Below are 54,293 nucleotides of genomic sequence, written 5' to 3'. Positions count from 1 at the left end.
ACTACTAAGCTGCTACGCGTCCACTGTGCAACTCTGAACAAGCGAACACCCGTGATTGTGTGCCGGGGTTGTTTGATATGTTCATAGAGTTACGGTGGTCATGGCGGAGGGGAAACGCCCGGTTACATTCCGAACCCGGAAGCTAAGCCCTCCAGCGCCGATGGTACTGCACTCGTGAGGGTGTGGGAGAGTAGGACGCCGCCGGACAATCTTCCAGAACGGGTCACCCATGCGGGTGGCCCGTTCTGCGTTTCCTGGCTCAGCCCGTGACCGGTGACTGAGTTCGCCGGCCGCCGCGCGGTGGTCGACTCACCGGGCCGCACCGTCCGGAACAGGGCGGCGCTGCTGAGCGGCACAGAGTCGGGCCGTGCGGACGAGGCTGGGCTGCCCGTACGGGGTCGCGCCGGTACCGTCGGTGGTCGATACTCGTGCGGTGACTTCTGAGACGCGGGGGTGCTCATGAGGCTGCCTCCCCAGGAACCACACGCTGGGAATGCGTCGCACACGTCGATCCAGCGGCAGCGCGGGCTGCAGGGCACGGCCCGGTTGGCAGCGGTCGCGCTGACCGTGTGGGCGGTCGTCGACATCGTTCGCACCATCCTCATGATGGGGCACTACGAGAACCGCATTGAGGTGATAACCCACGGCAACGTCGATGTGGCGCCTGTCTGGTACGCGTACATGATCGTAAGTCAACCGTTCCCAACCGGCTTCGTGACAGTCGCGGCGGATCGGCTGTGGATGCTCGCCTCACTCGTCGCGGTCGCCGTCGTCGTCATCTGGCAGCACTACGTGCGGCGCACTGCGCAGTGGCTGGGAGACGCGGTGCGGTGGCCGCCAGCCCTGACAATGTGGACGTGGTTCGTGGCCGTTCTCGGCACCGTCGTCCTCCACCTGCTCAGCTGGCGGCACCGCCGGGCGACCGCGGATGGCGGTGCGTTCCACGAGACCTGGCTGGACACCCGGTCAGTGGCCTATCCGCTGTGGAGCGCCGCGACGGTGCTGGTCGTGGTCACGGCGGCCCTGAGCGTTCGAGTCGTGCGGCGGACAGCCAGGGCTCAGGACGTCTTCGGCCCGCAGACGTAGCGGGGCTCCGCGTCGTAGCGCCAGGTGAACTTCTCCCGCTTGACCACCGTGCCGGCCTTCTTGATGACCCGGAAGGCGTCCTGGGTGAAGCCGTTGATGCCGTTGGTCTCGATGCACGAGGGGCCGGGAGTCAGGTGGATCTGCTTCGGCGTGGTGATGTTGCGTCGCGGCCCGTACTCGGTCTTCACGCTGTCGTAGATCTTCGTGCTCCAGATCGAGACGGTGATCGTGCTCGACGTGTACGACGTGTCGATGAGCACGCCGTACTCGGTGTTGTTGCGGAACTTGAAGTCCAGATTCGGCCAAAAGATCGTCGACTCGATGACCGCCGGGTACCTGTCGAACCAGTACGAGTGCGGCTTGTGCTCGACGTCCTCCAGGCCGGCGTAGTAGGTCGCGTTGAACAGCGTGGTGGTGAACTGCGAGGTGCCGCCGCCGACGCCCGGCACCAGCTTGCCGTCGAGGATGACGGGTGCGTCCCGGTAGCCCTGGGCGTAGCCGCGCTCGCCGGTGTGCCCGTTGAGCGAGAACGTCTTCCCCGGCAGTACGACAGTGTCGTCCACCTTCCTCGCGATGGTCGCGATGTTCTGGCTGCGCGACGAGGCCATGCCGCCGGTGAACCGGGTGGTGAAGGTCGACACCCGCTCCTTGATGCCCAGCCCGGCGAGCTTCTCCCCGGTCAGTTGCGGCGGCGTCGGCTTCAACTCGCCGGTCACCTCGCGGCCGTCCGCCTTCGGCAGCACGGCCAGCAGGTCTCGACCGAGGGCTGCCGTGTCCAGCTGCTGCCCGGCTTTCCCCTCCTTGGCGGTCGGCCGGCCACCGGAGATCGTCATCGTGGCGTCCTTCGGTGGCACCTCGATGGCGGTCAGCTTGTCGCCGAGCGCCGCCCGCAGCCGCTTGACGTCCACCGAGGGGGTGAGCTTGCCGGTCTTGTCGGCACCGAACCGGAGGCTCTTCGCGATGGCGGCGGGCGGGATCGTCACCTGGCCCTTGTTCGTCCGCAGGGTGACCGGTGCGGCGACCGCCGGCTTCGCCAGCTCGCTGACCATCCGGTCCAACTCCTCGGCGGTGGTCGCCGGATGGGTCTCCACCAGGGGAACGGTGACCGGAGCGCCGGCCAACCAGCCGGTGCGGACCACCTCGGCGGAACGCTCCGGGTTCAGAGCCAGCCCGGGCTTGGGCTGTACGACCTTCGGCGTGGTGCCCTGATAGGTGATCGCCGGCATCGTCATGCCCTGGGCCTGGTCGCCGAGCACCTTACGGAGCGCGTCGTCCAACCGGCCCTCGTCGACGGTCACCACGGGCTCGACGGTGCGGGAGCCGACCAACCGGCTGACCGGGTGCGCGTCGGCCTCGGCGGCTGCCGCGACGGTCGCCGGCACGTCGACGGTCAGCCCCACGTCTGCGGGGTTGATCTCGGCGGTGCGCCCGTCGACGGTGACCTTCAGTGGCGTGGCCAGCGTTGCCGCCCGCCGGTCCAGCTCCGCCCGCAACTCCCGGTCGGCGTCCGCGCGGCTCCGGCCGCCCAGTTCGGTGCCGAGCACGCTGGTGCCACGGGGAACGTCACCGGCGTACGCCCAGGCGCCGGCACCCGCCACGGCGGCGAGGACGCCGCCGGTGATGCCTGTGGCGAGCAGCATGCGCACCCGACGCGGCCGGCGCGGGCCGCCGTCCGGCTCGCCGGGGGCGGCTGTGGTGACCGGTTCAGGTCCGTCCGGCCAGGTGACCGCGGTGACCTGCACGGTGGGCCGGTCGTCGGCGGGTGGACTGTTTTCGCCGTACAGCGTCACTGCAACCTCGATCGCCAGGGTGCCGCGGGAGGTCCTCCCTCCCGGAGGCACCTACGGTAACGAATGCTTGGCCGTCCTCGTCGGCTGCGCCCGCCAGGCGCTGCTACCGCGTGTCGTTCGGCGTGTCGCATCGGCCCGGGGGCGGTGCCGACGGCTCATCATCGACGTGGCACGGTGACCGGGTGGGCACTGCGGAGCGGGTGTTGGCGTACGGGGGCGGGTCGCTGGACCGGGCGGGACCGTTGCGCACCGATCCGACGCGGTTGGGCGCGCTGCTCACCGGGTCGACCGCCGTGTTGTTGCCGATCTGGCGGGACCGTTGTCTCGTCGACGGGCACGGGCCGGTCCGGCTCAGCGCGGAGCGCGCGGCACTGGTCCGGTCCGCCGCCGGCGAGACCGTCTTCCTGGGGCTCGACGGGGAGGCCGCCGTTTTCGCAGCGGACCTCTCGGCGCTACCCGAGCAGTCCGCCGTCGAGATGGCCGGTGCGGTGCGGTCCGTCGACGTGCGGGCACTGGTCGGGCGGCTCGAACCCGGCGACGCGGCCGTCCTGGCGTACGCCAGGGGTTTGTTGCACTGGCACCGGCAGCAGCGATTCTGCGGGACGTGCGGCGCGCCGGCCGTCGCCGGCGGTGGCGGGCACCTGCGGACCTGCACCGGCTCGGAGTGTGGACGTCTGCTGTTCCCCCGGATCGAGCCGGCCATCATCGTGTTGGTCGAGGCACCCGGTCGGTCCGGGCGCTGTCTGCTGGCCCGGCACGCGGGCGCGGCCGAGGACGCGTACTCGACGCTGGCCGGCTTCGTCGAGGTCGGCGAGAGCCTGGAGGACGCGGTCCGTCGGGAGATGGGCGAGGAGGCGGGCGTGACCGTCACCGACGTGACCTACCAGGGGTCACAGGCGTGGCCGTTCCCCGCCGGTCTGATGGTGGGCTTCCGGGCCACCGCCACCTCCGACGAGGTACGCGTCGACGGCGAGGAGTTGCTGGAGGCGCGCTGGTTCACCCGGGCGGAGCTGCGGGACCGGGTGGCCTCGGGTCGCCCGCTCGGTCGGGTGGACTCGATCGACCACCGACTGCTGACGGACTGGCTGGCGGAGGGCTAGTCGGGTCGGCCGCCGGAACCGGGGCGGGCCGACGGGCCGTCACCGCCATCAGCGCGGTGGTGACGATGGCCGTGCCCAGGGCCGCGAGGAGGAGACCGGGGACGGTGTGGGGCCGGAGGCTCGCGGTGACGGCCACCAGGCCCGCCACGCCCAGCCACAGCGGTGCCGCCGCCCAGCGCGCGCCGGCCGCGAGGCGGTCGTTGAGCAGCACGAACGTCACCGCGTAGAGCGCACCCACCGCCGCGAAGAGGGGCGCGTACCGGCCCAGGTGGTCGTAGTCGGGCCCACCGGCGAGGCGGAAGGCGAGCCCCCCGGCCAGCGTCGAGGCGAGAACGAGCACCATGCCGCACCCGCCTGTCACCGCGAGCGCGACCGTTCGGCTGCGCCGGTCACCGCGAGCCAGCCTCGGTAGGGCGAGGACGGCGGCTACCTGGGGTGCCCAGAGCGCGCCCTTGCTCAGGACGGTGCCGACCGAGTACGCCCCGGAATCCGACGGGGACAGCAGTTGCCGGGACAGCAGCAGGTCGGCGTAGGAGACGACGAGCATCGCCAGTGTCGCACCGCAGCCGGCAACGACCTGAGCGACGGTCAGCCGTGGGGCGGTGGACGACCGTTGCGGCTCGCGGGCGAGTCGGGCCAGCACCGCAGGGGTGAGGGCGGCGGTCAACGCGCCGACAGCGAGCGCGCCGGTCGGTCCCGTGCCGAGCAGCAACCCGGCGATCACGCCGCCGTAGCGGCCGGCGGCGAGCACCGCCATCCCGACGGCGAGTCGTAGGAAGCGTTGACTTCCCTGCAACTCTCCGAGGGACCGGGAGGAGAGTACGATCGCCGCGGTGGTGACCGCCAGCAGCGCGGGCATCTCGACCGGGAGATCCAGGGCGATGACCAGCAGTGGTGTCGCCGCGACGAGGGTTCCCGCGCACACGGCGGCGGTGACCGCGGTGAGCCGCCGAGTGTCGGATGCGCCGTGCCGGGCGCGGTGCACGGCGACGGCGAGTTGCAGGCCGAGCCCGGGCACACCGACGATGGCCACCAGTCCGAGGGCGGCGGCGAGCACGCTGAGGTCGGCCGGGTCGAGCCGCCGGGCGGCCAGGACCGGCACCAGGTAGGCCAGGCCGTTGACCAGCACCCCGGCCAGGGTGACGCTGACCCCGGCAGCGCCGAGGCCCGTGCTCCAGCCGCGGGTCAGCTCCGTCTGGGCCGTCTTTTCCCGACGGACGGGTCGCCGGGGGATCACGTGATCTCGGAGAAGGTCGGGAGCTGCCCGTCGGCTGGCTTGGTTCCGTCCGGCTCCCTGGCGTCCGGCTCCGGTCCCTCCTCGGTCGGCGCAGCCGCCGCGACGGCTGCGGTCCTGGCGGTTGGGGCGGGCCGGCGTACCGGGCGTCGTCGGGCGGCGGTGGAGAGCCAGAGGGCACCCAGTGCGGCGACGACAGTGAGTTGCACGAGCGCGTCGGTGTTCCGCCGCGTCGAGTCGAGGTAGAGCAACCCGGCGAGCAGCACGAGCGCGCCGGGGAGCCAGGTCTCGACGGCCCGGCTGATCGTCCTGGCTCGACGTGGATAGGCCGGCCAGGGCAGGCGGCGTGGGCCGGGTACCGCCAGCATGAATCCCGCCGCGACCAGCAGACCGCCGATGAGGCCGCTCCACAGCACCAGCGCGGCGGCTCCGACGGCCAGCAGCGGCAGCGAGCGGGTGACTCGACGTCGGCCGCGTGGTCGGACGGTCGCCGAGGTTCGCCCGGTGGGCTGTCGGGCGGGCACCACCGCGAGCAGGACCACCACCGCGAGCAGGGTGCCGCCGAGGAGAAGCCCCGCCCGGTACGGCGTGTCCGGGGCGAAACGCAGCAGCACCTCTCCGGAAGCGCCGGCGGGAAGGATCCAGCCCTGCTGCCACCCGTCCACCACCAGAGGCTTCAGCGTTCGCCCGCCGAGGGTGGCCTGCCAGCCGGTGTTGGTGTTCTCCCGTACCGCGAGCACCCGGTCGACGGGGTGACTGGCCACCCGTACCCGTCGTTCGGTGGCCGCCCAGGACTCGATCTCGATGGCGCTGGCGGTGGCCGAGGCCAGTGTGGTCGTCTTCGGTACCAGGGCGACAGTGGTGGGCGAGGCCAGCTCGCTCGGGGTGGCGACGATGCGGTGCTCCCCGCGGCCCAGGTCAAGCTGCCGGGGCGTGTTCCGGCCGCACGGCGTCACCGGCATCTCGCGCATTTCCAGCAGGTCGCGGAGCGTGCCTCGCAGCGTGGTGGTCACCCGCGCCGCGCCGACCTGGAGCGTCGGCCCCGATCCGCAGGCCAGCGAGAGGGGTGCGTCGAGGCGCGGGCCGACGGTGGGCGCTCCGGGTAGCACCGTCACCTCACCGACCGCGATGGGCAGCCGCTCCGGCAGCCGCAGCTTGTACGGGTCGGTGCTGGTGGCGGACGGCTTGTCGAGGAACTGGATGGTGATCTCGTCGGTCCGCATCGGCGGGTCCAGGCGGAGCAGCCCGTCGTCGCCGATCAGGCTGCTGCGGAAGCCGTCGTCGCCGACCACGCGCACGCTGCCGAGACGGGTGGCGGCCGTCCTGTCGTCGGTCGAGAAGCGGAGCCCGTTGATGGTCTGCGGCTTGAGCCACTTGAGTCGCAGGATCGGTGCCTCGTCGTCGATCGCCGGTGACCAGCTGGTGGCTGGGTTCCCGTCGAGCGCCGCCCCGGCCCGGCCGCTCGGGTCGGGCACGGCCGTCGAGGAGGCGCTGATCTGCGCCGAGAGGCGCAGCGGCTGCGCATCGGTCACCAGCTTGTCGAGGGCGTTGTCCAGGTCGGGGCCGGCCGTCGGCCGTGCCCACAGCTTGGCGTCGTACGCGCCGCCGGCCGGCAGGGTCAGGGTCCGGTCGATGGTGGACCCGTCCTCCGAACCACGGATGGCGTCGGTGGAGCAGCGCGGGTACCCGTCGACCGAGAAGCAGGCCGGTGTCGTGGGTGCCGCGGACACGACGACGGTCGCCGGCCGGTCGGTCGCCGGTGCGGCGGGTAGGACCAGGGTGCGGCTGGTCTTGATGCCCGGAATCTTGATCTCTGCAATGCCGACCGAGCCGTTTCCGAACGGGCGCAGGTCGTACGCGCTGTCGACCGAGACCCGGACCTCGCGGGTGGCGTGGACGCCGGGCAGTTCGAACACCATGTGGTCGGTGAACTGTTCGATGGTGCTGCTCTCGTACCCGGCGCTGACGGTCACCGTCGTGGGCAGGGCGTCGGCCTTCAGGTCGAACCACACCTCGACGCGGGTGACAGTCGTCGGGTTGGCGAGGCCCACCTCGATCCACTGTTGGTCGCTGGGCGAGTACGGCGCGGACTGCCAGGAGGTCGCCGGGTTGCCGTCCATCGCCGCGTACGGCTGGTGCTCGGGGCGGGCACCGCCGGGCGAGTCCACCTGCGAGCGGGCGGTGGAGGTGCGGATCGCGTTGATGCCCTCGAACCGGGCGACGGTGGAGTGTTCGGCACCCCACTCGGGCAGGTAGTCGTGGGCGGGTGCGGTGACGTCGAAGGTGTCGTCGGCGGTCAACGTCTGGGAGGTGTTGTCACGCAGTCCGCCGAACGACACGTCCCGCCTGCGCAGACCGTCGGTCATCGCCACCGGTCCGACGACGTCGGCGCTCGACGCGTCGCCGGCCAGGACGGTGGGTGCCGAGCCGAGCTGCCCGGCCGCGGCGAGGTCGAGCAGTGATTCGGGGCCACCGACCACCGTGGTCACGTCGGCTCTGTCATAGGCGACCACCGGCTCGACGGGCCGGTCGACCCGGTAGACCTCCAGCGCCCGGACGGGCACGTCGAGGCCATGGTCGCGGAACTCGTCGGGGGACGAGGGCCCGCCGCGCAGGGGGCCGAAGGACGTGACGCGGGTCAACCCGGGTGAGCGCTCCAGCGCCTGCCGGACCACCGCTGGGCGGGCCGTGTCGGAGCGGCCGTGGTCGAGGTCGGCGCGGAACAGGACGTGACTGATTCCGGACCGGGCCAGCAGGTCCGCCAGGCCGCTCGACCCGGCACCAGTGGCGAGCGTCGACTCGATCACGTCCAGCAGCCGGATCGTGGTCGGTGGGGTGAAGGGGATGGCGTTGCGTACCGCCCACCGGCTGTCGAGCAGCGGCTGGGTGATCTCGTCGGTGGTGTTGCCCCAGTCGTACGACGGGAAACGCGCCCCGGGTACGACGAGCACCCGCCCGCGCCCCATGTTCGCGTCGAGCCAGTCGGTGGCGTCGTGCCAGTAGCCGGGCACCTCCTTGACGCTGCCGGGGGTGGCGAGACCGCCCGCGAGGGCGGGCGTGGCGACCGCCGTGACGGCGACGATGGCGGTGCCGGCGGTCAGCCAGGCGCGTGCGACTGTTCGTGGGCGGTGCCGCGCGGGCGCGGTGCGCGCCGCCCGGACGGCCAGCCCGATCAGGTGCGCCATGCCCAGGCACAGGGGCAGGCGGAGCAGGACGTCGAACTTGTGCACGTTGCGCAAGGGTGCGCCGACGCCGTCGAGGAACTCCCGCTGTGGCCCGGCGAGGATGTTCGGCAGGTCACCGACGTGCCCGAGACCGACGAGCGCGACGCCGAGCACCAGACCGGTGATGAGGAACCGGCGGTGCGGCATCCCCCGTCGGGACAGCCCGAGCACACCGAGGGCGGCGACCGCCAGTGTGGCGGCGACCAGCACCGCCTCGTTGGCCAGTCGCGCACCGGACGGGATGGTCGGCCCGAACGGGGAGGCCAGGTAGGCGACCCAGTAGGAGGCGCCGCGCAGGGTGGTCACCCCGTCGGTGACGCTCGTGGTGTTTCGGGCGGTCTCGATGTAGTCCAGGAAGGGTGGGCTGTACCGCCCGAGGACCAGCAGCGGAACCAACCACCACGCCGTGGCCAGGGCCACCGCGCCGCACCAGGCGGCGATGGCGGTGACCCGGCGGCGTACGGGCTGGACGGTGGCGAGCCAGAGCAGGGCCAGTGGCACCACGGCGAAGACGGCGGTGGCGTTGACCCCACCGGCGCAGGCGACGGCGACGGCCGACGCGGCGACGGCGCGTCGCAGTCGCGTGCCGGCGGCGAGACCGACCAGCGGAATGAGCACCCAGGGGGCGACGGCGCTGGGCCAGGCTTCAACCGAGGACCAGCCGAGCTGGGTGAGGATGCGCGGTGACAGCGCGAAGGCGACGCCGGCGATCATGCGCCCGGCGGGCGTTCCGATGTTGAGGCGGCCCGCCAGGCGCACGGCCCCCAGGTAGGCGACGCAGAAGAGCAGTGCCCACCACAGCCGCTGCACCACCCACGGCGCGAGGCCGGACTCCGACCCGAGCAGGAAGAACGGGCCCATCGGCCAGAGATAGCCGTACGCCTGGTTCTGTAGTTGACCGAACGTGCCGGTGGGGTCCCACAGGTGCAGTGAGCGGAGCAGCCACCCGGCCGGGTTGACGAACAGGTCGACCTTGGTGTCCGGGACGACCTGGCCCGGGGCCTGCTGGAAGGCGAGGGCGGTGAGAGCGATGCAGATGACCAGGTGCCGGAACCGTCGGGCCGTGTGCCGGCTCCGGCTGGACCCCGGAGCGGCGCCACTGGCCACCTCTGCACGCATTTCGGCTCCTGTCTTCACCGGCCGGACGCGCACCTGCAGCCGACGACTGTCGCGCGACGTTATCCGGACCGGGCACGGACGGGCGACCAGGGGCGCTGCGGTGGCGTTATCGGGAGAACGGCCGTCCCCACGGCGTGTAAGCGTGTGGCAGGCTGCCGACCATGTCAATGCCAGAAGCTGAGGCCGAGACGCATCCGGAACGCGTCGCGTCCGACGGCGACGGGCCCGGGCCGATCGGCCGATGGCTCCGCGCCGACCCCGTCCGCGCCGTGGCGATCGCCCTCATCGCGGTGTCCGTCGCCTGGCGGGCCGGCCTCGCCACCCGTGGCTGGTTCTCGCAGGACGAGTTCGTCATCGCCGCCCAGGTCCTCGACACCGGGCTGGACGCGGACTACCTCCTGCGTACGTTCAACAACCACCTCATGCCCGGCGGCCTGTTGGTGGCGTGGGCGATGGTGCGGGCGGCGGGCTTCGCCACCTGGCCGTGGGTGTTGCTGCTGGCGGTTGGCCAGGCGGCGACCGGGATGGCTCTCTACCGGCTGCTGCGCGATCTGCTCCGCCCCGGTTGGGGCCTGCTCATTCCGTTGTGCCTGTTCGTGTTCAGCCCACTCACGCTTGAGGTCTCCTCGCTGTGGTTGGTCGGGCTGCTCGTGCTGCCGATGCAGTTGGCCCTGGTCATGGCGGTGGCAGCCCAGGTCCGGTACGTGCGGACCGGTCGTCTGCGTCACCTCGTGGCGGTCGCGCTCTGGCTGGTGTTCGGCCTGCTCTTCGACACCAAGTCCCTGCTGATCGTGCCGCTGCTGTTCCTGCTGACCGTCTTCCTCTTCACGTCCGGTGGTGTGTGGCGCAGCCTCCTGACGGCGATCCGCCGGCAATGGCCGGCCTGGCTGATGCTCAGCGCGCTGTCGGGGGCGTACCTGGCGTTCTACGTGACCCGACCCGCCGCCCGCGAGCTGGACGAACCCTCGTCCATCGGTCAGGTCTTGGCCTTCCTCGGTGACCTGGTCGGCGAGACCGTGGTGCCGGGTCTGCTCGGAGGCCCCTGGCGCTGGAGCTACGCCGGTGACGGTCCCCCGCTGGTCGACCCGTACGACATCGCGAAGTGGTTGTCCTGGGCGGTGCTGGCGACGCTCGTCGTGGTGACCGTCCGGCGACGCCCGTCGGCCGGCCGGGCATGGCTGCTGCTCACCTCCTACCTGGCCCTGGTCGCCGCGCTCTTCGCCATCACCCGGCTCGGCGGGCCGCTCGGCCCACTGGTCGGCGTCGTCGCCCGGTACGTCGCCGACGTGGTGCTTGTCGCGGCGATCTGTGTGGGCGCGGCCCTACTGGGGATCAAGGACACCGACGAGGACGAGGTGTCGGCGTGGCCGGTGCCGACGGTCCTGCGGGAACCGGGCGCGTTCGCCGTCGGCCTGGTCTCGATGATCGTCGTCCTGGCGACCATCGGCGTGGGCACCCTGTGGAGCACTGCCCGTTTCGGGGACAACTGGAGTACGAAGTACGGGCGGGACTATCTCGCGACGACCCAGACCGAGCTCGCCGCAGCGCCGCCGGGCACGGTCTTCTTCGACACCGCCGTCCCGGACCGGGTGATCGCCGGCTACTTCTGGCCGGACAATCTCCAGTCGCACTTCTTCCGCCCGGCCGAGCGTCGACCCACCTTCGTGACGGAGGCCGCGCGGCCGTCGACATTCGATGATCTCGGCCGGATCCGTCCGGTGGTGGTCCAGGGTCGGAAGATTGTGCCCGGCCCGGTGGACGGTTGCGGGCACCTGGCCGAGGGCGGCCGACCCACTCGGATCCCGTTGGACGGGTACCTGGTGGAGTGGCCGTACGTGGTGCACTTCGGCTACCTCAGCTCGGGTGATTCCACAGCGCTGTTCCGGCTCGGGGACGCCACCCGCGAGATCACCCTGCGACGTGGGCTGAACGACCTGTTCTTCCTGTTGGAGGGTGCGGGGGACGCTGTCGAGGTCACCGTCCGAACGCCAGGGGTCGGGGTGTGCACCGAGCTGATCACCGTCGGCCGGGCGGTGCCGGCATCGTGAATGGTTGAGCCGACCGACGGTGTCGAGGCCGCACCGGTTCGGCGGGCGCGGGACACGCTGTCGCTGTACGCGGTCGCGGCGGCGGTCACTGTCGTGGTGCTGGCCCCGCTGGCGGCGCCCGGCTACGCGTTGCTGTACGACATGGTGTTCGTACCCCGGCAGCCGTTGACCTGGGATCTCGTCGCCCCGGCGCAGAGTCTGCCCCGGGCGGTGCCGATGGACGCACTGGTCTCGCTGATCACCCAGCTCGTGCCGGGCTGGGTGGTGCAGCGCCTCGCGCTCGCCGGGGCGGTCTTCCTCGCGGCGGTCGGCGCCGGCCGGTTGGTGCCGACCGAACGGCGTGCGGTCCGGCTGTTCGCCGCATTGGCGTACGCGTGGTCGCCGTACCTCGCCGAGCGGCTGCTGATCGGGCAGTGGGGGCTGCTGCTCGCGTACGCCGCGCTGCCCTGGCTGGTGCGGGCGGCGCTGGACCTGCGGGCCGGGCGCGACGGCGCGCTCGCCCGGGTGGTGCTCGCCGCCGCCCCGGCCGCCATCACGCCGACTGGCGGTCTGATCGCGCTGGGCACGGTGCTGGTGCTGGCGTCGGACCGGATGCGCGCGCCCCGGTCGCTGCTGGTGTCGCAGCGGATGCATCCGCACCGGTCCTGGCAGGCTCTGGCCGCGGTCGGGGCGCTCAACCTTCCCTGGGTGGTCGCGGCCCTGGTCACCGGTGCCGGGGGTTCCTCGGACCCGGCGGGGGTGGCGGCGTTCGCGGCGCGTTCGGAGAACTGGGCCGGCCCGCTGGTGGCGCTGGCGGGCACCGGTGGGATCTGGAGCGCACAGGCCACCCCCTCCAGTCGCGCGGCGGCACTGGTGCCGGTGGCGACCCTCGTGCTGCTGATCCTGGCCGGTGTCGGTGTGGGCCTGCTGCGGCGCCGGCTACCCCAGGGTGGGGCGGCGCGTCTGGCGGTGCTCGCCGGGACCGGCTTTCTGCTCGCCGCCCTCGGGCTGCTCCCCGGCGGGGATGCCGCGCTGCGCTGGGCGGTGGTGCACCTGCCGGGCGCGGGGCTGCTGCGAGACGGGCAGAAGTTTCTGGCGCCGTACGCCCTCCTGCTGGTGGTGTGCGCGGCGTTGGGCGCCGAGCGGCTGGTGGCCCGGATCGACCGGGAGGTGGCCGGAGTGGTCCTGGTCGGGCTGCTGTTCCTACCGGTGGCCGTCCTGCCGGACCTCGCGTTCGGCGGTGTCGGTCGGCTTCGGCCGGTGAGCTATCCGGCCGAGTGGCAGCGGGTCGCCGAGCAGATCGAGGAGGAGCCGGGGGAGATCCTGGCGTTGCCGCTGAGCGCGTATCGGGCGTACCCGTGGAACCCTGGCCGGGTGGTCCTGGACCCGGCGCCCCGCTTTCTGCCGGGGACGGTCCTGACCGACGACACACTCCGGGTCGGCGACGTCGCGGTGGCCGGCGAGAACCCGCGCGTCGGTGAGATCCGCCGGGCGCTGGCCGAGGGGCGGCCGGTCTGGACCACGGGTGTGCGCTGGGTCCTGGTGCAGCACGAGGTCTCCGGCGAGGTGGATCCCCAGGTGCTCGGCGGCCTGGTGACGATCCATGACGGACCGTTCCTGACGCTGTACCGCAACCCGGAGACAGTGCTGCGGCCGAGCCCGTCCGGACCGGCCCGACTGGCGGTGGTGGCGGCCCTCAGCGGTGCCCTTCTGGTGGTCATCGCTGCCGCCGTTTCGGCCCTACACCGGCGAGCTACCGCGTGGTAACGTCCGCTCGCACGTCTCGCCATTGGAGGATTGGCATGCGTAGAGCTCTGACCCTGGTCGTGTCTGGCCTGGTGGCGGCGTTGCTGGGGATCCTGGCTCTCGGCGGGATCTCGGCCGCCGCGACCGCCACCGACGAGGAGGCCGCCAAGGAGGCCAAGCTCGTCTCGGAGGCGGCCAAGCGGGCCGGTAAGAAGGACCCGTACGCCCCTGCGGTTTACGGCGACAGGTAGGACGGCTCGCCCCGCTGCTGCACTGGGCGGGGCGACTCCACACCCTTGAGGATCGCCTCGAAGCGCCCACCCGCAGCCTGCCAGGTGAAGCTGGCGGCGTGCTCCCGGGCCTGGGCGCCCATCTCCCGCCGCAGCTCGTCCTGGTGCAGAAGCGTGCGCACCTTCATCAGGTAGTCGTCGATGTCGTCGGCCAGCAGGCCGGTACGCCCGTCGACGACCGCTTCGGCGACTCCGCCCGCTCCCCGGAACGCCACCGTCGGGGTGCCCGCCGAACCCGCCTCCACGATCGTGAGCCCCCAGCCCTCCTTGAGGGACGGGGTCAGGGCCACCCAGGCCGAGGCGAGCAGGGCGGCCTTCTCCTCCTCGGTGACGAAGCCCCGGAAGTCCACCCGCTCGGTGATGTCCAGCTCCGCGGCGAGTTCCCGCAGGTGCGACTCCCACCAGCCCTGACCGGCGACGACCAGACGTAGTTGGGGCAGCTCGTCGGCGAGGGCCGCGACGGCCCGCAGCGCCACCTCCACCCGCTTGTGTGGCACCAGCCGGTTGAGCGTCACGAGCAGCGGGAACGTCGCCCGTTCGGCGTCGGTGTGGGGCATAGCCGGGGTGCCGTTGTGCACCACGGAGACCTGCTCCGGCGGTACGCCGAGCACTGCCAACTCTCGGCGGGTCGCCTCGGAGACGGTGACGTACCGGCACCGCCGGTAAAGGCGTACGGCGAGCGACGATTCGATCCACCAGCCGAACCGGGCAGCCCACTGTGGAAGCACCACGGGCCACTGCTCGCGGTGCACGTGGTGGATCAGCTTGACCACCGGGCGTCGTGCCCACAGCGGGGCGAGGAAGGGCAACCCGTTGCAGACGTCGACCAGGATGTCGGGCCGCCCGCCGCGGCGGGCCGCCAGCGGGCCGATGCCCAACGCGCCCCCGACGTAACAGAGTGCCGCCCAGAGGTAGACGCTGTGTCGACCGCCGCGCCGTACCAGCCGTACGCCCGCCTCGTTGACCTCGTCCGCCGGAGCCTGGCTGTGGGCGGCGCAGAAGAGGGTGACGCGGAATCCGCGCGCCACCAGCTCGGCGGCGATCCGTTCGACGTACACCTCGGAACCGCCGCCCTCGGGGTTACGGGTGTCTCGCCAGTTGAGGAACAACACGTGTCCGGGCATGCCGAAGCGACGCTCCACGCGAACCCTACTCTCAAGTAATTTAGCGACCCGCGTCACATTAGGGGCTGGTGTGCCGGCCGGCAATGCCCCGATGGGCCAGCGCTGGGCGCTACCCGCCGACCGTGGGCACCGCAGTGCCAGCCGGGATGGTCGGCGGCGTGGTGGCGGGTGCGGCGACGTCGCTGGCGGGGGTCCCGGGCGTCTGCCCACGCCCCGTGGATCGGCGCCGACCCTGCGATCCGAGCAGTTGCAGGGGCCGCTCGACGCCGTAGTAGCTGACGGTGGCGTACACCAGACCGAAGGCCATGGTGAGGGCGAAGGTGTCGAGTAGCCCACCGGTGAACAGCGGTCGGTCGTCGACCAGGTAGATGAGTTCGATGACCATGGGGTGCCACAGGAACAGTCCGTACGAGACCGCGCCGAGCCACCGGGCGGACGAACTGCCGAAGACCTGCTTGGCCCGGCTCGCCCCGCCGAAGGCCACCGGGATCAGGATCAGCGCCGCGATCACGAGGTAGAGGGCCAGCTTGACGCCGAACTCGGCGGCCGTCGGCTCGGTGAGGTCGCGGGGGCCGGCGACCGGCGTCGTCGCGATCGCCATCAGGCCGACGGCGGCGGCCCAGCAGGTCACCGGCGCCGAGGCCAGGTCGTCCAGGACCCGGAAGGCCGCGGGCGCGGTCCCGGTGCGGAGGGCGACGTGCGCCGTCGCCAGCGCCATCCCGGTGCCGAACCAGGCGGCGTACGAGGGGAACCACATGGTGTGCAGGGAGGTGTCGAGCCAGCCGAGCCCCATCATGGTGAGCCACGCGGCGGTCAGCAACGCACTGCCGCTGACGATCACGATGGTCCGGACCGGACGCCAGGACCGGCCGACGGCGAGCACGGCGATCAACGGCAGGATCAGGTAGAACACGACCTCGGTGGCGAGACTCCAGGTCTGGCTGAGCCCGGCGCGCAACTGCCCGGGTTGGTAGATCTGGGCGAAGGTGAGGTGGCGGATCCAGTCGCCGAGGGACGCCTGCCCGTTCTGCGGCAGGACGATCAGGCAGACCGCGACCGCCAACCAGTAGGCGGGCAGGATGCGCAGGGCTCGCCGCCACAGGTAGCGCTCGGCGCCGGGTCGGGCCCGGCCCGTCGCGGCGTTGAGCGCCCACGGACGGAACAGCAGAAACCCGGACAGTACGAAGAAGATGGCGACGCCGACGTCCAGTCGAGCCAGCCAACCGCCCCAGGCGGTGTTCATGGTGACGGCGGTCTGGAACCCGACGTGGTGACCGACGACCGCCACCGCGCCGATTGCTCGCAGCGCGTCGAGGGCGGGAAGTCGGCCGGTTGCCGAAGGCTCCGAAACTGTTGGCGCGGCGGCTGTGGACATCTGGACATCCAGGGGGTCGCTTTGAAGGTGACCGGGGAGTAACCTCCCGCCATGTTAAGGATCGGGTGCCCCGGACAACAGGTCGTAGGGCGGCAGGTTACAGGAGGATGAGTGAAGCTTCGCGTGGGCGCCGCGCTCTTCGGGCTTGGCGTCTTATTGCTGGTCTTCGCGGCCGGGCTGCCGTTTTACGTGGCCCCAGCCGTGACCAAGCTCCCCTACGATCTTGAGCCAACGACGTCCGTCGCCGAGGCGAAGAACGCCAGGTTCCTGAAGATCACAGCAACCGGTAGCGCGGTGAGCATCGAGGTTCCGCAGGGCGACCTGGTGTCCAACGTGGAGGTCATTCCGCAGCCCGACGACACCAAGGATCGGCTGCCGGCGGACCTCAAGGGCGACGCGGTGATCTGGGACGTCTACCAGACGGTCCGGCGCACCGACAACCAGGACGTGGTCAGCCAGTACAGCACCGAGCTCGCGCTCTACCGGATCTCCGGTGCGGCCGCCTCGTGGAAGGACCAGTGGCTCAACGAGACCGGCGCGGACGGAACTCCGGTCGGCAACGTGAAGTACTCCGGCCAGATCTACAAGTTCCCGTTCGGCACCGCCAAGCGCGACTACCAGGTCTTCGACCGTGACCTGAAGCGGGCCGTCCCGGCCAAGTTCGTCGGCACCGAGAAGGTCAAGGGCATCGAGGCGTACCGCTTCGAGCAGCGGATCGAGAACGAGGTGCTGGCCACCCCGGAGAGCAGCATCCAGACGCTGGTCGGCAAGTTCGCGCCCGGCGCGACCAGCGGCGAGGTGGTCTACAGCAACATCCGCACGCTCTGGGTCGACCCGGTCACCGGCTCCTACGTGAACGTGCGGGAGCAGCAGCACAAGGAGCTGCGCCCCAACACCGGCACCCCCACCGTGCTGTTGGACGCGGACTTCAACTACACCGACGACACCGTCAGCCGCAGTGTCGAGACGGTCAAGGACAACCGCTTCAAGATCGGCCTGATCAGTTTCTGGGGCCCGATCGTCGCTGCTGTCCTCGGTCTGATCGCTGTCGTCTTCGGTGTGTGGCTGGTGACCCGCCCCGAGGGTGGGACGGCCCGGCACCGCGCCGAGCCGGCGGTGGACGACCCGACGCCGACCCGGGTGGACCAGGAGCCGGTACGCGACACGGACACCGTCGAGCAGCCCAGGCCGCAGCCGGTGGGCGGGCCACTGACCGACGAGATCCCGCCGGCGTCGACCAACTGGAAGTCGGAGGACCCGACTGTGCCGACCCAGCGTCCGGCCCCGGGCGAGGTGGAGCAGCGCTGACGCGCGTACGACTGGACGTACGACCGAGGGGTGGACCGCGATCGCGGCCCACCCCTCGGTCATGTGGCAACCCGTACGACCTGCGTACTTTACATTTGTTATTCGATTGTAATTTGTCAATGTAGGGTCACGGTGCGCTTGTCCAGCCACCGCTATTCGCCCTTCTTGTGGCTATTGAGGAGGGTTGCGAGGGCGAGTTCACTCACATTCGGTGATGCTCCATCTCCGCCTGGTCGCCCGACTGTTACCGCTCGGTAATCAGGGGGTTGTGACCTGCGCCGCTACGGGTGCACCATCAAGCCCGATGGTTACCAGCCGGTAACAGGCGGCGGGCCCCAGTCCGGGCCGCCCGCTCTCGCAGACCGGCCACTCGCGCGCATCGACCCGAGGAGGAACCCGTGCAGGATCGGTCAGACAGTCAGGGTCGTACCCGATGGTGGCGTTTCGCCGCCATGATGGTGCCCGCCACGGCGGCTGCCGGCGCCATCCTCTTCGGAATGTCGACGGGCGCGATCGCGTCCGACATCACCGTCTCCGGGCAGACATTCAAGATCGGTGCCGACCGCCTGGAGGGCGACGGCTTCAAGCAGTACGGCGGCATCGTCCGCGAGAAGGGCAAGGACGGCAAAGCCGGTCAGGTCCACCCGATCGCGCTCTCCGAGATCAGCAGCGCCGAGTTGTACAGCCTCTGCCAGTCGGTCCGCGCCGACCTGCCGGGACTGCCGGTGGTGCTCACCATCAACGCCGGCGAGGGCAAGGAACCCGCCCGCGCCAAGGACCTGCTGATCGCGATGGACTCGCTGAACGGCAACGCGACCTTCACCAACATCAGGATCGGTCGGGACGCCACCGACCTGAACCCGACGGCGCAGGCCGGCTCGTTCGGCCAGAACTCCGACCACGTCACCATCACCAACCTGCAACAGGTGTCCCGCTACACCACGGCGGCCACGTTCAACCTGGTCGGCCTCCGACTCAAGGTCAACGTGGGCGACGACGCCAAGGGCAAGGAGTGCTTCTGAGCTGAGCCCGGGCCCGCGGTGCTCACCACCGCGGGCCGGGCCCATGCCCCAACCCGCTCGGTCCCGTCCCCGCTCGGGCAGGAGGAGTACGTGACAACCGCGAACCCGTCCCACGCCCGGCCCGGTGGTCCGGCTCAGGCGTGGCGGCTCTTCCGCCGCTGGCAACGCAGCCGGCCGTTCTGGGGCGGACTGCTCATCGCCCTGGCCGGGCTGGAGATGTTCGCCTCCACCCGGATGACCCTCAACGGTCTCAGCTTCCACAGCGGTGCGACAGGTCTGCTCTCGCTGCTGATCCCGATCATCCTGGTGACCTGCGGGCTGCTGCTCTGGTTCACCCCGGCGCAGCGGCTGTTCTACTCGGTCGTCGCGGCGGTCACCGCGGTCTACTCGCTGATCGGGCTCAACCTGGGCGGCTTCTTCGTCGGCCTGCTGCTCGGCATCGTCGGCAGCGCGCTCGCCTTCGCCTGGACCCCGATCAACCCCACACCACCCACCCCGCCGCCGGCCGAGACCGAGCAGAGCGGCGATGACCAGGACGGCGCTGATCCGCGGGCCTTCGCCATCGCTCTCGTCGTCCTCGGCCTGGCAGCCGTCGGCCTGGCCAGCCAGCCCCGAGCGGTACAGGCCGCGCCGAACCGACCTGCCTCGACCGGCTGTCCCACCCCGCCCCGGGCCGTCACCCCGTCGCCCACCCGCGGCGCGACCACGCCGACGCCCACCCCGAGCCCGGCGCGGGACGGCAACGTGATCACCGACATCCTGGACGGGATCGGCGATCTGCTCGGCATCGGGGGCCACGAGGACCCCGCGCCCACGGTGCGTCCCACCGCCACGCCGACCAGCACGGCGACGCCCCGCCCCAGCCCCACCGACTGTCCGTCGCAGCCCTCGGGCAAGCCGGCCCCCGGCAGACCCGGAACGGCACCAGGCAAGCCGGGAACGGTGCAGCCGGGCAGACTCCTGCCGCGGATCGCCGCCGATCCGGCCCTGCCGACGGTGGCCCAGACGCCGTCTAAGCTCACCGGCTCGTCGGTGCGGATGACCGGGCTGCGGTTCGACGGAGTGACGGACCTGCACACCGCGAAGGGCGACCTCAAGGTGCTGAAGTTCAGCATGCGGGAGGCGGTGACCACCGACTTCCTGCTGCGGGCCGACGGCCCCGCCGGGCGCAACCAGCGGTACGCGACCAACCAGTTGACAGTGCGGGGAGACGTGGCCTTCTACGCGACCCGGTTCGTCGGCCGACTGCTCGGCATCAAGATCACGCTGACTCCGGATCTGCCGCTACCGGACGGCCTTCCGATCACCTCGCCCATCCCGATCACGTTCACCGACCCCAGCATCGACCTGGCGTACGTCACCAGCGACACGCTGACCGCCCGTCCGGCGTTGGCACTCACCCTCGGCTGAGCCCCTCGGGGGTGAAGCGTTCGATCGGGCGAGCAGTCCCGGCTCGGGGCGTGACCGCGCGCGGCGACGGACTCGTCGTACCGTCGGCGCGCGCGGCCACCGCCCGGTCAGAGCCGGGCCAGCGCCCGGCGCAGCGGGTCGAGACCCAGGGCGCCCAGGTCCAACGCCTGCCGGTGGAACTCCCGCAGGTCGAAATCGGCGCCCTTGCGGGCCTTGGCGTCCTCGCGGGCCTGGAGCCAGATCCGCTCACCCACCTTGTACGACGGCGCCTGCCCCGGCCAACCCAGGTAGCGGTTCAGCTCGAAGCGCAGGTTCTCGTCCGGAACCCGGCAGTGCGCCCGCATGAACTCCCAGCCCAGCTCGGGCGTCCACCGCTCGCCCGGGTGGAAACCGAACGGATTGTCCTTCGGGATCTCCAGCTCCAGGTGCATGCCGATGTCCACGATGACCCGGGCCGCGCGCATCGCCTGGCCGTCGAGCATGCCCAGCTTGTCGCCCGGATCCTCCAGGTAGCCCAGCTCGTCCATCAGCCGCTCCGAGTAGAGCGCCCAGCCCTCACCGTGCCCGGAGACCCAGCAGAGCAGCCGCTGCCAACGGTTGAGCAGGTCGGCCCGGACGGCGGTCTGCGCCACCTGGAGATGGTGACCCGGCACGCCCTCGTGGTAGACCGTTGTCACCTCTCGCCAGGTGGAGAAGTCGGTGATGCCCTGCGGCACCGCCCACCACATCCGACCCGGGCGGGAGAAGTCCTCGCTCGGGCCGGTGTAGTAGATGGCACCGTCGCTGGTCGGGGCGAGGCAGCACTCGATGCGGCGGACCTGCTCGGGGATGTCGAAGTGGGTGCCGTGCAGCTCGGTGATCGCCTTGTCGGCCAGCGCCTGCATCCAGTCCCGGAATGCCTCCTTGCCCTGGATGGTCCGGGCCGGGTCGGCGTCCAACTTGGTGACAGCCTCGTCGACGGTGGCACCGGAGCCGGCGATGCGCCCCGCCACGACCCGCATCTCCGCCTCCAGGCGGGCCAGCTCGGCGAAGCCCCAGGCGTACGTCTCGTCCAGGTCGACCTTGGCGCCGAGGAAGTACTGCGAGGCGAGCTCGTAGCGCTCCCGACCGGCAGCCTGCTTGTCCCGCCCGTGCGGGGCCATCTCGGTACGCAGGAACTGGCCGAACTCGGCGGTCGCCGCGGTCGCCGCCGCCGCACCCCGGCGCAGTTCCGCCCCGAGCGTGCCCTCCGCCCCGAGCCGCTCGACCAGCCCGTGGAAGAAGTTGTCACCGGTCGGGTCGACCCAGATGTCGCACTGCTTGGCCACCTCGACCAACTGCACCTTCGAGCTGACCTCACCGGCGGCGAGCGCCTCCCGCAGCGTGGTCTTGTAGCCCTCCAGCGCGGCACCGAAGCCGTTGAGCCGGGCGGCGATGTTGGCCTTCTCGTCGCTGGTCGCGGTGGGCATCAGGTCGAACACCATGCGGATCTCGTGCAGCCCGCTGGTGATCACGCTGACCTCGCTCGTCACCTCACCGGCGTCGTACCTGGCGAGGTCCAGGCCGAGCCGCTCCTGCATGGCCTCCTTGGCGGTCCGTTCCGATTCGTTCTCCGGTTCGGTCACCTCCAGCTCGGCCAGGGTCCGGCGGGTGAGGTCCGCGCGCGCACCGTAGCCGTCGGGCGAGAGGTCGTCGAGCTGGTCGTCATGGCCGGCGATGCCGACGAAGGTCGCGCCGGTGGGGCTCAAGGGCGCCCACTCGGCCACGTAGCGGTTGGCGAGTTCATCAATTCGTCCCACGCTGCGACCCTACGTGACCACCCCACCCCCGTGTCGCCGACGTTTGTCGTGTTGGAGCTGCGGGTTCAGGCACGGCATGACTGCCGAAAGGCGCGCGACTTTGTCGTTCGGTTACGGCAGAGTGTCAGGGGTGACCACCGATACCACTCCTGACAAAGCGCCGGTGCGCGCCTGGCTGCCCGGCTTTGTCGCCCTCGCCACGATCTGGGGTTCCAGCTTTCTCTTCATCAAGGTCGGGGTGGCCGAGCTGCACCCGGTCCAACTCACCCTCTACCGGGTCGTCGCCGGCGCGTTGACCCTGCTGGTGGTCCTCGCCATGCTGCGCGACCGGCTGCCCCACGAGCCCAGGGTCTGGGCGCACCTGACCGTCGTCGCCGCCTTCGGCGTGGCCGTGCCGTTCACCCTCTTCGGCTACGGCGAGCAGCGGGTCGAGTCGATGCTGGCCGGCATCTGGAACGCCACCACGCCGTTGATCGTGCTGCCGCTGGCGGTGCTGGTCTTCCGCACCGAGCGGCTCACGGTGCGCCGCGCGGTCGGGCTCGGGTTGGGCTTCGTCGGGGTGCTGGTGGTGCTCGGTGTCTGGGAGGGCATCGGCGGGGCGCACTTCACCGGGCAGCTCATGTGCTTCGGTGCGGCGGCCTGCTACGGGGTGGCCATCCCGTACCAGAAGCGGTTCGTCGCCGACAGCGCGTACTCAGGGCTGTCGCTCTCCACCGCGCAACTGCTCCTCGCGGCCGCGCAGCTGGCCATCGTCGCTCCCTTCGTCGCCGGCCTGCCACCGCTACCCACCGAGCTGTCGGCGGGGGTGGTGGCAAGTGTGCTGACCCTCGGCGCGCTCGGCACCGGGCTCGCGTTCGTGATCAACATGCGCAACATCCGGGTGGCCGGCGCGAGCACCGCGTCCACTGTCACGTACCTGGTTCCGATCTTCGCGGTGCTGATCGGTGCGCTGGCGCTCGACGAACGACTCAACTGGCACCAGCCGGTCGGCGCGCTGATCGTGCTGCTCGGGGTCGCGGTCTCGCAGGGGATGTTCAGTCGTCGCCGGAGCAGCCCGGTCGTCGGCGTCGGCGCTCCCGCCACACCCGCCGCCGAGCCCGCCCGCAGCTGACAGACCACAGTTTCGATCAGCGCCGGAGGTCAGGTGCGGGTGTGCGTCCAGGCCACCAGTTGCTCCGCCGACCAGGTGTTGATCACCCGGTCGGCGGGGACGCCGCAGAGGGCGGCGCGTTCACAGCCGAACCGTTGCCAGTCGAGCTGGCCGGGCGCGTGCGCGTCGGTGTTGATGGCGAACCGGCAGCCGGCCTCCAGGGCGCGGCGGATCAGGCGCTTCGGCGGGTCCTGCCGCTCCGGCCGGGAGTTGATCTCGACGGCGGTGTCGTGTTCGGCGCAGGCGGCGAAGACGGCGTCCGCGTCGAAGTCGCTCTCCGCCCTGGTCCGCGCGCGGTGCCCCCGATCGCCCGGACCGGTCACCCCGGCCGGGCGGGACGACACCATCCGGCCGGTGACGTGCCCGAGGATGTCCAGGTGCGGATTGGCGACCGCCTTCAGCATGCGCCGGGTCATCTTCGACCGCTCGTCCTTCAGGCCGCTGTGCACCGACCCGACCACCACGTCGAGCCGCGCCAACAGGTCGTCGTCCTGGTCCAGGGAACCGTCGGCGAGGATGTCCACCTCGATCCCGGTGAGGATCCGGAAACCCTCGGGCAGCGCCGCGTTCACCTGCGCCACATGGTCGAGCTGCCGGCGCAGCCGCTCCGCGGTCAGCCCCCGGGCCACCGTCAGCCGGGGCGAGTGGTCGGTCAGCACCAGGTACTCGTGGCCCAACTCCACCGCGGCCAACGCCATCTCCTCGATGGGCGAGCCGCCGTCGGACCAGTCCGAGTGGGTGTGACAGTCGCCGCGCAGGGCGGCGCGGAGCGCCGTGGCCTCGGCGTCCAGGTCGCTGCCCTCGGTCGCCACCAGACGGCGGAGGTAGACCGGTTCCTCACCGGCGAGGGACTCCGCCACGCAACGGGCCGTGACGTCACCAACCCCGGCCAGTTCGGTGAGCGTGCCGTTGCCGGCCCGTTCGGTCAGCTCGACCGCAGGCATGCCGGCCAGCGCCTTCGCCGCCGACCGGAACGCGCGTACCCGGTAGGTGGCCTCGTTCGCCCGTTCCAACAGGAAGGCGATCCGGCGCAGGTCGGCGATGGGATCTCTCGCGCGAGCCATGTCAGGGCGCCTTCGGGCAACCGCGCTTGCGTTGCCACGCGGTGACCTCGGTGGCCGGCTCCCGGTTGCCGCCGCGCCGCCAGGAGTCCAGGTAACGCGCCGGCCAGATCACCCCGCGCCGGATCCACCAGCCGTCCTTGCCCGCGCACGACGGCGAGATGCCGAAGTGCACATGACACACGTTGTTCGCGTTGCCCGTACGGCCCACCTTGCCGAGCTGCTGCCCGGCGCGGACCCGCACCCCGGCGTCGATTCCGCCGGTCACGACGCTCAGATGCGAGCCGTAGTAGCGCACCCCGTCGTCCCCGAGCAGGGCGACCGACAGGCCGCCGTTGTCCGGGCCCTGCGGCCCACGCTTGCGGTACCGGTCCACTCGGCTCACCTCCAGCACCGTCCCGTCGGTCACCGCCACGAACGGCTCGCCGCAGTCGGCGAAGAGGTCCGTCGCCGGGTACGCCCCGTGCGTCGGGTGGTAGTCGACGTTGTCGGCGCGTACCGGAAAGACATGCTTCAGCCCGGTGCGGGGTGCCGCCGCCGACGGCCTGGCCGACGACGGCGCCGGGGAGCCCGGGTCGGTCGCCGCCGGCGTGGGCGGCTGCGACGCCGGCTGGTCGGCGGTCGCCCAGACCGACGGTGGCGTCGGCGCCGCGCCGTCGGGCACCCCCGGCCGGGTGGTCGCGCAGCCGGCGGCCAGCACCGGGGCGAGCAACAGCAGGATCGGGTACGCCGGACGAGCGCGGCGGCTGATCGTCGGCGAGGACATCCGGTCATCCTGGCAGAGCCGGTACCGTGGGCACGAGCGGCACGCGTGAGGGAGGGCAGCGACGGTGACCATTGCCCGACCCGAACCTGGCCCGGATTTCGGCGCCGCCCGCCCGGTTCCGCGTGCCCCGTCGGGTCTCTTCCCCTCCGGGCCACCGCCACGGCCCACCTACCGCGAGCCGCACCCGGTCACCGGCGGTGGTGTCGCCGCCGGAGGCGGCGCGGCGGCCGGTTGGCTGCTGCTGTTCGGCCTGCTCGGCACCGACGTGGCCAGCTACGCGTGGTGGACGGTGTTCGCCGGTCTGCTGGCCTGGGCCACCGCCCTGGTGCTGGTCCGTTTCGGCGACCGAGGGGTGGCCACCGGGGTCGCCATCGTCACGGCGGGTGGTTGGAGCATCGCCGCCGCCGTGGTGGCGGTCCGCTGGGCCACCAGTGGTGACTGGCCGCTGTGGTGACCGGCGCGGACGGGTCTCGAAACGGTGCTCGGTGACTGCACCGTGTGCCCGGTTGGCTGCGTAGCGAACGCCGTCTTGACGTGGCCGCCGAGACTCGGCACGCTCGCAACTATGGCCTGGACCACTCCCCGGCAGGATCCCGATCGCAATCGCCGTCGACTGCAGTTGCTGGCCGAGTTGGCGGGCGCCCGGGCGGTCCGCCAGCGCAGCCGACCGCAGCGGCAGCGCACCGAGCGTCTGCGCCAGCTCATCGCCACCCGCCGTCGAGTCGTCGGCTGATTCGACTTTGTCAGAATGACCCGCCCTTCGGGGCGTTGACGGGTCGCCCGCCGACCCGACCGGCTAACGTGCACGCGTAACGAGTCGACGCTGTGTCGAGGCTATTGGGGGGACCGTGTCGTACTTCGCTGCGGCCGTGGTGCGCGACGACAGTGGCTGGACCGCCGCCGAGGTCAGCCTGCGTGGCGCCACCGACATCGACGAGGTTGCCGACCGGCTGCGTGACGTCGACCAGGAGGCCGACGTGTCGCTGCTCTTCGTCGAGGCCGACGACGCGTACCTGGTGATCCTGCGCCTCGACGAGGGCGAGGACCTGCGGGTCTTCGGTTCGGACTCCGCGTACGCGGAGGAGTCGCAGCTCGGGTCGCTGCTGGTCGGTGACCTGAAGACCTCGGTCACGGGGCTCGACGGCGACGACGAGCCACGCCCGGTGAGCACCGGCGACGAGGAGACCGAGCAGCCCGTCGTCGACCCGGAGGCCGATCCGGTCGGCGACGCCGACCTGCTGGCCAACCTGGGCATCTCCGCGCAGAAGTTGCTGACCCTCTGCACCCACGAGGGGATGATGCCGGCGGACGTCACCGTCGAGATCTGCCAGGTGCTCGGCTGCGCCGACGAGGTCGAGGAGCTGCGTGAGGTCTGAGCCGGCCGACGCCACCGATCCGTCGCTGGAATCGATCCGACCGGGCCAGCCGACCCCCGGCGTGGTGCGCCGCGCCGGGCCCGGCGCGCACGAGGGCCTTGCCGACCTGGGCGAGGTTGGCCGACGACAGCGGCACGAGCTGTGGATGCGCCGTGCCCTGGAGGTGGCCGTCGCCGGTCCACCCGTCGATGACACGGTCAGCACCGACGTCGACGACGTGCCGGTGGGGGCGGTGCTCTACGGGCCGGACGGCACCGAATTGGCCACCGGACGCAACGAGCGCGAGCTGACCGGTGACCCCACCGCCCACGCCGAGGTGCTGGCCCTGCGCCGGGGCGCCGAGCGCACCGGTCGGTGGCGGCTGGACGGCTGCACCCTGGTGGTCACCCTCGAACCGTGCACCATGTGCGCCGGGGCGCTGGTGCTGGCCCGGGTCTCCACAGTCGTGTTCGGTGCCTGGGAGCCCAAGACCGGTGCGGCCGGATCGCTCTGGGACGTGCTGCGGGACCGTCGGCTCAACCACCGCCCCGAGGTCTACGGCGGGGTGCTGGAGGCCGAGACCGCGACCGTCCTGCGCGCGTTCTTCCGCTGAGCGGCGCTGGCGGCCGTCTGAAGGCGCTGGCCGCCGTCTGACGTTCTGCGCCCCGGCGGTCTGATGCGAAAGAGCGTGATGACTGTGAATCATCTTGATGCCTCACAGTCATCACGCTCTTCGCGGCATTGCCGCCCGAACAGGTCAGGCGATGATCGTGTCGAGGGCGATCTCGACCATCTGGCTGAAGGTCTGCTCGCGCTCCTCCGAGGTGGTCTTCTCACCGGTCTTGATGTGGTCGCTGACGGTCAACACGGTCAGCGCGCGGGCCTTGAACCGGGCGGCGATCGTGTAGAGCGCCGCCGACTCCATCTCCACCGCCAGCACGCCGTAGTCGGCGAGGGTGTCGTACAGGTCCGGCCGGTCGGTGTAGAAGGCGTCCGCCGCCAGGATCGGCCCCACGTGCATGGTGATGCCGCGCCGCTCGGCCACCTCGACCGACGTACGCAGCAGCCCGAAGTCGGCCACCGGGGCGTAGTCGATCAGCCCGTCGAAGCGCATCCGGTTCATGTTCGAGTCGGTGGACGACCCGATCGCGGCCACCACGTCCCGCAGTTGCAGGTCGGTGCTGAGGGCACCACAGGAGCCGACGCGGATCAGCGTCTTCACGCCGTACTCGTTGATCAGCTCGTGGGCGTAGATGGAGGCTGACGGCATGCCCATGCCGGAGCCCTGGACGGAAACCTCGACGCCGTTCCAGCGGCCGGTGAAACCCAGCATGCCCCGAACCGTCGAGTAGCAGGTGGCGCCCTCGAGGTAGGTCTCCGCGATCCACTTGGCCCGCAGGGGGTCACCCGGCATCAGGACCCGCTCGGCGATCTCGCCCGGCTTCGCGCCGATGTGCGTACTCATGGCAAAGATCCTGCCAGGCCGGCCCGGGCGATACCGGTTCGGCGTCGGAACCGGCGGTCCTGTACCCTCGTCGGCGGTGGCGTGTCCGAGCGGCCTAAGGAGCACGCCTCGAAAGCGTGTGAGGGTTAACGCCCTCCGAGGGTTCAAATCCCTCCGCCACCGCTCCGTAGTGCAGAAACGCCCGGTCGATCCGCGAGGATCGACCGGGCGTTTTCGCGTCAGAGCTGCTGCTCGCCGCCGTCGACGAACAACTCGCCGCCGGTCATGAAGCTGCTCTGGTCGGAGGCGAGGAAGAGCGCGGCGTTGGCGATCTCGTCCGGGTGTGCCATGCGCTGCATGGGCACGGTCGAGGTGATGGTCTTCAGCAGCCCGGGGGCCTCGGCGGGGCTGGGTGCGAGGCCGGCGAGCCCGGGGGTCTCGGTGGAGCCGGGCACCAGGGTGTTGACCCGGATCTTCCGGCCGATCAGCTCGGCGGCCCAGGTGCGGCCGAAGGAGCGGATGGCCGCCTTGGACGCCGCGTAGACGCTGAACGCCGGGGTGCCGTTGCTCGCCGCTGTCGAGCCGGTGAGCACGATCGACGCGCCCTGGTTGAGCAGGGGCAGGGCCTTCTGCACGGTGAAGATGGTGCCGTAGATGTTGGTGTCGAAGGTGGTGGCGACGTGCTCGACCGTGATCGAGTCGAGCGACCGGAACTCGCCGCCGCCGGCGTTGGCGAACACCACGTCCAGCCCAGCCCCCCGTTCCTCGATCGCCCGCATCACCCGGTCCAGGTCGTCGAGCTTGCTGACATCGCTGGCGATGCCGGTGACGTTCGCGCCGATGCTGGCGACGGCCTCGTCCACCGGGCCCTTGCGGCGGCCGGTGAGGAAGACGTACGCGCCTTCGGCGGCGAATCGGCGGGCGGCGGCCAGGCCGATGCCCGTGGTGCCCCCGGTGACGAGGGCGGTCTTGCCGTCGAGCTGTCCCACGATGGATCTCCTCTGTCGGGGTGTGGTGGTGCGGCCGGCCGGGCCTCCTGTGGTTCTGTACCGAGCGGTACGTATCCGACCGTAGCAACCGTCGACCGGGTCCGCAAATTTCTGTACCGATCGGTTTTATTGGCCGGTAGGATGTGCCGAGGAGGGGTGATGGGCTGTGCCGCAACGAGGGCGACCACGGGGTTTCGACGCCGACGAGGCGCTGGAGCGCGCGGTTGAGGTGTTCTGGCGTCAGGGATACGAGGGCGCCTCGGTGAACGACCTCGCCGCGGCCATGGGGATCAACAAACCCAGCCTGTACGCCGCCTACGGCGGCAAGGAGGAGCTGTTCCGCAAGGCCGTGGCCCGCTACGCCGAAAGGGACATGGGGTACGCGCGGGACGCCTTCGCCCAACCGACCGCGTACGGGGTGGTCGCCACCCTGCTGCGCGAGAGTGCGATCGCCGTGACCCGGACCGACCGACCGGCCGGTTGCCTGTCGATCCAGGGGGGCACCAGTTGCTCCACCGAGAACGCGCCGATCGCCGAATTCCTCGCCGCCAGCCGCCTGGGCGGTGAAGGCGCCCTCGCTGACCGGCTCGCCCGCGCCGTCGCCGACGGTGACCTACCCGCGCAGGCCGATCCGGTCGCGCTCGCCCGCTTCGTCATGATCGTCACCGAGGGGCAGGCGGTGCATGCCTCCGCCGGGGTCAGCAGGGAGGACCTGCGACAGGCCGCGGAGATCGCGCTCGCCGGTTTCGCCGCCGCGTCGGGGGCGCGCCCACCGGAGCAGGCCACCGAACCGGTCTGAGCGGGCCGCCGAACGACGACTGATCCCTTGGGCCGGGGCGATCCATCGTGGAGCGAAGCGGCTCGACAGGTCGGCCCGGTTCAGCACGGGCCGGCCCCCTCGTTGAAGAGGCGGCGGGCCCAGTCCGCGTACCCGGCTATGGTTTTTCGGACCGTGCGCCCGTCGTGCAGGAACAGGTACGCGCGGTCGCCGCTGCGGGCGAGCAACCCGTCGAGGCGGTGTGTCCCCTGTGGAGCCCGCAGTCGGCTGACCTCCGGGTAGCGGTCCCAGACGTCGTCGACGGGCGAGCCCGCCGTTATGCCCTCCGGTGTCCGCATCGGGTCACCGACCCAGAGCAGCACGAGTTTGTCCTCCACGAAGACCGGGCTGACCGTGTCGTGGCCAGCGAGCATCGGCCCGCAGGCGTCCAGGCTGGTACGCAGGATGCCGCGTCGGGTCAGCTCGTCCTCGGTGGCACCGAACTCGATGTTGCTGAGGCCGTTCAGGTCGATGATCTCCACGTTGCCGGCGGGCCGGCCGTTCGGAATCGACCTGGTAGGCGGTACGCCGCTGCCCGCGATCGAGGCAGCCGTCAACAGCGCGGCGATAAACGCAAATTGTCGCAATTTCATGGAATCCCCCAGTCCCCAACGGAACGGGAGCGTTCAGGTTGCTGCCGAACGCCGGATTACTGGTTTTCCCACTGTTCGACCAGCTCGTCCCAGTAGTCGGCGCTGAGTCGACGCCGCCCGTGCGCCAGCCAACCCTCGGTGCTCCGCTCCAGGTGCAACCCCAGTTCGGCGAACCTGTCGATCCAGGTGCCGGGCTCCACGCCGAGCTGACTCAGCGCGCCGTTGATCGGCCACTGCTCGCGCGGCACGCTCAACTCGTCGTCGAAGCACGGGCCCCAGGACAGCGCCCCGCCCAACCACACCGCTGCCGACTGGTAGCCGACCCCACCACCGAACTCCGCCTCCAGATAGGCCACCGGCCCCGACTGTGACCAGCGGGTCAGCACCTCGACCAGCGCCGTCGACAACACCAGGCCGAACGGACGCGCGGCGCTCCGGTCGTCAGTGGCGAAATCCGGCAACGACCCGGTCAGCTCGATCACCAACTGCGGGGTGACCGGCAGCAACGCGAAGTCCTGGCGCAGCCCGCCGAGGACCGCGTGATCCAGCTCGGCGGTCTGCTCGCGGAGCAGCTCAACGTCCGCGACCACCGCGCTGAGCTGGTAAGCCATGGAACCTCCGGTCGTCCACAGCCTGTGGATAGAACATGTGTACGACGGGCTCCCCGTCGTCGGTGCCTGGGACGGTACCGGCCGGAGGGTGGACGTGCCGGGCCCCGCTCGATCAGTGGGCATCGGCCAGCAGGGCGACCGTTGTACGGTCCTGGCCATGGTCAGTCAACTGAGCGTCCCCGGTGTGCCGTTCCCGCTCGTGCCCTCGTCGGCCGAGCTGTGGCGGGTCGACGAGGCGGCCGGCACCGTGGCGGTCGAGGCGCAGCCGCTCACGGACATCTTCATCGACCCCAGCACCGGTGCCGCCGACGCGGCCGAGACCACCACGGTCAGCGCCGAGTCGACGCTCAACGCCGCGACGCTGCTCGGCGACCTGCCGACGGGAGACTTCCAGTTCAGCGCCCGGGTCAGCGTGGACTTCGCCGCCACCTTCGATGCCGGTGTGCTGCTGCTGTGGCGCGACGAGCGACGCTGGGCCAAGCTGTGCTTCGAGTTCTCCCCGGCCGGCGACCCGATGATCGTGTCGGTCATCTGCCGAGGCGTCGCCGACGACGCGAACGCCTTCGTCGTACCCGACCGGTCGGTGTGGCTGCGGGTCTCCCGGGTTGACGGGGTCTACGCGTACCACGCCTCGGTCGACGGTGAGACCTGGCAGCTGATCCGCGTCTTCCTCCTCGACCCCGACGCGTCTCGCGACCGGATCGGCTTCGCGGGCCAGTCCCCGACCGGTGAGGGATGCAGCGTGACCTTCGACGAGATCACGTTCCGGGCAGAGCGTCTGGGGGATCTCCGCGACGGCTCCTGACCTGTTCGCCGCGGTGGGGCGTGTGACCGGGCGCAGATCAGGGGCGTCGGGTGAGCTGACTGACGATTCAGGGCCGGTCCCGTGAGGGCCGGCCCTGTCGTTCGTGCTGCTCAGGCGAGCGGAGGATACGAGATTCGAACTCGTGAGGGTGTAAACCCAACACGCTTTCCAAGCGTGCGCCCTAGGCCTCTAGGCGAATCCTCCGCGAGCCAGGATACAGGTCCGTGTCGGCCGGGCCACCCCACCACCCCCTGAAGATCGACAGGCGGTCGGGTAGGCTGGGCGTCACCTCCCGTGCGGCGGTATCTCGTGAACCTCCCCAGGGCCGGAAGGCAGCAAGGATAAGCGAGCTCTGCCGGGTGCACGGGAGGCCTTTTTGTCTGTGGGCCGGTTGATCCACTCGGCATCCCTGATGTCGCGGTGTCCCGGCCATGCGGACACCGCGGTTTCCAGGAAGCCGAGTCGATCAAGCCCTGGTGGCCCGGTCGATCAAGGCTGAAGGCCCAGGCGCCCCGGGGTGGTGGGTGGTCACCCGCGCCCGACCGGCGCAGAATGGCTCGGTCGAGAGGAGGCGGGACGAGTGACGCTGGCGCTCTACCGCAAGTACCGGCCGCGTACCTTCGCTGAGGTCATCGGCCAGGAGCACGTGACCGAGCCGCTGTCGCAGGCGCTGCGCAGCGGACGGCTCAACCACGCCTACCTCTTTTCCGGCCCCCGTGGCTGTGGCAAGACCACCAGCGCCCGGATCATGGCCCGCTCGCTCAACTGTGAGCAGGGCCCCACTCCCGAGCCGTGCGGCAAGTGTGACTCCTGCCGCTCGCTGGCGGCCGACGGCGCCGGCTCGATCGACGTGATCGAGATCGACGCGGCCAGCCACGGCGGTGTCGACGATGCCCGCGAGCTGCGCGAGCGCGCCTTCTTCGCACCGGCCAGCAGCCGCTTCAAGATCTACATCATCGACGAGGCGCACATGGTCTCGACCCAGGGCTTCAACGCCCTGCTCAAACTGGTCGAGGAGCCCCCGGAGTACGTCAAGTTCATCTTCGCCACCACCGAGCCGGAGAAGGTCCTCGGCACGATCCGGTCGCGGACCCACCACTACCCGTTCCGGCTGTTTCCGCCGAAGGTGGTTCGCCCGTACCTGGAACAGCTCACCCAGGCCGAGGGCGTCGCCGTCGAGCCGGCGGTCTTTCCGCTGGTGGTCCGCGCCGGTGGCGGCAGCATGCGGGACAGCCTCTCCGTGCTCGACCAGCTCATCGCCGGCGCCGGCGCGGAGGGAGTCAGCTACGCCCGGGCCGTCGCCCTGCTCGGGGTCACCGACTCGGCGCTGATCGACGAGATGTGCGACGCGCTGGCCGCCGGTGACGGCGCGGCCGCGTACGCCACCGTCGACCGGGTCGCCGAGGCCGGGTACGACATGCGCCGGTTCGCCTCCGACCTGCTGGAACGGCTGCGCGACCTGATCGTGCTCCAGCAGGTGCCGGACGCCGCCGCGAAGGGTCTGATCGACGGCCCCGCCGACCAGATCGAGCGGATGGCAGCCCAGGCGTCGCAGCTCGGCTCGGCCACGCTCTCCCGCTGCGCCGACATCGTGCACAACGGCCTGGTCGAGATGCGCGGCACCACAGCGCCCCGCCTGCTACTGGAGCTGATCTGCGCCCGGATGCTGCTGCCCGGCGTGGACGACTCCACCGGCGGCCTGCTCCAGCGCCTGGAACGGATGGAACGCCGGCTCACAGTGGGCGGCGGCGACGCGCCGTCGGCCGCCGCCGGCTCCGCGCCAACCAACCACCCAGGGGTACGCCCACAGCCAGCCACCCCGGTCCCGGCTGCCGCCACCCCGGCACCCGCGAACGCCCCTACCTCCGCACCGCCGTGGGACGTCGACCCGGCGGCGTCCCCGGCCCAGGGCGCTCCCGCCCCGGCTGCTCCGGTCACCGGGGCACCCGCTCCGACCTCCGGCGCACCGGCCTCGTACGTCTCGCCGGCCGACTCGCCGATCCCGGCCTCGCCCGGCGCGTCGACCGGCCCGGCAATGGCTGACCAGGCCGTACCCGTCTCGCCCGCCGGCCCGGCCCCGCGTCGCGTGGTGCCACCGTCGGCGGTGCTTCCCGACCCGGCCACGCCCGCGCCGCCCCGACCCGGAGCACCGGCCGCCGCGCTGGACGCGGTAGCGGTCCGCCGCGTCTGGCCCGACGTGGTCGGCAAGGTCAACCGGACCAACAAGCGGATCGCCGCCCTGATGCGCGACGCGGTGGTCCGCGAACTCGACGGCGACACGCTGGTGCTGACGGTGAAGTCCACAGTGCTGGCCAAGATGATGGCCGACCACGCGGCCGTGCTCACCGACGCGCTCTACGAGGAGTTGGGCGGGCGCTGGCAGATCCGGTGTGAGGTGGCCGGCGAGCGCGGTGGTGTGTCGCTGTCCGGCTCATCGCGCGCACAGCAGACCGCACCGCCCCGACCCGCCACGCCGCCAGCCCCGTCCGACGCGCCTGCCGCCGCGAACCCGACTGCCGCAGCCCCGCCGAGCGCGCCTGGCTCGAATGCCGCGCTCGGCTCGAATGCAGCGTCAGGGTCGAACACATCTGGCTCGACCGCTGCGCCAAGTTCGAGCGCGGCACCGGGCTTCAGCGCTGCGCCGGGCTCGAACGCCGCGCCCGGCTTCAGCGCTGCGCCGGGCTCGAACGCCGCGCCCGGCTCGACCGCTGGGTCGGGCTCGAACGCAGCGCCAAGTGCGAACTCCGCCGGGCCTGGTAGTGGGCCAGCCAACGCCCCGACCGCCGGTCCGACGAACGCCTCGCCGACCGCCGCGAACCCGAGCGGCGCTGCCGGCTCGGCCTCGCGTTCCGGTGTCGGTGCGGGTTCCACCGGTCAAGGTGCTGGGCACGGTGCTGGTGGGCGGGGCACAGCGTCGTCGGCCCCGGCGGCGGACGACGACGGCGACTGGCCGGAGGCGGCCCGCCCAGGCGGGGGTGGCCTCGCCGCCGAGGCTACGGATGACGAGGACTGGCCGGAGGCCACCCGACCTGGCGGCGCGTCCGCTGGAAACGAGTCGAGCCCTCACTCCGCACCGGCGTCGACCGGCGCGAACGGCAGCACCGGGGACGGGAACACCGAAAACGGGAACGCCGGGAATGGCAGCGGCCCGAACGGCAGCGGCACCAACGGCGGTGGCCCGAACGGCGGTGGCCCGAACGGCGGTGGCGCAAACGGCACCGGACCCGGTGGTTCGGGTGGGCCCGGGGCGGCGGCCGGTGGCGGTAATCCGGGCGGGCGGGGTAACCCGACACCGGCGGCCCGGCAGCCGGCGACAGCCGGTGGTGCGCCGGTGAGCAGCGCCATCGCCGCGGCTCGCGCGGCGGCGGCGGGGCGCGGTGCGCGTACCGGAGCGGCAGCCCGGCCTGTCGCGGACGCCGAATGGGCCGGCGAGCCGCCCTACGACCCGGACTTCGACGGCCCGGCGCGGGCCGGCGGTAGGCCTGGCGGCGCGGCACCGGCGGCGACCCCGGCCTTTGAGGGGTTCGACCCGGGCGACGAGCCGTTGGACGAGATCATCGACGAGAAGACCGCCCGGGAGTCCAGCGAGGAGCAGGCGGTACGCCTCCTCAGAGAGACCTTCGGCGCCGAAAAGATCAACGAGATCGACGCCCGCTAACGCGCCGTCCCGCCCCGCCCCGCCTCGGCGATCTTGCAGTTTCGGTCGTCACTTTGTACGGAATGCCCCTTTTGTTGGGACAGGAAGTGCAAGATCGCGCGGTTGGGGGGTTTCGGCTAGCAGGACGCCCAGAGCGCAGGCCCAGAGGGGGAACGGGAGCACCGCTACTCGTTCCATGCCGCCCACCCCGAGCCCCAGGCCCTGTTGGGCGGCGAACAGTGTCGTTCCGGCCAGCGCGATGAGCCCGGCGGTGAGGGTGAGTCGGCGCCACCTGCCGAGCGTCGTGCCGCGTGGCGCGAAGCCGGCGAGGAGCAGGCCGACGTTGCCCATCCCCATGATCAGGACTGCGCCGAGTACGTGCAGGTTCTCGTCAATGTCGGCCGGGTAGAGGGCCACGAGGCCGTATCCGCTGGTGGCCAGCAGCAGGAGTGTCTGGGCAGTGCGCACCACCGGGCCGCGGCCGAGAACCCTCCAGGTCAGCAGGAGCCCGCCGGCGAGCAGGACGGCGGTGGCCAGTGTCGCGGTGTTCATCAGCGGGTGCCACGGTGAGCAGACGTAGCGGGGGCGGGTGGTGTCCCAGACGCCGCAGTGGGCGTTGCCGAGGTCGCTGATGTTGTGGGTTGCCCAACTGTAGGTGGGCTCGCGCCACCGCAGACCGGTGATCAGGCTGGCGACGAGGAAGACGGGCGAGGCCGCGAGCCAGCACAGTGCGCCGATCCGGCCGGTGCGGTTGAGGTTCATGCCCTGAGCAGACCAGTGCGACGGGTACGGGCGCACTACCAGCAGATGGCCGGTTCGGGGTAGGGGTAGCCGTACCCGAAGCCTCGGCGTGGGCGGACGCACCGGGCGGGGCGAGGTCGGTCCCAGCGGATAGGCTGAGCGGCGGTCGAGCAGACGAGTGCGAGAAGGAGCCATCCCGTGCGCCCAGGTGGACAGCCGAACATGCAGCAGATGCTGAAGCAGGCGCAGAAGATGCAGCAGCAGATCGCCGCCGCCCAGGCCGAGCTGGCCGAGGCCGAGCTGACCGGCACCGCCGGCGGTGGGCTGGTCACCGCGACGGTCGCCGGCTCCGGTGAGCTCAAGGCCATCAAGATCGACCCGAAGGCCGTCGACCCGGACGACGTGGAGACGCTGGAGGATCTGGTCGTCGCGGCCGTGCACAACGCCGCCGAGGCGGCCCGGGAGCTGACCGAGCGCAAGATGGGCCCGGTCGCCGGCGGCATGGGCGGCCTCGGCCTGCCCGGTTTCTGAGCCGGCAGATGTACGAAGGTGCCATCCAGGATCTGATCGACGAGCTGGGTCGGCTGCCGGGCGTGGGTCCGAAGAGCGCTCAGCGGATCGCGTTCCACGTCCTTTCGGCGGATCCGGCCGACGTCAACCGGCTGGCCGGCGCGCTGCGCAAGGTCAAGGAGCTGGTGCGCTTCTGCACTACCTGCTACAACGTGGCCGAGTCCGAGCAGTGCCGGATCTGCCGCGACCAGCGTCGCACCGAGGAGGTGCTGTGTGTGGTGGAGGAGCCCAAGGACGTGGTGGCCATCGAGCGGACGGGTGAGTTCCGCGGTCGCTACCACGTGCTGGGTGGGGCGATCAATCCGCTGGAGGGGATCGGCCCGGACAACCTGCGCATCCGGGAGTTGATGATCCGGCTCGGTGGTGGCGGGGTTCGGGAGTTGATCCTGGCCACGGATCCGAACACCGAGGGCGAGGCGACAGCCACCTACCTGGCGTTGATGGTGAAGCCGATGGGCATCTCGGTGACCCGGCTGGCCAGCGGGCTGCCGGTCGGCGGCGATCTGGAGTACGCCGACGAGATCACCCTCGGTCGGGCCTTCGAGGGGCGCCGCGCGGTCTGATCGCCTGACGTACGGCCGGTGGCCGGCACCCGTTGGGGTGCCGGCCACCGCTGCGTCTCTGCCCGGAAATGATCTGACACCTTTGCCCTCATCGGGGCTGTTCGACGTAACAGTTTGGCATCGCGGGTGCTGATTGATCGGTTTTTGCCGCTGTTTACCTAAGAATCGAATGTCAAGCGGCGGTTGAGGCACGATCCGATACCAACCGTCCACTCAGCGGTTTCCGGGTGGACGCATCGGGAGCTATGGTCACCGCCATCGGTGACCCCTGTCACCACGTTGTCCGTACCCCCAAGGACGAGGTGAAGCACACATGCGTGCACCCAGGCCGAAGGCCGCGATCGCGGCCATCGCGGTCGCGGCCCTCGCGGTAGCAGGCTGCGCCGAGAGCGACCGCGACGACAATTCCGGCGGTAGCAAGAAGGACACCCTCGTCTTCGGCGTCGCCGGAGACCCGAAGGTGCTCGACCCGAGCTTCGCCAGCGACGGTGAGTCGCTGCGCGTCGCGCGTCAGGTCTTCGAGACCCTGGTCCGACCGGAGGAGGGTGGCACCAAGGTCACCCCCGGCCTGGCCGAGTCCTGGACCCCGGACGCCGCCGGCACCACGTGGACCTTCAAGCTCCGCTCGGGCGTGAAGTTCCACGACGGCACCGACTTCAACGCCGAGGCCGTCTGCGTCAACTTCAACCGCTGGTACAACGCCAAGGGCCTCATGCAGAGCCCGGACGTGACCGCGTACTGGCAGGACGTCATGGGCGGCTTCGCCAAGAACGAGGACGCGGAGCTTCCGCCGAGCCTCTTCAAGTCCTGCGCCGCCAAGGACGCCACCACTGTGGACCTGGCCTTCACCCGGGTCTCCAGCAAGATCCCGGCCGCGCTGATGCTCCCCTCGTTCTCCATCCACAGCCCGAAGGCGCTGCAGGAGTTCGACGCGAGCAACGTCGCCGGCACCGCCGAGGACATCAAGTACCCGTCGTACGCGACGGAGCACCCGACCGGCACCGGTCCGTTCAAGTTCAAGACCTGGGACGTCGCGAACAAGACGCTGACCCTGGAGCGCAACGAGGACTACTCGGGCCCCAAGGCCAAGCTGAAGACCCTCATCTTCAAGACGATCTCGGATGAGAACGCCCGCAAGCAGGCGCTGCGCTCCGGTGACATCCAGGGCTACGACCTGGTTGGCCCGGCCGACGTCGAGCCGCTGAAGAGCGAGGGCTTCAACATGCTCACGCGCCCGGCGTTCAACGTGCTCTACCTGGCGATGAACCAGAAGGGCAACCCGAAGCTCGCCGACATCCGCGTCCGGCAGGCCATCGCGTACGCCCTGAACCGTCAGCAGCTGGTCACCTCCAAGCTGCCGCCGGGCGCCAAGGTCGCCGACAACTTCATGCCGGACACGGTCGAGGGCTGGAACGGTGACGTCACCAAGTACACCTACGACCCGGCCAAGGCGAAGGCGCTGCTGGCCGAGGCCGGCGCGTCGAACCTGACGCTGAAATTCCACTACCCGACCGAGGTCACCCGGCCGTACATGCCGAACCCGAAGGACATCTTCGAGTTGCTCTCGGCGGACCTGAAGGCCGTTGGCATCACCGTCGAGGCGATCCCGCTGAAGTGGAGCCCGGACTACCTGAACGCCACCACCTCGGGTAGCAAGCACGACCTCCACTTCCTCGGCTGGACCGGTGACTACGGCGACGCCTACAACTTCATCGGTACCTTCTTCGACCGGCCGAAGGACGAGTGGGGCTTCAACAACAAGGCCCTGTTCGACCAGTTCAAGGACGCGGACACCACCGCCGACATCGCGGCCCGGACCGAGAAGTACAAGGCCCTGAACAAGTCCGTGATGGACTTCCTGCCGGGTGTGCCGATCTCGCACTCGCCGCCGGCGATCGTGTTCGGCAAGGACGTGACCGGCGTCAAGGCGAGCCCGCTCACCGACGAGCGTTTCTCCACCGCCGAGTTCAAGTAAGTCCTGATCTGACGCAGCAAGGAACGCGGGCGGGCGCTGTCGCACAGCGCCCGCCCGCAACCCTCCGCACCCCTTCGAGGCCGCCGTGTTCCGGTTCATCGTCAGGCGCCTGCTTCAGCTGATACCCACGCTGTTCGGGCTCTCCCTCCTGCTCTTCATCTGGCTCCGCCGACTTCCCGGCGGCCCCGAGACCGCCATCCTCGGCGAGCGCGGCACACCCGAGATGCGGGCCGCGATCCGCCGCAACATGGGGCTCGACGAGCCCATCCTGGTGCAGTACGGCCGTTTCGTCCGTCGGCTGATCAAGCTCGACCTGGGCACCTCGACCTCCACCAAGCGGGCGGTCACCACGGAGTTCATCGAGCGCTTCCCCGGCACCGTCGAACTGACCATCACCGCGATGATCATCGCGATCGGCGTCGGCATCCCGCTGGGCTACCTGGCCGCCCGTCGTCGCGGCCGTTTCCTGGATCACGCGTCAGTGGGCGGCTCGCTGATCGGCATCTGCATCCCGGTCTTCTTCCTGGGCTACGTGCTCAAAGCGATCTTCTCGGAGAACCTGCACTGGTTCCCGTCCAGCGGCCGGCAGGACCCGACACTCGGGGCGACCCGGGTCACCAACTTCTTCGTCCTCGACGGGTTGATGACCCGTGAGTGGGACGCCGCCGCCGACGCCCTCTGGCATCTGGTGCTGCCCAGCATCGCGCTGGCGAGCATCCCGCTGGCGATCATCGTCCGGATCACCCGGGCGAGCGTGCTGGAGGTGCTGAACGAGGACTTCGTGAGGACAGCCGAGGCGAAGGGCCTGACCGAGCAGACGGTTCGTCGCCGGCACGTCCTGCGCAACGCCATGCTGCCGGTCGCCACCTCGATCGGTCTGCTCGCGGGCGGCCTGCTCTCCGGTGCGGTGCTGACCGAGACCGTCTTCGCCTTCAGCGGCATCGGAGCGTTCGTCGCCGAGGCCATCGGCCAACGCGACTATCCGGTGCTGATGGGCTTCATCCTGATCATCGCGGTGGTGTACGTGCTGGTGAACCTCCTGGTCGATCTCTCCTACAGCTTCATCGACCCGAGGGTGAGGGTGCGATGACACTCAGCCCAGGCAAGAAGAAGGAAAAGATCGACCGGCTCTCCGAGCTGGCCGCCCGTGACGACGAGCGGGGCGTCAGCCTCTGGCAGGAGGCGTTCCGCCGGCTGCGCAGCAACCCTGCCGCCATCGTCGGCGCGGTCATCCTGGCGATCTTCGTGCTGGTCGCGGTGGTCGGCCCGTTCCTCGTGCCGTACGCGGCCACGGACACGATCGGCATCCGGGAGGGGCTGATCAAGCCGGGTGTCATCCCCGGCCCGAACGGCGACCACTGGTTTGGCTACGACCACCAGGGCCGGGACGAGTTCAGCCGGATGATCGTGGGCGCCCGCCAGACCCTGCTGGTCGGCGTGGTCTCCACCCTGATCGGTCTGGCGGTCGGCGCGCTGATCGGTGGCATCTCCGGTGCCGCGGCCGGCCTCGGTGGCCGGTGGGGGCGGTGGATCGACACCACCCTCATGCGCTTCATCGACATGCTGCTGGCGATGCCGAGCCTGCTGCTGGCGGTGAGCATCGCCGCCCTGCTCGGGGCCAGCCTGACCACTGTCATGATCGCGGTCGGTGTGGTCTCGGTGCCGGTGTTCGCCCGGCTGCTGCGCGGCTCGATGATCTCTCAGGCCAACAGCGACTACGTGCTGGCGGCGACCTCGCTCGGCGTCAAGAAGTCGAAGATCGCCCTGACCCACGTGGTGCCGAACTCGCTCGCCCCGGTGATCGTGCAGGCCACGTTGACCCTGGCCACCGCGATCATCGAGGCCGCGGCGCTCTCCTTCCTCGGCCTCGGCAACCCGGACACCGCCGTACCGGAGTGGGGGGTCATGCTCGCCGACGCGCAGCAGTACCTCGGCATCCGGCCGTCACTGGCGATCTACCCGGCCGTCGCGATCATCATCACCGCGCTCGGCTTCACCCTGCTCGGTGAGGCGATGCGTGAGGCCCTCGACCCGAAGCTGCGGAAGTAGGCCCGGCAATGGCACTGCTCGAAGTTGAAGATCTCTCCGTCACATTCGCCCGCCGCGGTCAGCGGGCCGTGCATGCGGTCGACGGGGTGTCCTTCTCGGTCGACGCCGGTGAGGTGGTCGGCCTGGTCGGTGAGTCCGGCTGCGGCAAGAGCGTCACCTCGCTCGCGATCATGGGCCTGTTGCCCAAGCAGCCCGGCCTGCGGGTCGGCGGCAAGGCCGTCTTCGACGGCACCGACCTGCTCCAGCTCGACGACCGGTCGCGGCGGGACATCCGGGGCCGGGACATCGCGATGATCTTCCAGGACCCGCTCTCCTCGTTGAACCCGGTGATCCCGATCGGGTTGCAGGTGACCGAGGTGCTCACCCGGCACCGGGGGATGAAGGGCGAGACCGCCGCGAAGGAAGCGGCGGCACTGCTGGACCGGGTCGGCATTCCCGACCCGAAGCGGCGGCTCAAGGAGTACCCGCACCAGCTCTCCGGCGGGATGCGCCAGCGGGCGCTCATCGCGATGGCGGTGGCCTGCCAGCCCCGGCTGCTGATCGCCGACGAGCCGACCACCGCGTTGGACGTCACCATCCAGGCCCAGATCCTGGAGCTGCTCAAGGAGCTGGTCCGGGACTCCGGCACCGCGCTGCTGATGATCACGCACGATCTGGGCGTGGTGGCCGGCATGTGCGACACCGTCAACGTGCTCTACGGGGGCCGGGTGGTGGAGACGGCCCGCCGTCGTCCGCTCTTCCGCCAGCCGCGTCACCCGTACACGGTGGGTCTGCTCGGCTCGGTGCCGCGCCTGGACGCCGGGCGGGGCGAGAAGCTCAATCCGATTCCCGGTTCCGTCCGCGACCTGCTGCCGTGGCCGGACGGGTGCGCCTTCGCCCCGCGCTGCGCCCGCCGGACAGACGAGTGTGTGGGTGAGCCGCCGGAGCTGGTGCACGCGCACGACGGACGGAGCTACCGGTGCGTCAACCCGGAGCCGCTGCCGGGCCTGGTGCCTGCCCCGCGCGAGGAGGAAACAGCGTGAGTGAGAACGACATCCTCGTCGAGGTGCGCGACCTGAAGGTGCACTTCCCGATCAAGCGGGGCGTGCTCTTCGACCGGGTGGTCGGCCAGGTTAAGGCCGTCGACGGGGTCGACCTGAGCATCGCGCGCGGCAAGACGTACGGCCTGGTGGGTGAGTCCGGCTGCGGCAAGTCCACGTTGGGCCGGGCGCTGCTCCAGCTCACCCCGCCGACCGCCGGTGAGGTCAGCTTCGACGGCGTCGAGTTGACGACGCTGCCGTCCGGCAAGCTGCGCAGCATGCGTCGCCGGATGCAGATGATCTTCCAGGATCCGATGTCCAGCCTCGACCCCCGGCAGAACGTCGAGTCGATCCTGACCGAGGGCCTCCAGACCCACGGGATCGGCACCGACCGCACCGACCGTCGACGGATCATCGGCGAGACCCTGGACGCGGTCGGGCTGCCGCGCTGGGCGCTCTCCCGCTACCCGCACGAGTTCTCCGGCGGGCAGCGGCAGCGCATCGGCATCGCCCGCGCGCTGGTGCTCGGCCCGGAGCTGATCGTCGCCGACGAGCCGGTCTCGGCGCTCGACGTGTCGATCCAGGCCCAGGTGGTCAACCTGCTGGACGAGCTCCAGGACAGCCTGGGGCTCACCTACCTGGTGATCGCGCACGACCTCGCCGTGGTCCGGCACATCTCCGACACGGTCGGCGTGATGTATCTGGGCGCGCTGGTGGAGGAGGCGCCGAGCGACCGGCTCTACACCGAGCCGCTGCACCCATACACCCGGGCGCTGATGTCGGCGGTGCCGGTGCCGGACCCGGACGTGGAGGACCGCCGGGAGCGGATCCTGCTCGCCGGTGACCTGCCGTCGCCGGCCAACCCGCCGACCGGCTGCCGCTTCCACACCCGCTGCCCGTGGGCGCAGCCCACCCGCTGCGCCGACGAGCGACCGGTGCTGCGGGACATCGGCGCCAGCCGGGTGGCCTGCCACTTCGCGGAGCAGATCGCCAGCGGCGAACTGCGCCCGCACGGGGTCAGCGCGCAGATCGTCCGACCCGAGGGCGAGGGGGACGCGCCGAGCGTGGTCTCCGCGCCCACCGAGCCCGGCTCGTACGTCTGAGAATGGACGCGGTGCCGGCGTCCGTCAGCCCTCGGGGCGGTTCAGCAGCCCCACCGCGACGCCGTGCACCGCGTCCAGCCCAGCCGGGTCGGCAAGCGTGACCGACGTACCGGTCACCGCGTACCACTCGTCCGCGTCCTTGTACTGCACCCGCAGGGTGACCTTGCCGTCCGCGTACTCGGTGCGCAGCGTCAGGTCCCCGGTGACGACGCCGACCTCGTCGGTCATCACGCCACCCGGGCCGGGCACGATGTCGGTGGTGCGGCTCTGCGGGCCGGCCGCCCCGTTCGAATCCGCGACCATGCCGGCACCCGGCACGGCGGCGGGAGTCTCGGCGGTGCCGTCCGCGGTCATGCCGGCGGCGGACGGGCCGCTCTCCCCGGCGGCGGTCACAAATTGCTCCCCACTCAACAGCCCTCCAACATGTCGGTCAGGGCGGCCTTCTCGGCGCTGGTCACCGTCAGCTTCCAGTAGTGCTTGACCGTCACCCAGTCCTGGGCATATTTGCACCAGTAAGACCGGTTCGCCGGTTTCCACTGCGACGGGTCCTGGTCACCTTTTGCCCGGTTGGACGAGGCGGAAACCGCGAAAAGCTGCGGACGGGTGGTGTCGTTGGCGAAGTCGCCGCGCTTCGCGTTGTCCCACTCGTCGGCACCCGAGCGCCACGCGTTGGCCAACGGCACCATGTGGTCGATGTCCACGTCGGAGGGATCCGAGAAGCTGCGACCGTCGTACACGCTCTCCCAGCGCCCACCGACCACGTTGCAGCCGGAGAGCTTCACGTCCTTGCCGTCGCGCTGGAGGATGCTGTCCCGGATATCGCAGTTCTTGCCGGTGTCCCGCCAATGCGGGAAACGCTCGCGGCTGTAGCCCTTCATCGAGCCGGCGGTAGCGACGGTCAGCTGACTCAGCTGCTCAGCGGCGTTGCCGCCGTCGCTCGACGGCGGTGTGGTCGGCTCATCCGGCGGGACGCAACCGGCCACGCCGAGCGCCAGCGCCGCGGTGAGCACGGCCACCGCCGCTCGCGGTCCTGATCTGGTACGCACAGACGACACCTCTCCAGCTTGGGGGCTCCCGGCGATTGCGCACAGTACCCGGGCACGGTTTCGGCGTTTCGTGGCGTCTCCCACATGATGCAAGGCAGATTGGTGGGATGACCGCACCCGTACCGGCGACCGCCCTCCGGATGGGCACCACCGCCGGCCGGGGCACGCTGCTCGCCGCCGTACTCGCCTCTGGAATGGTCTTCCTTGACAGCACCGTCGTCAACGTGGCGCTGCCGAAACTCGGGCAGGACCTCGGCGCGAACGTGGCCGATCTCCAGTGGACCATCAACGGCTACCTGCTGATGCTGGCGGCGTTCGTGCTGCTCGGCGGCGCTCTGGGCGACCGCTTCGGCCGGCGACGCATATTCCTCATCGGCGTGGTCTGGTTCACCGCCGCCTCCGTGCTCTGCGGGCTGGCCCAGGACACCGGCATGCTGATCGCCGCCCGGTTCCTCCAGGGCGCCGGCGGCGCGCTGCTCACGCCCGGATCGCTGTCGGTGCTCCAGGCGAGCTTCCATCCCGACGACCGGGGCCGGGCGATCGGTGCCTGGGCCGGGCTGTCCGGGGTCTCCACCGCGCTGGGGCCGTTCATCGGTGGCTGGCTGATCGACGCGCTCTCCTGGCGCTGGATCTTCTTCCTCAACCTGCCGATCGCCGTGCTCGTGCTGCTGGCCGCCCTGCGCTGGGTGCCGGAGAGCCGGGACGAGAGCGCCTCCCGCACCGAGGAGCGGGGTCGGACCCGACGGCGGTTCGACGTCGCCGGAGCCCTGCTCGGAGCGCTCGCGCTCGCCGGCGTCACCTACGCCCTGATCGACGCGCCGGCCCGCGGGTTCGACTCCGCCGAGGTGCTGGTCGCCGCCCTGGTCGGGGTGCTCTCCGCAGCGGCCTTCGTCCTGCTGGAACGGCGGCGTGGCGACACCGCGATGCTGCCCACCGGGCTGTTCAGCAGCCGACTCTTCTCGGTGCTGAACATCTTCACCGTCGTCGTCTACGCGGCGCTCGGCGGCTTCACCTTCTTCTTCGCGGTCTACCTGCAGAACGTGGTCGGCTGGTCGGCCTTCCGCACCGGCATCGCGTTGCTGCCGATGACCCTGCTGCTGCTGGTCGGCTCCGCGCGCGCCGGCGCGCTGTCCGCCCGGATCGGTCCACGACTGCCGCTGGCCATCGGACCGGTGGTCGCCGCGGTCGGCCTGCTGCTGCTGCGCGGCGTCGGACCGGGCGCGTCGTACTGGCGGGACGTGCTGCCCGGGGTGCTGCTCTTCGGCATCGGGCTGACCCTGGTGGTGGCACCGCTCACTGCGTCGGTGCTGGCCGCCGTGCAGGACCGGTTCTCCGGGGTGGCCAGCGGGTTCAACAACGCCGCGTCCCGCGCCGGCGGCCTGCTCGCGGTGGCGGCGCTGCCGCTGCTGGTCGGGCTCTCCGGCGGCGGGTACGAGCAGAAGGCCGAGCTGACCGACGCGTTCCGGGGCGCGATGGAGTGGTGTGCGGGGCTGCTCGTGGCCGGCGCGCTGCTGGCCCTCGTGCTGGTCCACCGACCGCCCCGGGAAGCCCCGCCGTCCCAGCCCTGCCACTCACTGCCCGCCGCGACACCCCCAAAGTAGGAAACCACTTCGGGGGTGTCGCGCCCAGGTCAGCGGCGGGCGCGGTTGACGGCGCTGGTGACCGCCTTGATCGACGCGGTGACGATGTTGGCGTCGGTGCCGACACCCCAGACCGTCCTGCCGTCCACCTCACACTCCACGTACGCGGCGGCCTGAGCGTCACCACCGGAGGAGAGCGCGTGCTCGTGGTAGTCGAGCACCCGTACGCCCACCCCGACCGACTGGAGCGCGTTCACGTACGCGTCGATCGGGCCGTTGCCGACCGCGGCGAGCGAGCGCTGCTCGCCGCCCACGCCGACCTGGGCCTCGATCTCGACCTTGCCGTCCACCGTGCCGATCGTGTAGCCGGCCAGCCGGACCGCCGGGTCGGGCTGGTGGTCGAGCAGGTAGTGCGTCGCGAAGATCTCCCACATCGCGGCCGGGTCGACCTCGCCGCCGTCGTGGTCGGTGACCTGCTGCACCACCCCGGAGAACTCGATCTGGAGCCGGCGCGGCAGGTCCAGTTGGTGCTCGCTCTTCATGATGTACGCGACGCCGCCCTTGCCGGACTGCGAGTTGACCCGGATGACCGCCTCGTAGGTGCGGCCCAGGTCCTTCGGGTCGATCGGCAGGTACGGCACCGCCCAGGTGTGCTCGTCCACCGGCACACCGGCCGCCTTCGCGTCGGCGGCGAGGGCGTCGAAGCCCTTCTTGATCGCGTCCTGGTGGGAACCGGAGAAGGCGGTGTAGACCAGGTCGCCCGCGTACGGGTGGCGCTCGTGCACCGGCAGTTGGTTGCAGTACTCGACGGCTCGCCGGACCTCGTCGATGTTCGAGAAGTCGATCATCGGGTCGATGCCCTGGGAGAAGATGTTGAGCCCCAGGGTCACCAGGTCGACGTTGCCGGTGCGCTCACCGTTGCCGAACAGGCAGCCCTCGATGCGGTCCGCGCCGGCGAGCAGGCCCAGCTCGGCGGCGGCCACACCGGTGCCCCGGTCGTTGTGCGGGTGCAGGCTCAACACCACGCTGTCCCGGCGCGGCAGGTGCCGGTGCATCCACTCGATCGAGTCGGCGTACACGTTGGGGGTGGCCATCTCGACGGTGGCCGGCAGGTTGATGATCAGCGGCCGGTCCGGGGTCGGGTCGATCACGTCGATCACCCGGGAGCAGACCTCCAGCGCGTACTCCAGCTCGGTGCCCGTGTACGACTCCGGCGAGTACTCGTAGAAGATCTCCGTGTCCGGGGTGTGGATCTCGGCGTACTTCTGACAGAGCCGAGCTCCGGTCGTGGCGATGTCGGCGATGCCGTCCTTGTCCAGGCCGAAGACCACCCGCCGCTGGAGGGTGGAGGTCGAGTTGTAGAAGTGCACGATGGCCCGCTTCGCGCCGCGCAGCGACTCGAACGTCCGGTCGATCAGGTGCTCCCGGCACTGCGTGAGCACCTGGATGGTGACGTCGTCCGGGATCATGTCGTCTTCGATGAGCTGCCGGACGAAGTCGAAGTCGGTTTGGCTGGCCGACGGGAAACCGACCTCGATCTCCTTGTAGCCCATCTGGACCAGCAGCTGGAACATCCGGCGCTTGCGCTCGGGCGACATCGGGTCGATCAGTGCCTGGTTGCCGTCGCGGAGATCCACGGCGCACCAGCGGGGGGCGGCCTCGACGGTGCGGGTGGGCCAGGTGCGGTCCGGGAGTTCGACCCGGAACTGCTCCCCGTACGGCTGGTAGCGGTGGTACGGCATCCGGCTCGGGCGTTGCCGGGCGATCGGATCGGTTTCAGCGTCGGTGACAGGTTGAGCCATCTCGGAGTGCTCCCTGGAACATGTGGCGTCAGCAGATCGGAAGGTGTCGGCGAGATGCCGGGCGACGGTGCGCGGCGGTGCCGAGAAGAAAATCGGATGTGCTGGACGGCGCGATGCAACTCCGCGACGAGGTGCCGGCCGGTCAGGCCTCGTCGCGGCGGCTAAGGAGGAGCAGCGCCTGCCACATGACCAAGTCACCCTACGTGATGGAGCGGTGGGTGGAAAGACAGGTCCGGACTATGGGACCGGGGTCATGGCCGGCTCCGGGGCCCCGGTACCCAGCCTCGGTGTTCGTTGCGCCCACGCCACAGCCGGCACGATCGCCACCGCCACCAGCACGAAGATCGCTGCCGTGGGTAACCAACCCCACCCGCCGGTGGTCACCCCGAGCGCGGTCAGCCCGGCCGGCGCGATCAGGTACTGCACCTGCGTGCCGAGTTCGAGCGCCCCCACGTACGCGCCGCGCTGGTCGGGCGGCGGCAGGGTGGCGGTGAGCCCCCAGGTGCCCGCCGACTCGATCAGCTCGGCCAGGATGAGTACCGTCGCGGCGGCCACCAGCACCACGATGGTGAGCCAGCCCCGGGTGAACCCGGAGATCGGCAGGGCCAGACAGAACAGGGCGATCAGCAGGGCGCCCCGGCGAGAGGCCCGGGCCGCGCCCGCCGCGGTGTCCGCGCCCCGGCTCACGCGGACCTGGAGCAGCACGACCAGGACCGTGTTGAGCAGCACCAGAGCGGCGATGACCGTCTTCGGGGCGTCGGTGTGGGTGAGGATCCAGAGCGGCATGACCGTCAGGTAGAGCGCCTGGTGTGCGGTGAGCAGCCCGGAGAGCAGGGACACCGTCATGAACGGGCGGTCCCGGAGCACGGCGAGCCGACTCATCGGCTCCACCGGTCGGGCCACCTCCGGCAGTCGAGGCAGTCGGCGCACGAACAGGGCCGTCACCAGGAAGACCGCCGAGATGAACCAGACCATCGTGCGGTACGCCTCGATCGTGTCCACCGCCAGCACCAGGCCACTGATCACCGCGCCGAGCCCGAAGCCGACGTTCAGCGACGAGCGCTGGTACGCCATCGCCGTGACCCGTTCGGCCGGCGGGAGCGCGTTGATCGAGTAGACCTGCCGGGCCACGCCGACAGCGGCGTCCACGGCGGCCAGAGCCACCACCACGGCGAGGAACCCGGCGAAGCCGCCCACGAACGGGTAGGTGGCGAAGAGCGCCGCGTTCAGCACCAGCCCGACCACCCAGACCCGCTGCGGTCCGTACCGGTCGGTGAGCCCGCCCAGCGGCACCGTGCCCAGCAGCGTCACCCCCGCCGCGATGGAGAGCCCCAGCCCCACCTGGGCGGCGCTGAGCCCGAGCGCCCGGGTGAAGAAGACGGCGCTGCCGGCGTGGAACAGCCCACTGCCGACGGCGTAGACCATTGCCTGGACGGCCAGGGCACGGGTCAGCCCGGCCGGCGGTACGACGTCTCGAACGGCGGTACGGATGCTTTCTCTGGTCCCCATGTTCGGGAGTGAATCGGGTCCCCATGACCACGGTCGAATCTTTTTGGCTGGGCCGAATCCTGCTCCTGGGGGGCGTGTGTCCGAGTTGCGGTTCAGCCTGGCCGACGTGGCGGGAGTGCGGCTCGCCGTGTCACCGGTCAACGAGACGGTCATGAGCATGTGGGCGCTGGCCAACCCGGTCCGCTACGCGGTGCACCTGCCCTGGATTGACCGGGCCCGGGTGACGTTGCATCGTCCCGAAGTGGCCGACCGGGTCCGGCCTCTGGTGGGGTTGGTCGTGCCGGGTCGCTGGCTGCCCGACTTCCTCACCCCGGCGGCCCGGCCGAACGTGGAGATGGCCGAGCAGCTCGACCAGATCGCCGCGACGCCGCCGGCCGTGGTGGTCCAGGACCTGCTGGCGACCACCTGGCAGAAGCCGCTGAGCCCGTTCGGGCGGGCGCTGCTCGCCGACCCCGGCGGGCTGCTGCCGCAGGTCGTCGACGCGGTGCGGGTCTGGTACGACGAGGCGATCGCCCCGGACTGGCCGCGGATGCGGGCGCTGCTCGACGCAGACGTGGCGTACCGGGCCGCCCAGCTCGCCGAGAGCGGCGCCGGCCGGTTCTTCGAGCACCTCCACCCGAGCCTGCGCTGGCACGGCGACCGGGTGATCAGCGACGACACGTTCGAGCGGGACTTCGACCTCCGCGGTCGTGGGCTGGCGCTGAACCCGACGGTGTTCACCGAGCAGCACGTGCTGTGGAACCTGCTCGAGGATTCGCTGCCCGCCGGTGCGTACCCGGTCCGTGCCGTCGGGACGCTCTGGGAGGCGACAGCCTCGCCGCCCGGCGACCCGCTGGCACGGGTGATCGGGCCGGGCCGGACCACGCTGCTGTACCTGCTCGAGACGGCGCTGACCACGACCGACCTGGCCCGACTCACCGGGATGTCCGCCGGAAACGTCTCCCAGCACCTGGCCGCGTTGCACGGCGCCGGCCTCGTGTCCCGAACCCGCGAGGGCCGGCACGTGCGCTATCGCAACACCGATGCCGCAGCGGTCCTCCTCCGGGCCAGCCGGGGCGAGTGAGCCCAGCGCCCGATCAACGCAGCAGCAGCTCGGCGACCGGGTGGCGGTGCCGCAGGCCGGTCTCCCGGGCGTGCAGGTCGGCCGGGAGGTCGAACGGGTTGCCGAGCCGTCCGACGGCGGCGACCACCAACGGGCGGACGTCGCCGGGCAGGTCGAGTTCGGTGGCGAGGCCGGCCCGGTCGAACCGGGTGAGCTGGTGTACGTGCAGACCGAGCGCTGTGGCCTGCACCGTCAGGTGGGCGATCGCCTGCCCCAGGTCGTACGCCGCCTGCTCGGTGTTCAGGCCGGTGTGAGCGCCGACCACCAGGGTCGCGGCGTGCCGGATCCAGATCTGGTCGTCGACCGGGAGGCTGATCAGGATCCGTTTCCAGGTCTCGTCGTCGCGGTGGCCGAGGGCGAACCGCCAGGGCTGCCCGTTCTCCGCCGACGGGGCCCAACGCGCGGCCTCAAGCAGCGAGGCGGACTCCTCCGGGGTCAGCTCGGCGCCCGGGTCGAAGGCTCGTGGACTCCAGCGGTAGGCGAGCAGCGGGGTGAGATCGGCCATACACCGAATCGTCCTGTATGGGTGATTCGCCCCTCAGGATGGGGTAGCTCAATGTGGGCAAGAGCACCCGTAACGGGACGAAGATCAGGGCGTTCCCGCGCCCGGGCTCTCCGACGGGTCCGGGGTCGGCGGCGCGGCAGTGTCGAGCGGCTCCCGGTCGATCACCACCGGGCCGGCCAGCTGCACGGTGGCCGGTGCCGGGCCGGGTGCGGCGGCCAGCCTCAGCGTCCCGGCCCCGGTCTGGACGCCGGTGGGTGTGCCCTCCTGGTCGTAGCAGTAGATGCCCACATCCAGCGGCGCGTTCAGCGACGCCGAGGTGGAATCCACCGAGTAGCAGGTGCCGGTGAGGCCCTCGGGCGTCCTGGCCGGGGCGACGGCCAGGGGCGCGCGTCGGTCGGTGAGCACGTCCAGCCAGTCGGTGAGCAGATGCTGGACCCGGGGGTCCGACCTGCGTGGAACCGCGTCGTCGCGATCACCCAGGCGTACGCAACTCGCCGACTCGGTCCGACCGGCCGACGGCAGGGCGCACTGGAACAGCCCGTCGGCCGTGCTGGCCATCGAGACGTCGGCGGTGCCGCCCAGGGCGCCCCCCGGCACGTCCACCCGCCAGCTGCCGTCGTTCGCGCTGGTGAACACGATGGTGCGATCCGATTGACCCGTCTGGCTGTAGACGTACTGGGCCACCAGGTGACGGTCCTGAGCCGCCGCGGCCAGCGCGGCCAGCTCGTCCCGTGCGGCGTCCACCTCGACCGGCCCCGGGTCGGCTGGCGGTGGAGTCGGAGGCTGCTCGCCGGTGCAGGCGACCAGGAGGGCTGGCAGGGCGAGGACGAGCGGCCCGATCACGCGGCCGGCCGAGCGGATGAGGACGGGCACCGGCCCATTCTGGTGGGTGCGGGCGGTTGGCGGGTGCCGGCGCGTACCTGGCTCGTCCCGGCGTGTCGGGCGGGGTGTCCCGGCGTACCCGTCCGACCTGGTGGGACCGCCCCGGCCGGTCCCGGCCGGGCCGGATGGTGGGATCACCTGACCCGGCTCTGTTATCCGCCGGATACCCTCATGAGGTCTGACACGCGCCGCCGGCCCCGGTTCCGGCGGCGTCGGCACGCTCAGGGTCGCTGGGAGGGAGTGCACCGTCGTGGCACTCGTGGTGCAGAAGTACGGCGGGTCCTCCGTCGCCAACGCCGAGCGGATCAAGCGGGTGGCCGAGCGCATCGTCGCCGCCCGCAAGGCCGGCGACGACGTGGTGGTGGTGGTCTCCGCGATGGGTGACACCACCGACGAGCTGCTCGACCTGGCTAACCAGGTCAGCCCGCTGCCGCCGGGCCGCGAGCTGGACATGCTGCTCACCGCCGGGGAGCGGATCTCCATGGCCCTGCTGGCCATGGCCATCCACAACCTGGGGTACGAAGCCCGCTCGTTCACGGGTTCGCAGGCCGGCGTGATCACCACCTCGGTGCACGGCCGCGCCCGGATCATCGACGTCACCCCCGGGCGGCTCAAGGGAGCGCTCGACGAGGGTTCGGTGGTCATCGTGGCCGGCTTCCAGGGCGTCTCGCAGGACACCAAGGACGTCACCACGCTGGGTCGCGGTGGTTCGGACACCACCGCCGTGGCGCTCGCCGCCGCTTTGCACGCCGACGTCTGCGAGATCTACACCGACGTGGACGGCATCTTCACCGCCGACCCTCGGATCGTGCCCAACGCCCGACACATCCAGCACATCACCTACGAGGAGATGTTGGAGCTGGCCGCGTGCGGCGCGAAGGTGCTGCACCTGCGTAGCGTGGAGTACGCCCGGCGGGCGGGGTTGCCGATCCACGTCCGTTCGTCATACTCGACCAACACCGGCACGATGGTCACCGGATCGATGGAGGACCTTTCCGTGGAGCAGGCACTGATCACCGGGGTCGCGCACGACCGCAGCGAGGCCAAGATCACGATCGTCGGGGTGTCCGACGAGCCGGGTGCCGCCGCGCGGATCTTCGACACCGTCGCCAGCGCCGAGATCAACATCGACATGATCGTGCAGAACGTCTCCACCGAGGGCACCGGCCGGACGGACATCTCGTTCACCCTGCCCAAGGCCGACGGCCCCACCGCGATGGCCGCGCTCAGCAAGATCCAGGAGCCGGTCAAGTTCAAGGGCCTGCTCTACGACGACCACGTCGGCAAGGTCTCGCTGATCGGCGCGGGCATGCGCTCGCACCCCGGGGTGGCGGCCGGCTTCTTCGCCGCCCTCGGCGCGGCCGGGGTCAACATCGAGATGATCTCCACCTCCGAGATCCGGGTCTCCGTGGTCTGCCGGGACACCGACCTCGACGCCGCCGTCCGCGCCATCCACGACGCGTTCGAGCTGGGCGGCGACACCGAAGCCGTGGTCTACGCGGGGACGGGTAGGTAGCGCCGATGACGGCGCTGCCCACCCTCGCCGTGGTCGGAGCGACAGGTGCCGTCGGCACGGTGATGTGCGAGCTGCTCACCGGGCGACGCAACGTCTGGGGCGAGATCCGGCTCCTCGCCTCCGAGCGCTCCGTCGGCCGCCGGGTGCGCTGCCGGGGCGAGGAACTCGTCGTCCAGGCGCTGACCCCCGAGGCGTTCGACGGGGTCCAGGTGGCCATGTTCGACGTGCCCGACGAGGTCTCCGCCGAGTGGGCGCCGATCGCCGTCGCCCGCGGCGCGATCGCTGTCGACAACTCCGGCGCGTTCCGGATGGACCGCGACGTCCCGCTGGTCGTTCCGGAGATCAACCCCGAGCAGGTCCGCAACCGGCCCCGGGGCATCATCGCCAACGCCAACTGCACCACCCTCGCGATGATCGTCGCCGTCGCGCCGCTGCACCGCGAGTACGGCCTTCGCGAGCTGGTGCTCGCCTCCTACCAGGCGGTCTCCGGAGCCGGTCAGTCCGGCGTCGACATCCTGCACGACCAACTCACCAAGGTCGCCGGCGATCGGGCGCTCGGCTCGCGCACCGGCGACGTACGCCAGGCGGTCGGCGACGACCTGGGCCCGTTCCCGGCACCCATGGCGCTCAACGTGGTCCCGTGGGCCGGCTCCCCGGCGGACAGCGGCTGGTCATCCGAAGAGATGAAGATCCGCAACGAGTCGCGGAAGATCCTCGGCCTCCCCGACCTCAAGGTGTCCGCCACCTGCGTCCGGGTGCCGGTGGTCACCGCCCACTCGGTAGCGGTGCACGCGGTCTTCGCCAGCGAGGTCGACGCCGAGGGCGCCCGCGAGGCACTGCGCAACGCTCCCGGGGTGATCCTGGTCGACGACCCCGCAGCCGGGGAGTTCCCGATGCCGATCGACGCTGTCGGCACCGACCCGTCCTGGGTCGGCCGGATCCGCCGCGCCCTGGACGACCCCCGAGCCCTCGACTTCTTCGTCACCGGCGACAACCTCCGCAAGGGCGCGGCCCTCAATACGGCCCAGATCGCCGAACTCCTGGCCAAAGAACTCCGCACCCCCTAACCCCCGCTGCCTCCCTGCCCCGCCCCGCGTCTCTCTGCGCCGGCGCCGGCGCCGCCCCTGCCCCGCCCTTGCGCCGGTCTTGCGCCGCGGCGCGGTTGCCCCTGCCGCGGCCCTGCCCCCGTGACCCGCGTCGATCAAGGACTTGTGGTGAGGGGCGTTCGCCCTTCCGGGGCTAAAGCGCCCACCCCAAGTCCATGATCGACCTGGCCTTGGGCCTCGGGTGCCCACCGCTGCGGCGATCTTGCGGTTTCTGTGGCGACATAAAGGGTTAGAGCGACAAAACGACAACCGAAAGTGCAAGATCGCCGGGGCGTGGGGCGTGGGGCGTGGGGCGTGGGGCGTGGGGCGTGGGGCGTGGGGCGTGGGGCGTGGGGCGTGGGGCGTGGGGCGTGGGGCGTGGGGA

The 54,293-nt window shown here is 71.0% G+C and carries 46 protein-coding genes, 2 tRNA genes, 1 rRNA gene and 1 other RNA gene; 30 read left to right on the top strand and 20 right to left on the bottom strand.

Annotated elements, in window-relative coordinates; genetic code table 11:
* The first annotated feature begins 90 nt into the window (after positions 1 to 90).
* Both rrf and ACIBEF_RS04940 read left to right on the top strand, forming a co-directional pair.
* Positions 91 to 207, top strand: a 5S ribosomal RNA gene (gene rrf / locus ACIBEF_RS04945).
* Positions 208 to 459: 252 nt separating this feature from the next.
* A complete protein-coding gene (locus ACIBEF_RS04940; protein ID WP_396791263.1) occupies positions 460 to 1,086 on the top strand; it encodes a hypothetical protein in 627 nt (208 codons plus the stop codon).
* Here ACIBEF_RS04940 and ACIBEF_RS04935 read toward each other — a convergent pair.
* The gene (locus tag ACIBEF_RS04935; protein WP_396791261.1) at positions 1,059 to 2,876 is read right to left on the bottom strand and encodes a VanW family protein; all 1,818 of its coding nucleotides are present in this window, start codon (positions 2,874 to 2,876) and stop codon (positions 1,059 to 1,061) included. The two genes, ACIBEF_RS04940 and ACIBEF_RS04935, sit on opposite strands and share 28 nt — an antisense overlap.
* A gap of 182 nt (positions 2,877 to 3,058) precedes the next feature.
* Here ACIBEF_RS04935 and nudC point away from each other — a divergent pair, with 182 nt between their 5' ends.
* Positions 3,059 to 3,976: an NAD(+) diphosphatase gene (gene nudC / locus ACIBEF_RS04930; protein ID WP_396791259.1), complete on the top strand. Its 918-nt coding sequence runs from the start codon at positions 3,059 to 3,061 to the stop codon at positions 3,974 to 3,976.
* Here nudC and ACIBEF_RS04925 read toward each other — a convergent pair.
* Positions 3,873 to 5,213, bottom strand: a complete 1,341-nt coding sequence (locus ACIBEF_RS04925) for a lipopolysaccharide biosynthesis protein (protein ID WP_396791257.1) — start codon at positions 5,211 to 5,213, stop codon at positions 3,873 to 3,875. The genes nudC and ACIBEF_RS04925 overlap by 104 nt on opposite strands.
* A complete protein-coding gene (locus tag ACIBEF_RS04920) occupies positions 5,210 to 9,553 on the bottom strand; it encodes an alpha-(1->3)-arabinofuranosyltransferase (RefSeq protein ID WP_396791255.1) in 4,344 nt (1,447 codons plus the stop codon). Before ACIBEF_RS04920 ends, ACIBEF_RS04925 begins: the two co-directional genes overlap by 4 nt.
* Positions 9,554 to 9,720: 167 nt before the next feature.
* Here ACIBEF_RS04920 and ACIBEF_RS04915 point away from each other — a divergent pair, with 167 nt between their 5' ends.
* From ACIBEF_RS04915 to ACIBEF_RS04905, 3 genes are read left to right on the top strand one after another with little or no spacing between them, the layout of a single operon-like run.
* On the top strand, positions 9,721 to 11,601 hold the full coding sequence (locus tag ACIBEF_RS04915) for a hypothetical protein (protein WP_396791286.1): 1,881 nt from the start codon (positions 9,721 to 9,723) through the stop codon (positions 11,599 to 11,601).
* The gene (locus ACIBEF_RS04910; RefSeq protein ID WP_396791253.1) at positions 11,602 to 13,347 is read left to right on the top strand and encodes a hypothetical protein; all 1,746 of its coding nucleotides are present in this window, start codon (positions 11,602 to 11,604) and stop codon (positions 13,345 to 13,347) included.
* A 35-nt stretch (positions 13,348 to 13,382) separates the two neighbouring features.
* On the top strand, positions 13,383 to 13,577 hold the full coding sequence (locus ACIBEF_RS04905) for a hypothetical protein (RefSeq protein ID WP_196920206.1): 195 nt from the start codon (positions 13,383 to 13,385) through the stop codon (positions 13,575 to 13,577).
* Here the strand turns inward: ACIBEF_RS04905 and ACIBEF_RS04900 are convergent.
* Positions 13,562 to 14,740 carry a glycosyltransferase family 4 protein gene (locus tag ACIBEF_RS04900; RefSeq protein WP_396791251.1) on the bottom strand — a complete coding sequence of 393 codons (1,179 nt, stop codon included), beginning with the start codon at positions 14,738 to 14,740 and terminating at the stop codon, positions 13,562 to 13,564. The genes ACIBEF_RS04905 and ACIBEF_RS04900 overlap by 16 nt on opposite strands.
* A 109-nt stretch (positions 14,741 to 14,849) precedes the next feature.
* Complete coding sequence (locus ACIBEF_RS04895; RefSeq protein WP_396791249.1) at positions 14,850 to 16,115, bottom strand: acyltransferase family protein; 1,266 nt, start codon at positions 16,113 to 16,115, stop codon at positions 14,850 to 14,852.
* Positions 16,116 to 16,226: 111 nt separating this feature from the next.
* Here ACIBEF_RS04895 and ACIBEF_RS04890 point away from each other — a divergent pair, with 111 nt between their 5' ends.
* The 3 genes from ACIBEF_RS04890 to ACIBEF_RS04880 all read left to right on the top strand — a co-directional run bounded on the left by ACIBEF_RS04890 (position 16,227) and on the right by ACIBEF_RS04880 (position 19,855).
* A complete protein-coding gene (locus ACIBEF_RS04890) occupies positions 16,227 to 17,423 on the top strand; it encodes a DUF3068 domain-containing protein (protein ID WP_396791247.1) in 1,197 nt (398 codons plus the stop codon).
* A gap of 398 nt (positions 17,424 to 17,821) precedes the next feature.
* Positions 17,822 to 18,445: a DUF6230 family protein gene (locus ACIBEF_RS04885; RefSeq protein ID WP_396791245.1), complete on the top strand. Its 624-nt coding sequence runs from the start codon at positions 17,822 to 17,824 to the stop codon at positions 18,443 to 18,445.
* Positions 18,446 to 18,535: 90 nt separating this feature from the next.
* Positions 18,536 to 19,855: a DUF6114 domain-containing protein gene (locus tag ACIBEF_RS04880; protein WP_396791243.1), complete on the top strand. Its 1,320-nt coding sequence runs from the start codon at positions 18,536 to 18,538 to the stop codon at positions 19,853 to 19,855.
* Positions 19,856 to 19,962: 107 nt separating this feature from the next.
* Here the strand turns inward: ACIBEF_RS04880 and ACIBEF_RS04875 are convergent, their stop codons facing one another.
* Positions 19,963 to 21,633, bottom strand: coding sequence for a DUF885 domain-containing protein (locus ACIBEF_RS04875; protein ID WP_396791241.1), 1,671 nt, complete (start codon positions 21,631 to 21,633; stop codon positions 19,963 to 19,965).
* A gap of 130 nt (positions 21,634 to 21,763) precedes the next feature.
* Here ACIBEF_RS04875 and ACIBEF_RS04870 point away from each other — a divergent pair, with 130 nt between their 5' ends.
* Entirely contained in the window at positions 21,764 to 22,744 is a 981-nt protein-coding gene (locus tag ACIBEF_RS04870) for a DMT family transporter (RefSeq protein ID WP_396791239.1), read from the top strand.
* A 29-nt stretch (positions 22,745 to 22,773) separates the two neighbouring features.
* Here ACIBEF_RS04870 and ACIBEF_RS04865 read toward each other — a convergent pair whose 3' ends face one another.
* Together ACIBEF_RS04865 and ACIBEF_RS04860 are read right to left on the bottom strand one after the other, a co-directional pair.
* Positions 22,774 to 23,847, bottom strand: coding sequence for a PHP domain-containing protein (locus tag ACIBEF_RS04865; protein WP_396791237.1), 1,074 nt, complete (start codon positions 23,845 to 23,847; stop codon positions 22,774 to 22,776).
* Position 23,848: 1 nt separating this feature from the next.
* The gene (locus ACIBEF_RS04860; protein WP_396791235.1) at positions 23,849 to 24,610 is read right to left on the bottom strand and encodes a M23 family metallopeptidase; all 762 of its coding nucleotides are present in this window, start codon (positions 24,608 to 24,610) and stop codon (positions 23,849 to 23,851) included.
* A 64-nt stretch (positions 24,611 to 24,674) separates the two neighbouring features.
* On the opposite strand from ACIBEF_RS04860, the gene ACIBEF_RS04855 reads away from it, so the two are divergent.
* The 4 genes from ACIBEF_RS04855 (at position 24,675) to ACIBEF_RS04840 (ending at position 26,578) form a co-directional block, all read left to right on the top strand.
* Positions 24,675 to 25,064, top strand: a complete 390-nt coding sequence (locus ACIBEF_RS04855; RefSeq protein WP_396791233.1) for a hypothetical protein — start codon at positions 24,675 to 24,677, stop codon at positions 25,062 to 25,064.
* A 111-nt stretch (positions 25,065 to 25,175) separates the two neighbouring features.
* On the top strand, positions 25,176 to 25,343 hold the full coding sequence (locus ACIBEF_RS04850; RefSeq protein WP_167362451.1) for a hypothetical protein: 168 nt from the start codon (positions 25,176 to 25,178) through the stop codon (positions 25,341 to 25,343).
* A 115-nt stretch (positions 25,344 to 25,458) separates the two neighbouring features.
* Positions 25,459 to 25,986: a tRNA adenosine deaminase-associated protein gene (locus ACIBEF_RS04845; protein WP_396791231.1), complete on the top strand. Its 528-nt coding sequence runs from the start codon at positions 25,459 to 25,461 to the stop codon at positions 25,984 to 25,986.
* Between the two features lie 145 nt (positions 25,987 to 26,131).
* On the top strand, positions 26,132 to 26,578 hold the full coding sequence (locus ACIBEF_RS04840) for a nucleoside deaminase (RefSeq protein ID WP_208648837.1): 447 nt from the start codon (positions 26,132 to 26,134) through the stop codon (positions 26,576 to 26,578).
* Positions 26,579 to 26,722: 144 nt separating this feature from the next.
* On the opposite strand, the gene deoD is transcribed toward ACIBEF_RS04840, so the two are convergent.
* Positions 26,723 to 27,430 carry a purine-nucleoside phosphorylase gene (gene deoD / locus ACIBEF_RS04835; protein ID WP_074315244.1) on the bottom strand — a complete coding sequence of 236 codons (708 nt, stop codon included), beginning with the start codon at positions 27,428 to 27,430 and terminating at the stop codon, positions 26,723 to 26,725.
* Between the two features lie 75 nt (positions 27,431 to 27,505).
* On the opposite strand from deoD, the gene ACIBEF_RS04830 reads away from it, so the two are divergent.
* Positions 27,506 to 27,592 (top strand) — tRNA-Ser (locus tag ACIBEF_RS04830).
* 56 nt (positions 27,593 to 27,648) lie between these two features.
* Here the strand turns inward: ACIBEF_RS04830 and ACIBEF_RS04825 are convergent.
* Positions 27,649 to 28,398, bottom strand: a complete 750-nt coding sequence (locus ACIBEF_RS04825; protein WP_396791230.1) for an SDR family oxidoreductase — start codon at positions 28,396 to 28,398, stop codon at positions 27,649 to 27,651.
* A 166-nt stretch (positions 28,399 to 28,564) separates the two neighbouring features.
* On the opposite strand from ACIBEF_RS04825, the gene ACIBEF_RS04820 reads away from it, so the two are divergent.
* Positions 28,565 to 29,197, top strand: a complete 633-nt coding sequence (locus ACIBEF_RS04820) for a TetR/AcrR family transcriptional regulator (protein ID WP_396791228.1) — start codon at positions 28,565 to 28,567, stop codon at positions 29,195 to 29,197.
* Positions 29,198 to 29,277: 80 nt separating this feature from the next.
* Here ACIBEF_RS04820 and ACIBEF_RS04815 read toward each other — a convergent pair whose 3' ends face one another.
* Positions 29,278 to 29,772 carry a hypothetical protein gene (locus tag ACIBEF_RS04815; protein WP_396791227.1) on the bottom strand — a complete coding sequence of 165 codons (495 nt, stop codon included), beginning with the start codon at positions 29,770 to 29,772 and terminating at the stop codon, positions 29,278 to 29,280.
* A 92-nt stretch (positions 29,773 to 29,864) separates the two neighbouring features.
* A complete protein-coding gene (locus tag ACIBEF_RS04810; RefSeq protein WP_396791225.1) occupies positions 29,865 to 30,419 on the bottom strand; it encodes a hypothetical protein in 555 nt (184 codons plus the stop codon).
* Between the two features lie 157 nt (positions 30,420 to 30,576).
* Between ACIBEF_RS04810 and ACIBEF_RS04805 the strand changes: the two genes are divergently transcribed.
* Complete coding sequence (locus ACIBEF_RS04805) at positions 30,577 to 31,224, top strand: DUF1349 domain-containing protein (protein WP_396791223.1); 648 nt, start codon at positions 30,577 to 30,579, stop codon at positions 31,222 to 31,224.
* Between the two features lie 119 nt (positions 31,225 to 31,343).
* Here ACIBEF_RS04805 and ACIBEF_RS04800 read toward each other — a convergent pair.
* Positions 31,344 to 31,428 (bottom strand) — tRNA-Ser (locus tag ACIBEF_RS04800).
* A gap of 82 nt (positions 31,429 to 31,510) precedes the next feature.
* Between ACIBEF_RS04800 and ffs the strand changes: the two genes are divergently transcribed.
* Both ffs and ACIBEF_RS04790 read left to right on the top strand, forming a co-directional pair.
* Positions 31,511 to 31,600, top strand: an RNA gene (gene ffs, locus ACIBEF_RS04795) — signal recognition particle sRNA small type.
* Between the two features lie 204 nt (positions 31,601 to 31,804).
* Positions 31,805 to 34,882 carry a DNA polymerase III subunit gamma and tau gene (locus tag ACIBEF_RS04790; RefSeq protein ID WP_396791221.1) on the top strand — a complete coding sequence of 1,026 codons (3,078 nt, stop codon included), beginning with the start codon at positions 31,805 to 31,807 and terminating at the stop codon, positions 34,880 to 34,882.
* 48 nt (positions 34,883 to 34,930) lie between these two features.
* Here the strand turns inward: ACIBEF_RS04790 and ACIBEF_RS04785 are convergent, their stop codons facing one another.
* On the bottom strand, positions 34,931 to 35,623 hold the full coding sequence (locus ACIBEF_RS04785; protein ID WP_396791219.1) for a DUF998 domain-containing protein: 693 nt from the start codon (positions 35,621 to 35,623) through the stop codon (positions 34,931 to 34,933).
* A gap of 201 nt (positions 35,624 to 35,824) precedes the next feature.
* Between ACIBEF_RS04785 and ACIBEF_RS04780 the strand changes: the two genes are divergently transcribed.
* From ACIBEF_RS04780 to ACIBEF_RS04750, 7 genes are all read left to right on the top strand, one after another.
* Positions 35,825 to 36,133 carry a YbaB/EbfC family nucleoid-associated protein gene (locus ACIBEF_RS04780; protein WP_396791284.1) on the top strand — a complete coding sequence of 103 codons (309 nt, stop codon included), beginning with the start codon at positions 35,825 to 35,827 and terminating at the stop codon, positions 36,131 to 36,133.
* 8 nt (positions 36,134 to 36,141) lie between these two features.
* Complete coding sequence (gene recR / locus ACIBEF_RS04775) at positions 36,142 to 36,735, top strand: recombination mediator RecR (RefSeq protein WP_210780747.1); 594 nt, start codon at positions 36,142 to 36,144, stop codon at positions 36,733 to 36,735.
* Between the two features lie 313 nt (positions 36,736 to 37,048).
* Positions 37,049 to 38,710, top strand: a complete 1,662-nt coding sequence (locus ACIBEF_RS04770) for an ABC transporter substrate-binding protein (protein WP_396791217.1) — start codon at positions 37,049 to 37,051, stop codon at positions 38,708 to 38,710.
* Positions 38,711 to 38,795: 85 nt separating this feature from the next.
* Positions 38,796 to 39,800, top strand: a complete 1,005-nt coding sequence (locus ACIBEF_RS04765) for an ABC transporter permease (RefSeq protein WP_145778530.1) — start codon at positions 38,796 to 38,798, stop codon at positions 39,798 to 39,800.
* Positions 39,797 to 40,759 carry an ABC transporter permease gene (locus tag ACIBEF_RS04760; protein WP_396791215.1) on the top strand — a complete coding sequence of 321 codons (963 nt, stop codon included), beginning with the start codon at positions 39,797 to 39,799 and terminating at the stop codon, positions 40,757 to 40,759. Before ACIBEF_RS04765 ends, ACIBEF_RS04760 begins: the two co-directional genes overlap by 4 nt.
* A gap of 8 nt (positions 40,760 to 40,767) precedes the next feature.
* A complete protein-coding gene (locus tag ACIBEF_RS04755; protein ID WP_396791213.1) occupies positions 40,768 to 41,781 on the top strand; it encodes an ABC transporter ATP-binding protein in 1,014 nt (337 codons plus the stop codon).
* Positions 41,778 to 42,881 carry an oligopeptide/dipeptide ABC transporter ATP-binding protein gene (locus ACIBEF_RS04750; protein WP_355006027.1) on the top strand — a complete coding sequence of 368 codons (1,104 nt, stop codon included), beginning with the start codon at positions 41,778 to 41,780 and terminating at the stop codon, positions 42,879 to 42,881. Before ACIBEF_RS04755 ends, ACIBEF_RS04750 begins: the two co-directional genes overlap by 4 nt.
* A 24-nt stretch (positions 42,882 to 42,905) precedes the next feature.
* Here ACIBEF_RS04750 and ACIBEF_RS04745 read toward each other — a convergent pair whose 3' ends face one another.
* Together ACIBEF_RS04745 and ACIBEF_RS04740 are read right to left on the bottom strand one after the other, a co-directional pair.
* On the bottom strand, positions 42,906 to 43,295 hold the full coding sequence (locus ACIBEF_RS04745; RefSeq protein WP_396791282.1) for a hypothetical protein: 390 nt from the start codon (positions 43,293 to 43,295) through the stop codon (positions 42,906 to 42,908).
* Entirely contained in the window at positions 43,289 to 43,927 is a 639-nt protein-coding gene (locus tag ACIBEF_RS04740; RefSeq protein WP_396791210.1) for an HNH endonuclease family protein, read from the bottom strand. Before ACIBEF_RS04740 ends, ACIBEF_RS04745 begins: the two co-directional genes overlap by 7 nt.
* 107 nt (positions 43,928 to 44,034) lie before the next feature.
* On the opposite strand from ACIBEF_RS04740, the gene ACIBEF_RS04735 reads away from it, so the two are divergent.
* Positions 44,035 to 45,528: an MFS transporter gene (locus ACIBEF_RS04735; protein WP_396791208.1), complete on the top strand. Its 1,494-nt coding sequence runs from the start codon at positions 44,035 to 44,037 to the stop codon at positions 45,526 to 45,528.
* A 29-nt stretch (positions 45,529 to 45,557) separates the two neighbouring features.
* Here ACIBEF_RS04735 and leuA read toward each other — a convergent pair whose 3' ends face one another.
* Entirely contained in the window at positions 45,558 to 47,309 is a 1,752-nt protein-coding gene (gene leuA / locus ACIBEF_RS04730) for a 2-isopropylmalate synthase (RefSeq protein ID WP_396791206.1), read from the bottom strand.
* 237 nt (positions 47,310 to 47,546) lie between these two features.
* The gene (locus ACIBEF_RS04725) at positions 47,547 to 48,818 is read right to left on the bottom strand and encodes an MFS transporter (RefSeq protein ID WP_396791204.1); all 1,272 of its coding nucleotides are present in this window, start codon (positions 48,816 to 48,818) and stop codon (positions 47,547 to 47,549) included.
* Between the two features lie 76 nt (positions 48,819 to 48,894).
* Here ACIBEF_RS04725 and ACIBEF_RS04720 point away from each other — a divergent pair, with 76 nt between their 5' ends.
* Positions 48,895 to 49,881 carry an ArsR family transcriptional regulator gene (locus ACIBEF_RS04720; RefSeq protein ID WP_396791202.1) on the top strand — a complete coding sequence of 329 codons (987 nt, stop codon included), beginning with the start codon at positions 48,895 to 48,897 and terminating at the stop codon, positions 49,879 to 49,881.
* A 13-nt stretch (positions 49,882 to 49,894) separates the two neighbouring features.
* Here the strand turns inward: ACIBEF_RS04720 and ACIBEF_RS04715 are convergent, their stop codons facing one another.
* The gene (locus ACIBEF_RS04715; RefSeq protein WP_396791200.1) at positions 49,895 to 50,425 is read right to left on the bottom strand and encodes a nitroreductase family protein; all 531 of its coding nucleotides are present in this window, start codon (positions 50,423 to 50,425) and stop codon (positions 49,895 to 49,897) included.
* A gap of 84 nt (positions 50,426 to 50,509) precedes the next feature.
* Complete coding sequence (locus ACIBEF_RS04710) at positions 50,510 to 51,298, bottom strand: hypothetical protein (RefSeq protein ID WP_396791198.1); 789 nt, start codon at positions 51,296 to 51,298, stop codon at positions 50,510 to 50,512.
* Positions 51,299 to 51,557: 259 nt separating this feature from the next.
* Between ACIBEF_RS04710 and ACIBEF_RS04705 the strand changes: the two genes are divergently transcribed.
* Positions 51,558 to 52,823, top strand: coding sequence for an aspartate kinase (locus ACIBEF_RS04705; protein ID WP_396791196.1), 1,266 nt, complete (start codon positions 51,558 to 51,560; stop codon positions 52,821 to 52,823).
* Positions 52,824 to 52,828: 5 nt separating this feature from the next.
* Entirely contained in the window at positions 52,829 to 53,890 is a 1,062-nt protein-coding gene (locus tag ACIBEF_RS04700; protein WP_355006018.1) for an aspartate-semialdehyde dehydrogenase, read from the top strand.
* The last annotated feature ends 403 nt before the right edge of the window (positions 53,891 to 54,293 follow it).

This window comes from Micromonospora sp. NPDC050795 (assembly GCF_044456785.1).
In the GTDB taxonomy this organism is placed as follows: domain Bacteria; phylum Actinomycetota; class Actinomycetes; order Mycobacteriales; family Micromonosporaceae; genus Micromonospora.
The sequence above is the reverse complement of the archived record's forward strand: the minus strand, read 5'-3'. Positions and strand labels throughout refer to the sequence as shown.

Excerpts from the sequence above, each read along its gene's own strand:
- ACIBEF_RS04940 (WP_396791263.1), top strand. The coding sequence starts at position 460 with ATGAGGCTGCCTCCCCAGGAACCACACGCTGGGAATGCGTCGCACACG.
- ACIBEF_RS04920 (WP_396791255.1), bottom strand. The coding sequence starts at position 9,553 with ATGCGTGCAGAGGTGGCCAGTGGCGCCGCTCCGGGGTCCAGCCGGAGC.
- ACIBEF_RS04915 (WP_396791286.1), top strand. The coding sequence starts at position 9,721 with ATGCCAGAAGCTGAGGCCGAGACGCATCCGGAACGCGTCGCGTCCGAC.
- ACIBEF_RS04910 (WP_396791253.1), top strand. The coding sequence starts at position 11,602 with ATGGTTGAGCCGACCGACGGTGTCGAGGCCGCACCGGTTCGGCGGGCG.
- ACIBEF_RS04905 (WP_196920206.1), top strand. The coding sequence starts at position 13,383 with ATGCGTAGAGCTCTGACCCTGGTCGTGTCTGGCCTGGTGGCGGCGTTG.
- ACIBEF_RS04900 (WP_396791251.1), bottom strand. The coding sequence starts at position 14,740 with ATGCCCGGACACGTGTTGTTCCTCAACTGGCGAGACACCCGTAACCCC.
- ACIBEF_RS04895 (WP_396791249.1), bottom strand. The coding sequence starts at position 16,115 with ATGTCCACAGCCGCCGCGCCAACAGTTTCGGAGCCTTCGGCAACCGGC.
- ACIBEF_RS04865 (WP_396791237.1), bottom strand. The coding sequence starts at position 23,847 with ATGGCTCGCGCGAGAGATCCCATCGCCGACCTGCGCCGGATCGCCTTC.
- ACIBEF_RS04860 (WP_396791235.1), bottom strand. The coding sequence starts at position 24,610 with ATGTCCTCGCCGACGATCAGCCGCCGCGCTCGTCCGGCGTACCCGATC.
- ACIBEF_RS04850 (WP_167362451.1), top strand. The coding sequence starts at position 25,176 with ATGGCCTGGACCACTCCCCGGCAGGATCCCGATCGCAATCGCCGTCGA.
- ACIBEF_RS04840 (WP_208648837.1), top strand. The coding sequence starts at position 26,132 with ATGCGCCGTGCCCTGGAGGTGGCCGTCGCCGGTCCACCCGTCGATGAC.
- deoD (WP_074315244.1), bottom strand. The coding sequence starts at position 27,430 with ATGAGTACGCACATCGGCGCGAAGCCGGGCGAGATCGCCGAGCGGGTC.
- ACIBEF_RS04810 (WP_396791225.1), bottom strand. The coding sequence starts at position 30,419 with ATGGCTTACCAGCTCAGCGCGGTGGTCGCGGACGTTGAGCTGCTCCGC.
- ACIBEF_RS04805 (WP_396791223.1), top strand. The coding sequence starts at position 30,577 with ATGGTCAGTCAACTGAGCGTCCCCGGTGTGCCGTTCCCGCTCGTGCCC.
- ACIBEF_RS04785 (WP_396791219.1), bottom strand. The coding sequence starts at position 35,623 with ATGAACCTCAACCGCACCGGCCGGATCGGCGCACTGTGCTGGCTCGCG.
- ACIBEF_RS04780 (WP_396791284.1), top strand. The coding sequence starts at position 35,825 with ATGCAGCAGATGCTGAAGCAGGCGCAGAAGATGCAGCAGCAGATCGCC.
- recR (WP_210780747.1), top strand. The coding sequence starts at position 36,142 with ATGTACGAAGGTGCCATCCAGGATCTGATCGACGAGCTGGGTCGGCTG.
- ACIBEF_RS04770 (WP_396791217.1), top strand. The coding sequence starts at position 37,049 with ATGCGTGCACCCAGGCCGAAGGCCGCGATCGCGGCCATCGCGGTCGCG.
- ACIBEF_RS04760 (WP_396791215.1), top strand. The coding sequence starts at position 39,797 with ATGACACTCAGCCCAGGCAAGAAGAAGGAAAAGATCGACCGGCTCTCC.
- ACIBEF_RS04755 (WP_396791213.1), top strand. The coding sequence starts at position 40,768 with ATGGCACTGCTCGAAGTTGAAGATCTCTCCGTCACATTCGCCCGCCGC.
- ACIBEF_RS04735 (WP_396791208.1), top strand. The coding sequence starts at position 44,035 with ATGACCGCACCCGTACCGGCGACCGCCCTCCGGATGGGCACCACCGCC.
- leuA (WP_396791206.1), bottom strand. The coding sequence starts at position 47,309 with ATGGCTCAACCTGTCACCGACGCTGAAACCGATCCGATCGCCCGGCAA.
- ACIBEF_RS04725 (WP_396791204.1), bottom strand. The coding sequence starts at position 48,818 with ATGGGGACCAGAGAAAGCATCCGTACCGCCGTTCGAGACGTCGTACCG.
- ACIBEF_RS04715 (WP_396791200.1), bottom strand. The coding sequence starts at position 50,425 with ATGGCCGATCTCACCCCGCTGCTCGCCTACCGCTGGAGTCCACGAGCC.
- ACIBEF_RS04700 (WP_355006018.1), top strand. The coding sequence starts at position 52,829 with ATGACGGCGCTGCCCACCCTCGCCGTGGTCGGAGCGACAGGTGCCGTC.